Source organism: Actinomadura hibisca NBRC 15177 (assembly GCF_001552635.1).
GTDB lineage: Bacteria > Actinomycetota > Actinomycetes > Streptosporangiales > Streptosporangiaceae > Spirillospora > Spirillospora hibisca.
This window is the reverse complement of the sequence record NZ_BCRO01000036.1, coordinates 1-56,473: the sequence shown is the minus strand read 5'-3', so window position 1 is coordinate 56,473 and position 56,473 is coordinate 1. Positions and strand designations below refer to the sequence as shown.

The window sequence follows — 56,473 nt, the reverse complement described above, 5'->3', positions numbered from 1 at the left end:
CACCCGCGCGGGCGCGCTGCCGCTGGCGGTGCATCCCGTCATGACCTTCACCGGGCGGCCCGACGACGTGGACCGGCTGGACGGCATCTCCTTCGGCGTCACCGCGCCCGAGCCGCTGCGCCCGGTCGCCGAGGCGCTGGTCCTGGAGATGGGCGGCGAGCCGGTCTGGATCACCGAGGAGCGCCGCCCGCTGTATCACGCGGCGCTGGCCGGGGGCGCCAACCACCTGGTCACGCTGGTGGTGGAGTCGATGGACCTGCTGCGCGAGGCCGGGGCCGACGAGCCGGGCCGGATGCTGGGCCCGCTGCTGGGCGCGGCGCTGGACAACGCGCTGCGCCTCGGCATCGACGGCCTGACCGGGCCGGTCGCGCGCGGCGACGCGGGCACCGTCGCCGACCACGTCGGCGAGCTGGCCCGGCACTCCCCGGAGGGCCGCCGCGCCTACGTCGCGCTCGCCCGCCTCACCGCCGACCGCGCGCTGGGCGCGGGCCTGCTCAAGCCCGAGGACGCCGAGCGGCTCCTCGAAGTGCTGGCGGACTGACCGAGGAGGATGCATGACGCCCGTCATCGCCCAGACCCGCGAGGAGCTCGCGGCGGTCCGCGCCGGGGTCGGGGGGACCCTGGCGCTGGTGCCGACCATGGGGGCCCTGCACGAGGGGCACCGCTCGCTGATCCGCAAGGCGCGGCAGCTGGCCGACGCCGTCGCGGTGAGCGTCTTCGTCAATCCGCTCCAGTTCGGTGCGGGCGAGGACCTGGACCGCTACCCCCGCACCTTCGCCGCCGACATCGAGGCGTGCGCGGCCGAGGGCGTGGACGTGGTGTTCGCGCCGACCGTCGAGGTGATGTACCCCGACCGGCCGCAGGTCACGGTGCAGGCCGGGCCGATGGGGGAGCGGGTCGAGGGGCGGACGCGGCCTGGACACTTCGACGGAATGTTGACCGTCGTGCTGAAGTTGTTCCATCTGGTGAACCCCGATATCGCGGTCTTCGGAGAGAAGGACGCCCAGCAGCTGGCGATGATCCGCCGCATGGTCGCCGACCTGAACGTCCCGGTCGAGATCGTCGGCGGGCCCACCGTCCGCGAGCTGGACGGCCTGGCCCTGTCCAGCCGCAACCGCTACCTGTCCGGCGACGAGCGGCGCACCGCCGTGGCGCTGTCGCAGGCGTTGCAGGCGGGCGCGGACGCGGCCGCCGGCGGCCCGGCCGCGGTGGTCGGGGCGGCGCGCGCGGTCCTGGACAAGGCCGCCTCCGCCGAGCCGCCGCTCGCGCTGGACTACCTGGTCCTGGTGGACCCGGCGACCTTCACCGAGGTGGCGGCCGGGCACACCGGCCCGGCCGTGCTCGCCGTGGCGGGCCGGGTCGGGACCACCCATCTGATCGACAACCTCCCGGTGCAGTTCGGCTCGTAGCCGCCGGCACGAGACCCCCCTCAAGGAGAGCGCCCATGATGCGGACCATGTTCAAGAGCAAGATCCACCGCGCCACGGTCACCCAGGCCGACCTGCACTACGTGGGGTCGCTGACCATCGACCAGGACCTGCTGGAGGCCGCCGACCTGCTGCCGGGCGAGCAGGTGCACATCGTGGACATCGACAACGGCGCGCGGCTGGAGACCTACCTGATCGCCGGCGAGCGCGGCTCGGGCGTGATCGGCATCAACGGCGCGGCCGCCCGCTTGGTGGCCCCCGGCGACCTGGTCATCATCATCAGCTACGCCCAGCTCAGCGACGCCGAGGCGCGCGAGTTCGTGCCGACCGTGGTGCACGTGGACCGGGACAACAAGATCATCTCGCTGGGCACCGACCCGGCCGAGCCGGTGCCCGGCACCAAGGACGCGCGCGGCGACCTGGTGCACGGCTGACCTGCTCCTTCCTGCGGCCGTCCACCCCTCAGGGGTGGGCGGCCGTCGCTTGTGCGGGGACCCGTGTCGGGAGCATCCGGGGGTTAATGTCACAATGACGAGAACAACTCCTCCGGAGGAGGGCACATGGCCCCTCGACCCACCCCCCGGGCGCTCGCCGCCCCCGCGCCCGGCTGGACCGCCGACGCCGACGTGGTCGTGATCGGCTCCGGCATCGCGGGCCTGGTCGCCGCCCTGCGCTGCCGCGCCCACGGCCGCGTGCTGCTGGTCACCAAGGCGCTGCTGGACGCCGGGTCCACCCGCTGGGCGCAGGGCGGGATCGCCGCCGCGCTCGACGCCGACGACAGCCCCGCCGACCACCTCGCCGACACCCTGACGGCCGGGGTCGGGGTGTGCGACGAGGCCGCCGTCCGCGTGCTGGTCACCGAGGGCCCGGACGCGGTGCGGCGGCTGGTCGACCTCGGCGCGCGCTTCGACCTCGCCGCGTCGGGGGAGATCTCGCTGACCCGCGAGGGCGGCCACCACCGGCGGCGCATCGCGCACGCGGGCGGCGACGCCACCGGCGCGGAGATCAGCCGGGCGCTGCGGGCGGCGCTCAAGGAGACCGGGATCGAGGTCATCGAGCACGCCCTGGTGCTGGACCTGCTCAAAGACGGCGCGGGCCGCGCCGCCGGTGTCACGCTCCACGTGATGGGCGAGGGCCAGCCGGGCGGCGTCGGGGCCGTGCGCGCGCCCGCCGTCGTGCTGGCCACCGGCGGCCTCGGCCAGGTGTTCTCGGCCACCACCAACCCCGACGTCTCCACCGGCGACGGGGTGGCGCTGGCGCTGCGCGCCGGGGCCGAGGTGAGCGACCTGGAGTTCGTGCAGTTCCATCCGACCGTGTTGTGGCTGGGACCGGGCGCACGCGGGCGGCAGCCGCTGGTGTCGGAGGCCGTCCGGGGCGAGGGCGCGTACCTGGTGGACGGCTCCGGCGAGCGCTTCATGGTCGGCCGCCACGAGCTCGCCGAGCTGGCCCCGCGCGACATCGTCGCCAAGGGGATCATGAACCGGATGCGGGAGACCGGCGAGCCCTGCATGTACCTGGACGCCCGGCACTTCGGCGCGGACATGTGGGAACGGCGCTTCCCGACGATCCTGGCGGCCTGCCGCGACCACGGCATCGACCCGGTCACCGACCTGATCCCCGTCCTGCCCGCCGCCCACTACGCCAGCGGCGGCGTGCGGACCGACCTGGACGGCCGCACCTCGGTCCCCGGCCTGTACGCGTGCGGCGAGGTCGCCTGCACCGGCGTGCACGGCGCGAACCGGCTGGCGTCCAACTCGCTGCTGGAGGGCCTGGTGTTCGCCGAGCGGATCGCGGCGGCGATCGGCGCGGAACCCCTCCCGGAGATCCCGGAAGCCGACCTGGCCGCCGTCCCCGGGACGCTGCCGGACCCGGCCGCGCGCGGCGAGATCCAGCGGATCATGACGGCGTACACCGGCGTGTTGCGCGACGCCGACGGCCTGGCCACCGCCGAACGCGAGCTGGCGGCCCTGGGCGGCGACGCCGAGCCTGGCGTGGCGGCCTGGGAGACCGCCAACCTGCACCTGGTCGCCTCCGCGATCGTCGCGGCGGCGCGGCGGCGCACCGAGACCCGCGGCAGCCACTGGCGCGCCGACCACCCCGACCGCGACGACGCCGCCTGGCGCGGCCACCTGGTCACCCGCCTGGACGGCGGGGAGCTGACGACCCACTTCGAGGAGATGGCATGACACCCGAACTCCAGGACCGGCTGCGCGAGGCCGGGCTCGATCCACAGGCTGTGGAGAACGTCGTGCGGGTCGCGCTGGCCGAGGACGGCGACACCGACGTCACCAGCGAGCCCATCTTCGGCCCGGACGAGACCTCGCGCGGGGACTTCACGGCCCGCGAGGACGGCGTCATCGCGGGCGTCCCGGTCGCCGAGGTCGTCTTCGAGCTGCTGGGGATCGACTACGAGGCCGGGGTCGCCGACGGGGACCGGGTGCGCGCCGGCGACGTCCTGATCACCGTGACGGGCCCGACCCGCGCGGTGCTGCGCGCCGAGCGGATCGCCCTCAACCTGCTCACCCACCTGTCCGGCGTCGCGACCGCGACCCGCCGCTGGCAGGACGCGATGGCGGGCACCAAGGCGCGCGTGCGCGACAGCCGCAAGACCCTGCCGGGCCTGCGCGCCCTCCAGAAGTACGCGGTGCGCTGCGGCGGCGGCGTCAACCACCGGATGGGCCTGCACGACTCCGCGTTGATCAAGGACAACCACGTGGCGGCGGCCGGGTCGGTCACCAAGGCGTACCAGGCGATCCGGGCGGCCCACCCCGACCTGCACATCCAGGTCGAGTGCGACACGTTGCCGCAGGTGGAAGAGGCTCTGGCGGTCGGCGCGACCAGCATCCTGCTGGACAACATGGACGACGCCGACATGGCCGAGGCGGTGCGGCTCGCCGGGGACCGCGCCGAGCTGGAGGCCAGCGGCGGCCTGTCCTTGGACCGGGCCCGAGATGTCGCCGTGACCGGTGTGGACTACCTTGCAGTAGGTGCGCTGACCCACTCGGCGCGCGTGTTCGACATCGGCCTTGACTTCTCCTGACCAGCGGGGACCTGATGCTGCTCACCATCGACGTCGGTAACACCCACACCGTCCTCGGCCTGTTCGAGGGCGAGGAGGTCATCGAGCACTGGCGGATCAACACCGACCCCCGGCGCACCGCCGACGAGATCGCCGTGGTCCTCCAGGGCCTGGTCCAGCAGAGCCCGCTGCTGGCCGAGACCGACATCAGCGGCATCGCGCTGTGCTCGACCGTCCCGTCGGTCCTGCACGAGATGCGGGAGATGTGCCGGCGCTACTACGGCGACGTCCCCGCCGTGATCGTCGAGCCCGGCGTCAAGACCGGCGTCCCGGTCCGCATGGACAACCCCAAGGAGGTCGGCGCCGACCGCATCGTGAACGCGCTGGCCGCCGTGCACCTGCACGGCGGCCCGGCGATCGTGGTGGACTTCGGCACCGCCACCACCTTCGACGCCGTCTCGGCCAAGGGCGAGTACGTGGGCGGCGCGATCGCCCCCGGCATCGAGATCTCCATCGACGCGCTGTCGGTGCGCGGCGCCCAGCTCCACAAGATCGAGCTGGTCCGGCCGCGCAACGTGATCGCCAAGAACACCGTCGAGGCCCTCCAGTCCGGCATCATCTTCGGCTTCGCGGGCCAGGTGGACGGCATCGTGGAGCGCATGTCGGAGGAGCTGGCCACCGAGCCGGAGGAGGTCACGGTGATCGCCACCGGCGGCCTCGCCCCGCTGGTGCTGGAGGAGTCGCGCAGCATCGACGAGTTCGAGCCCTGGCTGACCCTGGTCGGCCTGCGCCTGATCTACCAGCGCAACACCTGACGCGCCCGGCCCCGCTCTCGGCGACTCGTTCCCCGGGCACCGGAGCGGGTCGATAGCCTTAGCGGGTGAGTGACGAGACCTACGACGACCTCCCGGAGCAGATGCGTGTGCGCCGGGAGAAGCTCGACCGCCTCCGCGAGAGCGGCATCGACCCGTACCCGGTGACCTTCCCGCGCACCGCGACCATCGCCGAGGTCCGGGAGAAACACCCGGACCTGGAGCCGGGCACCGAGACGGGCGAGAAGGTCGGCGTCACCGGGCGCGTCATGCTCATCCGCAACACCGGCAAGCTGTGCTTCGCCACCATCCGCGACGGCTCCGGCGACATCCAGGTCATGCTGTCGCTCGCCAACGTCGGCCAGGAGCAGTTGGACGCCTGGAAGCGCGACGTGGACCTCGGCGACCACATCGGCGTCGAGGGCGAGGTGATCACCTCCCGGCGCGGCGAGCTGTCGATCATGGCCGACCGGTACGCGATCACCGCCAAGTGCCTGCGGCCGCTGCCCGACAAGCACGCCGGGCTCACCGACCCCGAGGCGCGGGTCCGCCAGCGCTACGTGGACCTCATCGTCAACGACGAGGCGCGCAAGATGGCGCACGTCCGCAGCGCGACCGTGCGCGCGGTGCGCGACTTCTGGCACGAGGAGGGCTATCTCGAAGTCGAGACGCCCATGCTCCAGCCGATCCACGGCGGGGCGGCGGCGCGGCCGTTCCAGACGCACATCAACGCCTACGACATGGACCTGTACCTGCGGATCGCGATCGAGCTGTACCTCAAGCGGCTCGTCGTCGGCGGCATCGAGAAGGTCTTCGAGATCAACCGGAACTTCCGGAACGAGGGCGCGGACTCCACGCACAACCCGGAGTTCACGATGCTGGAGGCGTACGGCACCTACCTCGACTACAACGACATGGCCGACCTCACCCAGCGCATGTACCAGAAGGCCGTGCAGGCGGCGCTGGGCACCAGCGTGGTGGTGCACGGCGACCGGGAGGTCGACCTCGGGCTCGCGCGGTGGCCGCGCATCACGCTGTACGGGTCGGTGTCGGAGAAGCTGGGCGAGGAGATCACCCCGCACACCCCGATCGAGGCCGTGCGCAAGCTCGCCGACGCGCGCGACGTCCACTGGGACCCCAAGTGGGGGCAGGGCAAGCTCGTCCAGGAGATCTTCGAGGAGCTGATCGAGCACACGCTGGTCCAGCCGACGTTCGTCATGGACTACCCGCTGGAGACCTCCCCGCTGACCCGCCAGCACCGCGACGAGCCGCTGCTGACCGAGAAGTGGGACCTGATCGGCTTCGGCACCGAGCTGGGCACCGCCTACTCGGAGCTGGTCGACCCGATCGAGCAGCGCCGCCGCCTCACCGAGCAGTCGCTGCTGGCGGCCGGGGGCGATCCCGAGGCGATGCAGCTGGACGAGGACTTCCTGCGGGCGCTGGAGTACGCGATGCCGCCGACCGGCGGCATGGGCGCGGGCATCGACCGGATGATCATGGCCTTCACCGGCAAGGGCATCCGGGAGACGATCCTGTTCCCGCTCGTCAAGCCGGAGTAGGCACGGCGCGGGCGGCCTCCCGGGACCGGGGGCCGCCCGCGGGCACGCTCGGACGCGGTTCGGACACGTACAGACGCCTCCGGGCACGCTCAGGCGCGCCCCAGATACGCACAGGCGCCTTCGGGTGCGCTCAGGCACACACAGGTGTCTCTGGAATTCTCAGACGCGTCTCAGGCGCGCTCAGGCGTTTCCGGGGCGTGGCCGGGCGCGCCCCGGAACCGTCCGACGCCGCTCGGGCGCGTTCAGGCCGACTCGCGGATCACCAGTTCCGGGGCCAGGATGATCTGGCGGTGCTCGTGCCGCGCCCCCTCGGCCGTCTCGGCGAGCGCCAGCTCGGCCGCCTCCATGCCCAGCTCGCGGCGCGGTTGCCGGATCGTCGTGAGCGGCACCGCGGCGCCGGCGGCCAGCTCGATGTCGTCGTAACCGATCACCGCGATGTCCTCGGGCACCCGCACGCCCAGCCGGATCAGCTCGTTGACCAGCCCGACGGCCAGCAGGTCGTTGGCGCAGAACACACCCGTCGGCACCGGCGACAGCGCCAGCACCCGGTGCGCGGCCGCCCGCCCCTCGCCGACCGTCAGCGCCTCCTGCGTCAGCGTGACCAGCTCGCCGCCGCCCGCCTTGGCCAGGGTGCGGGCCGCGCCGTCGCGGCGCTCCAGGCACGGCTGCGGCTCGGGCCGCCCGGTCACGAACACCATGTCGTCGCGGCCCAGCTCCAGCAGGTGCGCGGCCGCGATGTCACCGCCGACCATGTGGTCGACCTGGGCGGAGCAGACCTGGTCGCCCGCCCGGTCCAGCAGCACCACCGACATGCCCGCCGCGCGCAGCCGCGCGATGCCGTCGGCCTTCAGGCAGACCGGGATCACCACCACGCCCGTGGCGCGCTGGTCCTCCAGCAGCTCCAGCAGCCGGCGCTCCTTGTCGGGCGAGTGGTCGGTGGTGAGCCAGAACGCCTCGTAGCCCGCGGCGTTCAGCGTCAGCTCCGCGCCGCGCGCCACATCGGTGGCGTAGGGGTTGGCGAGGTCCTCCACGATGACGCCGAACGCGCGGGCGCGCGGTGACCGGCGCCCCTCGGACGCCTCGGGCTCGTCGGGGCCGTCGGGGCCCGTGCGGAGCCGTCGCGCGGACTCGTTGCGCACGAATCCGAGCTCGTCGATCGCCGCGCGCACGCGGTCTCGGGTCGCTTCGGCCACGAGGTCTGGCCGGTTTAGGACATTCGAAACGGTCCCAACTGAGACTCCGGCACGCTTCGCGACCTCGCGAATACTGCTCTGTGGCAAGGCACTCCTCGTCGGCCCCGGATCTGTTTTCGCAGGTTGTCGAGTTCCCCGTGGCAGGCCCCCGCGCACATGGTCACGGAAAGTGGTCATAGGAGCACGGATAGCACTCAATCGACGCTTGACGGGCCGGATCCGGCCGCCTAGCGTTCCGAGCCGAAGCGTAGCTTGAAACGATTCACGATCTTCGTTCACGGCCGGGTCGGCGGAGCCCGGCGGTGTTGCGGCGAGACCGAGGCGAAGGGACGGGCAGGGATGGCTGGAGATCTCGATCCGGACCGCGTTCGGTGGGCCAACGTCTGAATCGTCACCCGGAGTTCCCCTACGGCGCCCCGCAATCGACCCATCGGCCACCTCCGGCCAAGCACGTGAGACGGCAAAGGAACCAGATGATCTAAGTCCGGAAGGCTCCGGACCCGGCAACCCAACGCGCGACACAGAACACAGGCGACGACGACGCTCACCCGTGGACGCTCACCCGTACCTGTGCAGCGGACGGCTGCATCCCCGCGGTCATCACCACGGACGAGGGAGGACGGAGTGGAACAGGCCACACTCGTACGGCGTGGCACCGAGGACCCGCGGCTGAGCGAGGAGGAGATCCGGCTGCTCGCCCAGATCGCCAGCGGTGTCACCGCAGATGTGGCGGCACGCAAGCTCGAGCTGAGCGCGAGGACCCTGCGGCGACGGCTGCGGACGATCTGCGACCGGCTGGAGGTCAACACCCCTATCGAGGCCGTGGTGTGGGCGGCCCGAAGGCAGCTCATCTGACCGGTCCGACCGACGAACTCCGTCCGACCCCGCAGCGGCGGCGCCGCACCCCCGGCAGGTAGGTCCCTGCAGTAGGCGCCGCCGCGGACGCAGTTCACCGGCACCGGCCAGACCCCGCGCGCTCCCGGCCCCGACCGGATCCCGCGCGCCACCGGCTCCGGCCGGACCCCGCGCGTCCGCTGCCGGACCCCGCGCGCCACCGGCCCGGCCGCCGCCTGGCCCGTCGCGGTCAGGCGACCCGGACCGCGCCGGCGAACGGGCGGCCGCCGATCGGCGCGATCTTGACGACGTCCCCGGTCTGCGGGGCGTGCAACATCTTCCCGTCGCCCACGTACATGCCCACGTGGTGCAGGTCGGAGTAGAAGAACACCAGGTCGCCCGGCTGCATCTGGTCGCGGGAGACGTGGGTGCCGGCGTTCCACTGGCTGCCGGTGTAGTGCGGCAGGCTCACCCCGACCTTGCCGTAGGCCCACATGATCAGCCCGGAGCAGTCGAAGGTGGTGGGCCCGGCGGCGCCCCACACGTACGGGCGGCCGATCTGCGTCATCGCCAGGCGCAGCGCCTGCGCGGCCTTGCCGCTGCCGACCACCGGCAGCTTGGCCAGCTGCGTCGGGTCCTTCTTCACCAGCTTGCCGCGCACCTGCTCGTAGGTCTTGGTGACCTTCTCGCGCTGCGACTCCAGCTGGCCCCGCAACGTCTTGACCTGCTTGGCGCGCTCCTCGGCGGCGCGGCGGGCGCGCTGGGCGGCCTGCATCGTCTGCATCAGCCCGGCGACCTTGGTGCCGTCGCGCTGGGCGAAGTAGGTGAGGGTCGCCGACTGGTCGAGCACCGCCTGCGGGTCCTGGGCGGCGACGAAGGACAGGGTGGGGTCGGTGCCGCCCTGCATGTAGCTGGTGGCGGCCAGGTTGCCGATCTTGTCGCGCAGCCCCTCCAGCGACTTCTCCTGGCGCTCGGCGTTCTCGGTGGCGACCGTGGCGGCCCGCTGCGACTGCTGGAGCTTCACCTTGAGCCCGTTGTACTGCTCGGTGAGCTGTTCGAGCTGGTCGGCGAGCTTGTGCGCCTGGGAGTTGAGCTCTTTGGTGTCGTCGGGGTCGGCGTGCGCGGGCGCGGCGGAGAGGGTCGGGACGGTCACGGTGACGGCGGCGAGGACGCCGGCGGCCACGACCGAACGGAAGGCCGGGCGGAAGGCCGGGCGCGGGGCCGGACGCGGAACGGCGCGGGCGGCCGGACGGTCGGCGGGGCGGCGGGTCCCGGCACGCGGGAAGGCGGAACGGCGGCCTCGGTCGCCCGGGACGGGCGGCGACCCGGCCGGGGTGCGCGGCGGCAAGGCTGCAGGGCGCGATGGCTCCACGGTTTCTCCCCTCCTGATCCGCCTACCGGGTTAGCTGACGGGTTCGGGCCGGAGCAGCCCGTCCACGCGCGCACGCGGTCGGCGTGCGGTGGTGGATTGACCCCGATCGGCGGCCGGTTCTACGGGCGGGTCCCGTGGCGGCGTCGAAGGTGGGTCCCCGGTTCGCGGACCGCCGGCTGCGGCCCGTGATTCGGCGGTGCGGGCCGCCGACTGGTGCGGGCGGCCGATGTCAGCGCAGGACACTAACGGAGTCGGCAGGGGATGCCAACAAGAACAGGCGAAATCGCAGGTGACACGCGATGTCGCGTGGGGCTCGCCGGGCGGTCCGGACGGCCGCCGCGCCTCCGGCCGTCCTCTTCGCCGGGCGCGCCCGGCGAAGAGGCGGATCGCGGGCCGTCCCCGCTCGATCACCTGTTGTCGCGCTACCAAGGGTAAGGGCGCGCCGACCCTTGGTAAAGAGCCGGTCTTCGATAATGTCGCCTGATTGTGGAAGTCGTGATCAGGCGTGCCCGCACCGCCGACGTGCCGGAGATCAGGGAACTGGTCGAGCTCTACGGCGGAACGGGCCGGCGCCTGCTGCAGAAGACCACCGTGACGCTCTACGAGGACGTCCAGGAGTTCTGGGTCGCCGCGGATCTGCAGAGCGGCGGGACCGTCGTCGGCTGCGGCGCGCTGCACGTGATGTGGGAGGACCTGGCCGAGGTCCGCTCGGTCGCGGTCGCGCCGGGGCTGAACGGCCGGGGCATCGGGCACCGCATCGTGACGCGGCTGCTGGAGCAGGCGCGGGATCTGGGCGTGCGGCGGGTGTTCTGTCTTACCTTCGAGGTGGAGTTCTTCGCACGGCACGGTTTTCGGACAATCTTGGGAACCCCCGTATCGCCCGAGGTGTACGAGGAACTCCTGCGTTCCTACGACGAAGGCGTGGCCGAGTTCCTGGACCTCGACCGGGTCAAGCCGAATACGTTGGGGAACACCCGCATGTTGCTTCGCCTGGAGGACTGACCGATGAGCGAATCCCCCCACCGGGGCGGGCAGTACCCGCCGCCGGGCGGCCCGTCCTACGGCCCGCCGCCCTCCTATCAGGGGTCCCAGTGGCAGAGCGGGCAACAGCCGCAGCCGCGGCACACCGCCGAGGCCTCCTACGGCGCCTATGACGAGTACGGCGGTTACGGCCGGCAGGGCGGTTACGAGGGCGGTTACGAGGGCGGCGGGTACCAGGGCGACGCCGCCGACCTGCCACTCGCGCCGATCGGCCGCCGCGCCGTCGCGCGGATCGCCGACAACGCGCTGGTCGCGGTGTTCGGGTTCGCGCTGGTCGTGCCGGTCACCGTGGGCGTGTTCGGGCTGGAGACCTCCGGGAGCAAGACCTCCACCGAGGGCGCGATCTGGAACTGGCCGATCATCTTCACGCTGTTCGCGGTGCTGGCGGTCATCCCGTTCGTCTACGAGGCCGTGCAGCTGTCGTTGTGGGGCCGCACGCTCGGCAAGCGGATCACGCACCTGGGCGTCGTCCAGCGCGACCCGGCGGGCGCGCCGATCACCACCGCGCAGGCGGCCATGCGGGCGGGCGTCACCCACCTCGGCTACCAGATCGGGGTGTTCTTCTTCCTGGTGCTGGCGGTGAAGGTCTGGGAGTACGCGGCCTACGGGATGTTGCTGGCCTGGATCGGCGGGTTGATGGCCTACCTGTGGGCGATCTGGGACCAGCCGCTGCGCCAGTCGCTGCACGACCGCCTGTCGGGGACGGTCGTCATCGACGAGCGCGTCGAGGACGGCGACCACGACGGTCACGGGCACGACGGTCACGGGCACGGCGGCTACGGACACTAGGACGCGCGGTGGACATGGGTGGGGCGGCCTACGCGGCCCCCGGCGCGGTGGAGCAGGTCCTGGCCGAGCCGGGGCAGCGGCTGGTCGCCCGGATCGTGGACACGCTCGTGGTGGGCCTCCCCGTGGTCATGGCGCTGCGCGCGGCGGTGCCCGACGCCACGGTCGAGGCCGCCCTCGCCCCGCCCCTCGTGGCGGCGGCCCTGCTGCTGTACGAGACCGTCCAGCTGGCGCTGTGGGGCCGGACCCTCGGCAAGCGCTTCGCGGGCATCGAGGTCGTCCGGGCGGCTCCCCGGAAAGGCCCAGCGGGCCCTGGGGAGCCTGAGGGCCCGCCGACGCCCGATCCCGCGCGGCGACCGGGCTTCGTGCGCTCCCTGGCCCGTACGGCGGTCTACACGCTGCCGATCGCGGTCCGCCCGGTGCCCGTGGTGAGTTTGGTGGCCGCCGTTTTCTGGGTGGTGAACGCCGGCGCGATCCTCGAAGGGCTGCGCGCCAAGGGCGAACCGGCCCGGGGACGGCGCCAGGCCGTCCATGACCGCCTGGCCGACACTCTTGTGATCAAACGCCCGGCGGGCTGATCCGGCCGTCCCACGGGCGCAATGAGCGCCGGGCGGGATCGGCGTCCCACAAAGGGAACCCGAGAAGGCGGGCCGTGTAAGCGGCCGGTTATCTGCTTCCGCTAAGCGGGCCGCCTATGCGGCCCTGCTCGGCTATGCGTTCGGTAAGCGTTGTGCGGGGCGGTCCGGCGGCCCCGGCGATCGTGCGTGATTATGCGGTGGCTTCGGCGGCGGAAAACGGGTGCGGCCCCCGAACGGCCGCCTTGGGCGTTTAGACGGGCGGCGCCGGTCGTGTGCGCGGGAGCCGTCCTCCGGGTTCTTGGAGATCGGTCCGCCGAGGGACGCGGGGGTTCACGCCGTTGCGAACGTTGTGACATTGCGGACTTATCTCCGGTAAAACCAGGGCCGTCCCGCTTCGCCCGTGACTGGGACGCGGCCCTGTTTTCCGTCCCGCGCCCGCCGCCGCGTCAACTGATTTCGGCGGGGGCGGTCGCGCGGTTATCTGTTCACATCGTCCGGCCGCGGCGGCGGGCGGCGGCTGGCTCCGCCCCTCGGGGAGCATTCCGGTAGCGGTGCGGTTAGTGCCGTTACGTCAGGGTTAATCGATGGGGCCGGGGAGGGTGTTGTCCCCTCGTTAAGTCCCGTCCGGGCCCATTTCGCGGACCAGCGTCCCGGCCGGGGGAAAGCCCGTGACCCGGCGAAACGGGGCCAATGCATGATCGAAGAGCCTGGTCGCGGCGGGGTGCCGTGATCCCGGTCACCCCGAAATCGGACCCGCCATCGCCGGACAATTCATACCGCTCGTGCCGCGCCGCGGGGCCCGCCGGGCTCCGTCCGATGGATTCGCAGAGCATGATTACGATGAGTTACCGCAGGGGAAGAGAAGTTCATCGCGAGCGTTGAATTGTCAGCGCAGCAGATCGCGGTATATCTTTGCCAACCGAATGCAGTTTGCTCCAGCGAAAGGTCTGTCCCCATGGCACAGAAGGTTCAGGTGCTTCTCGTCGACGACCTCGACGGTGGCGAGGCGGACGAGACCGTAGCGTTCTCGATCGACGGCGCCTCCTACGAGATCGATCTCAGTGGCGTCAACGCAAAGAAGCTGCGGGATTCTCTGCAGCCGTTCGTGGAGAAGTCGCGTAAGGCGGGCACCGCCCGGCGCCGCCGTGCGCGCACCGGTTCCAACCGCGAGCGCAGCGCCGAGATCCGCGCCTGGGCCAAGGCCCGCGGCATCAAGGTCAATGAGCGCGGCCGTATCCCGCAGAATGTGATCGAGCAGTACGAGGCGGCCAACTGACGCGCGCGTCCGCCGGCGGCCCGTCTCCCGTGTGGGGCGGGCCGTTCGCTTGTGGCGTAGCGATTGGTGGGTTGGCGCCGCCGGGGCGAGGTAGACAGGTCCCATTCGGCGGCCGCGCCCCATCGTTTCCGCGTCACCTGCGAAAAGCCCCGTTCGCTTGCGGCGTAGCGGGAACATGACGCACCGATGCGGTAGTTGGATGAGACTGAACAGCGCTTAGCTGGGGAACGTCTTCTGGTGGGAGTGCACCGGGTGGCCTCCTCGGGGCAGGCGGCTAGTTTGATGGGTGCCAGCACCTGCGGATGGACAGGTCCGGACGTTCCGGGCCCTGCCCAACCGCTCTGTGAGGAGCGACGAGATGTTCGAAAGGTTCACCGACCGCGCGCGGCGGGTTGTCGTTCTGGCTCAGGAAGAGGCCAGGATGCTCAACCACAACTACATCGGCACCGAGCACATCCTCCTGGGTCTGATCCACGAGGGTGAGGGTGTCGCTGCCAAGGCATTGGAGAGCCTGGGGATCAGCCTTGAGGCGGTGCGGCAGCAGGTCGAGGAGATCATCGGCCAGGGCCAGCAGGCGCCGTCGGGGCACATCCCGTTCACTCCCCGGGCCAAGAAGGTGCTGGAGCTGTCGCTGCGGGAGGCCCTGCAGCTCGGCCACAACTACATCGGCACCGAGCACATCCTGCTGGGATTGATCCGCGAGGGCGAGGGCGTCGCCGCCCAGGTCCTGGTGAAGCTGGGCGCCGACCTGAACCGGGTCCGCCAGCAGGTGATCCAGTTGCTGCACGGCTACCAGGGCAAGGAGCCGGCCGCCTCCGGCGGTCCCTCGGAGGCCACGCCCTCCACCTCCCTGGTGCTGGACCAGTTCGGCCGCAACCTCACCCAGGCCGCCCGCGAGGGCAAGCTCGACCCGGTCATCGGCCGGGACAAGGAGATCGAGCGGGTCATGCAGGTGTTGTCCCGCCGCACCAAGAACAACCCGGTGCTGATCGGCGAGCCCGGCGTCGGCAAGACCGCCGTCGTCGAGGGCCTGGCCCAGAAGATCGTCAAGGGCGAGGTGCCCGAGACCCTGAAGGACAAGCAGCTCTACACCCTCGACCTCGGCGCGCTGGTCGCCGGCTCCCGCTACCGCGGTGACTTCGAGGAGCGGCTGAAGAAGGTCCTGAAGGAGATCCGCACCCGCGGCGACATCATCCTGTTCATCGACGAGCTGCACACCCTGGTCGGGGCGGGCGCCGCCGAGGGCGCGATCGACGCCGCCAGCATCCTCAAGCCGATGCTGGCCCGCGGCGAGCTGCAGACCATCGGCGCGACCACCCTCGACGAGTACCGCAAGTACCTGGAGAAGGACGCCGCGCTGGAGCGCCGCTTCCAGCCCATCCAGGTCGCCGAGCCGTCGTTGTCGCACACCATCGAGATCCTCAAGGGCCTGCGCGACCGGTACGAGGCGCACCACCGCGTGTCGATCACCGACGGCGCGCTGGTGGCCGCCGCGCAGCTCGCCGACCGCTACATCAGCGACCGCTTCCTGCCCGACAAGGCGATCGACCTCATCGACGAGGCCGGGTCGCGGATGCGCATCCGCCGGATGACCGCGCCGCCGGACCTGCGCGAGTACGACGAGAAGATCGCCGACGTGCGGCGCGAGAAGGAGTCCGCGATCGACGCGCAGGACTTCGAGAAGGCCGCCGCGCTGCGCGACTCCGAGAAGCAGCTCCTCACCGCCAAGGCGCAGCGGGAGAAGGAGTGGAAGGCCGGCGACATGGACGTCGTCGCGGAGGTCACCGAGGAGCTCATCGCCGAGGTCCTGGCCACCGCCACCGGCATTCCGGTCTTCAAGCTGACCGAGGAGGAGCAGACCCGGCTGCTGCGCATGGAGGACGAGCTGCACAAGCGCGTCATCGGCCAGGAGGACGCCATCCGGGCGCTGTCCCAGTCGATCCGGCGCACGCGTGCGGGCCTGAAGGACCCCAAGCGCCCCGGCGGCTCGTTCATCTTCGCGGGCCCGTCCGGCGTCGGTAAGACCGAGCTGTCCAAGACGCTGGCCGAGTTCCTGTTCGGCGACGAGGACGCGCTGATCCAGCTCGACATGTCCGAGTTCATGGAGAAGCACACCGTCTCGCGGCTGTTCGGCTCCCCGCCCGGCTACGTCGGGTACGAGGAGGGCGGCCAGCTCACCGAGAAGGTGCGCCGCAAGCCGTTCTCGGTCGTGCTGTTCGACGAGATCGAGAAGGCCCACCCCGACATCTTCAACTCGCTGCTGCAGATCCTGGAGGACGGTCGCCTGACCGACGCCCAGGGCCGGGTCGTGGACTTCAAGAACACCGTCATCATCATGACCACCAACCTCGGCACCCGGGACATCTCCAAGGGCCAGTCGATGGGCTTCGCCCGGCAGAACGACGAGCAGGGCTCCTACGACCGGATGAAGGCCAAGGTCGGCGAGGAGCTCAAGCAGCACTTCCGCCCCGAGTTCCTGAACCGCGTCGACGACACCGTCGTGTTCCACCAGCTCACCCCCAAGGAGATCATCCAGATCGTGGATCTGATGATCGCCAAGGTGGACGAGCGGCTGAAGGACCGCGACATGGGCCTGGAGCTCAAGCAGGAGGCCAAGGACCTGCTGGCCGAGCGCGGCTACGACCCGGTGCTGGGCGCCCGCCCGCTGCGCCGCACGATCCAGCGGGAGATCGAGGACAACCTGTCCGAGAAGATCCTGTACAACGACCTCAAGGCGGGTCAGATCGTGATCGTCGGCGTCGAGGGCTCCGGCGAGACGGCCAAGTTCACCTTCAAGGGTGTGCCGAAGCCGTCCACCGTCCCCGACAGCCCGCCGCCGATCGAGGGCGCGGTCAACTTCAACAAGGACTGACCCGTGGCGCCCGCCATGGCGGGCGAGGGTCGGAACGACGAGGACTGACCGCCGCCGCCCACGGCACTGCGAAGGCCCGCACCGGATCTCCGGTGCGGGCCTTCCGCGTTTTCCGGGCCGATGGCCGGAAACGGGCGATCGGCCCCCATGGATGATCAGCGCGTGTAGCGTGCGGTGCCATGGTGGCCTGGCGTGCGGTGAGTGTCGGAGCGGTCGCGGCGTCCGCGGTGGCGGCGGCGGTGGTGCTGCCGGTGGAGGGCGGGCCGTCCCGCCCGCAGGCGCAGGCGGTCGCCGCGGCGACCGCGCGGCCGCTGGCGGGCAAGGTCATCGTCATCGACCCCGGGCACAACGGCCGCAACTACAAGCACCCGAAGGTCATCAACCGGAAGGTGCCCGCCGGGCCGTTCAAGAAGGCGTGCGACACCACCGGGACCGCCACCGACTCCGGGTACGCCGAGCACGCCTACACCTTCGACGTGGCGACCCGGATGGCCCGCCTGCTGCGCGCCCAGGGCGCGACCGTGCACCTGACCAGGCCGAACGACACCGGCGTCGGGCCGTGCGTGAACCAGCGCGCCGCCCTCGCCAACAAGGTGCGCGCCCACGCGGCGATCTCCATCCACGCCGACGGCGCGCCCGGCAAGCGGCGCGGGTTCCACGTGATCCTGCCGGGCTACGTGAAGGGCTACACGGGGCCGATCGTCACGCCGTCCAAGTGGCTCGGCTACGACATCCGCTACGCCTTCCGGAAGGGCACCGGGCAGCCGTACGCGAACTACATCGGCCGTGACGGTCTGGACGTGCGCACCGACCTCGGCGGGCTGAACATGTCGAAGGTCCCGAAGGTGTTCATCGAGTGCGGCAACATGCGCAATGCCACCGACGCCGCGAGAATGCGCAGCGCCGCATGGCGGCAGCGCGCGGCCGTCTCGCTGGCGACCGGTATGGCGCATTACCTCAAACGCTGACAAATGTGACGGGCGCGGGCCCGTTTCCGGCGGCTGAGCGATTTTGTCGGACCCGGCCCGTAGCCTTTCGAACATGCGATCGAATCTGCTGGGCTCGGCTGCGGATTTCCGGCGAAACGGGCGGCCGTCGCGCCGTCCCGTCGACGCCCACCTCGCCCAACTGTTCCTGCGCGACCTGCGGGCGAGCGCGCCCCCGCAACTGCCGATCTTCCGCTCCCGCCTCCAGGGCGAGCTGCTCGCCCGCCTGCTGCTCGGTCCCGAGCGCGAGCACACCATGCTGGACCTCGCCGTCATGCTCCGCTCCGACCTCGGCTCGGTCGTCGGCGAGGTCGAGCGCCTCGCCCGCGCCGGGCTGCTGACCCTGCGCCGCACCGCCGCGGGCCGCCTGGCCGCCCGCGACACCGCCAGCCCGCTGCACGAGCCGCTCGCCCGCCTGGTGATGCTGACGTTCGGCCCGGCGGCCGTGGCCGCCGAGGAGTTCGGCGCGCTGCCGGGCGTCCGGCAGGTGCACCTGTTCGGGGCTTGGGCCGAGCGCTACGAGGGCACGCCCGGTGATCCGCCCGGCGACGTCGAACTGCTGGTGATCGGGACGGTGGCTCCGGAGGAGGCGTTCGACGCGGCGCAGGAGACGGCCGCGCGGCTGGGGCTGCCGGTGCACCCGGTGGTGCGGTCCCAGGCCGAGCTGGACGCCGACGCCGACCCGTTCCTGCGGGAGATCCGCACCGGCCCCCTGGTCGCCGTGCTGCCGGGGTGACCGTGCGAACGCCTTCAGCGGGCCGCCTGCGCGCCGGAAGCCGCCCGCGCGCTCTAGTGGAGCCAGGCGTCGATCTCGGCGTGCAGGCGGTCCTTGAGGGGCTCGGGGGCGAACGAGGCCGTCACGCCGTTGCGGGCCAGCTCGGCGAGGACGGCGTCGTCGTAGCCGAAGGCGTCGCGGACCAGCGCGTACTCCCCAGCCAGCGGCACCCCGGTCATGGCGGGGATGTCGGTGCTGACGGTGACCAGCAGGCCCGCGTCGCGCAGCCGGGGCAGGGGGTGCCCGGCCAGCGAGGGCGCGAAGCCGAGCATGACGTTGGACGAGGGGCACACTTCCAGCGGCACGCCCCGCTCCCGCACCTCGGCGACCAGGTCCGGGTCGTCCAGCACCCGGATGCCGTGCCCGAGGCGCTCGGTGCGGCCGTCGCCGAGGGCCTGGCGGATGCTGGCGGGCCCCTCGGCCTCCCCGGCGTGGTGCACCACGTGCAGGCCCGCCTCCCGGGCGGCGGCGAAGACCTCGGTGAACGGGTCGCCCGGGTACGCCTCGTCCCCGGCCAGGCCGACCGCGACCACCTCGTCGTGGCGGCGGGCCAGGTCGAGGGTGCTCCAGGCGCGCTCGACGGAGCGGCGGCGCGAGTGGTCGAGGATCAGGCGGCACTCCACGCCGAAGTCGGCGCGGCCCGCGCGCAGCCCGTCCAGGACGGCCGCCAGGGGCATGTCGAGGTCGCCGAGGCGCTCGCCGTGGGCGGCGGCGGTGAAGGACACCTCCGCGTAGCGGGTGCCCTGCGCGGCCTCGTCGGCGCAGAACTCGTAGGCCACGCGGCGGAAGTCGTCGGGGGTGCGCAGGCAGTCGCGCACCAGGTTGTTCTGCTCGAAGAACGCGGCGAAGCCGCCGAGCGGGCCGTCGGGCTCAGGCACCACGACGCCGTTGGCCGCCCCGATTTCCTGCAACGTGGCCCACCGCACGGCGCTCTCCAGGTGGACGTGCAGATGGGCCTTGGGCAAAGCAGTCAGATCGCGCACCGGCACACCGTAGGGCGTACCGCTGCGATCTTGCCACGCATTAAACGGGCCGGCCGCCGGGGCGCGTGCCGCTACCGGGCGTCGCGCCCGCCGAACGCCGCTATCTGCTCGTACAACGACGCGTCCTCGGGGGCGGGCACCTCGGGGCCGATGTGCTCGCCGGTCGTCTCGTCGGCGCGGTGCTCGGGGGTGAGGTTCTCGCGGCCCCACGCCAGGGCGTAGCGGCCGAGCTCGGGGTCGAGGTCGGTGGGCTGGCCGGTGGCCTTGGCGATGTCCCAGGCGTGCAGCACCAGCTCGGTGACCTGGCGGCCGAACGTCCAGGCCGCCGGGACCTCGCCGGACGCCAGCCGGACCGTGCCGTCGAACGCGCCCGGCCGCTGCCAGGACTTCAGCAGCGACTCGGCGGCGTCGATGTAGGCGTCGATCCAGTCTTCGCCGTCCGGGCCGGTGCTCGGCGGGTGCCGCTCCTCGCCGCCGCCGGTGACGGCGGCGAACCGCGCCACCTCGTCGACGACGTGGCCGACCAGCGTCCGCACGTCCCACGACAGGCACGGCGTGGGCTCGCCGGCCTGCTCGCGGCGCACCCGCGCGATGACCGCGCCGGTCTGGTCGAGCGCTCGGGTCAGCAGGGCGATGGGGTCGTCGGACGGGGACATGGGCCGCTCCCTAGTCGTGTGGCTCGTCCGTACCGACCAGGGGTTCCGGCCGAACTCATCGCCCGGACGGAAAAATCATGGAAGCGGCTCGGCCCGCACGTCGCCGACGGTCAAGGACGCGCGGGAATCGGCCTGGCACCGCCATGGATATGGAATACCAACGCGTTCTCGGCTCCAAGACCTACGACATTCCCGGCGACCAAATGATCGTGAAGAAAACCGGTGACAACGGCGTTCCGGCCGGTGGGTCTTCCCCTGCGGATACGTCGTCAGCGAGGGCTGGACCGGCGAGGAACCCCCGGTGGGAGGGGGTTCCTGACGGAACGGAGCGCCGGGGGCGCGTTGTCAGGAAAGTGACAACGCGTCCTTGGCGCGGCGTGTGCGCACTGAGTGTCGCTCCACGCCTTGAGTACCTACCTTCTAATACCGGAGCCCTTGTCGGCGTCTGGACGGAGGCGGTTGCGATGTCCGTGACATATGAGAATCCGGCGGGAGGGACCGCGCCGAGCGGGCTGAGCGACCAGCCCTGGCGCGAGGTCCCGGCCGCCGAAGCGGAGTGGATGCGGCCGCAGCTGCCCGCCGTCCAGCGGGCCATGGTCGAGGGCGTGCTGTTCCACGTCCCCGAGTACTCCCGCCCCGGCGACCCCATGTACCTGCGGGTCGTGGAGGCGGCCGTGGGGTACGCGATGGAGCACTTCGTGCGGATGATCGGCGACCCGGACACCTCGTGGAAGGAGATCCACCAGGTCTACTTCGACGTCGGCTACGGCGAGGCCGTCGAGGGCCGCAGCCTGGAGCACCTCCAGAACGCGATGCGCATCGGCTCCCGGATCGCCTGGCGGCACCTGTCGGTCGAGGCCGACCGGCTCGGCCGCCCGCGCTCGCTGGTCTCGCTGCTGGCCGAGGCGAACTTCGCCTACCTGGACGAGCTGTCGTCGGCCGCCGCGCACGGCTACTCCCGGGCGCGGGAGAAGGCGGCCGGGGAGCGCGAGCAGCGGCGCGGCCGCCTGCTGAGCCTGCTGCTGTCGGAGCCGCCCGCGCCCGCCGAGGTGATCGCCGAGCAGGCCGCGCTGGCGGGCTGGTCGTTGCCCCGGCGGCTGGCGGTGATCGTGCTGCAACCGCGCCCCGGCAACGGCGGCGAGGGCCCGGCGGGCCTGCCCCCGGACCTGCTGACGGGACTGAGCCACGGCCGTCCCTGCCTGGTCGTCCCCGACCCTGACGGGCCGGGGCAGGCCGACCGCCTGGCCGGCACCCTCGCGGGCTGGACCGGCGCGGTGGGTCCCTCGGTCCCCCCGGGCCAGGCGGGCACGTCGCTGCAATGGGCGCGCCGGGCCCTGGACCTGATCGTCAACGGGGTCGTGACGACCTCCGGCGGCCGTGGCGGAGGCCATCTGATCCGCGCGGAGCAACACCTGCCGAGCCTGCTGCTGCAAGAGGGCGGCGCACTGCTGGAGAGCATCGCAGCCCGCCGCCTGTCCCCCCTGACGCGGACACGCTCGAAGCACGGCTACCGCTTGGCGGTGACGCTGCTGGAGTGCCTGAAGAACGGCTTCAACGCGACGGGCGCGGCAACGGCCCTGTGCGTGCACCCCCAGACGGTGCGCTACCGCCTGGGCCAACTCCACGAGATCTTCGACTTCGACATAGAAGACCCGGAAATCCGCCTGGAGCTGATGCTGCTCCTGCACGTATGGATCCAAAGAGCCCCCGACCGCCCGACCTGACCTCGCTGGTTTCGGTCAGGTGGGGAGGGCGTAGCGGCCGTCGTCCAGGGGGTCTACCAGGCCGTCGGCTATCAGGCCGTCCAGGGCGCGTTCGCGTTGGGGCGCGTCCGACCACACGATGTCTAGGGCCGGTTTCTCCACCGGGCCCTCGGTGTTGCGCAGGACGGCCAGGAGGCGGCCTCGGCACTGGCGGTCCGTGCCGGTGTAGGTCTGGCCCTTGCGCGGTGGGCCGTCGTAGGGCGGGCGGCCTGCCAGTTGCCATTCGCATTTGTCGAGGACCGGGCAGTCCACGCAGCGTGGGGAGCGGGCTGTGCAGACCAGTGCGCCCAGCTCCATCACCGCTACCGACCAGCGCGCTGCGGTGGGCGGGTCCGAGGGGAGCAGGAACTCGGCTGTTGTGGTTTCTGCTCGGGTCTGGGTTTTGGGCGGGTACTCCACGCCGTTGATCAGGCGGGCCAGGACGCGGCGGACGTTCGTGTCCAGCACTGCGTGACGTTGCTGGTAGGCGAAGCTCGCGACGGCTGCTGCCGTGTAGGCGCCGATGCCCGGCAGGTCCAGCAGGGCCGCGTGGTCGTCGGGGACCTTGCCGTTGTGCCGTTCCACGATCGCCTGGGCGGCGGCGTGCAGGCGTAGGGCGCGGCGAGGGTAGCCCAGGCGGCCCCACGCGCGCACGGCCTCCCCGGACGGTTCGGCGGCCAGGGCGGCGGGGGTCGGCCAGCGGGCCATCCAGACGTCCCAGATCGGCAGGACGCGGACGACAGGGGTCTGCTGGAGCATGATCTCGCTGACGAGCACGCCCCACGGCGTCGCGTCGGGCGCGCGCCAGGGCAGGTCGCGGGCGTGCCGGTCGTACCAGGCGAGGATCGGCCCGGTGATCGAGGCGGGGGTGTGCCGCGGGGGAGCGGCCGGGGTGCTGGTCTTCATGACGACTGGCCATTGTGGCACGGCGGGTCGCCATGGCCGCCGCGGTCGGCGATTGCATACTGAACGTATGGCAGCGGACACCGAAAGTGACCACGACGGCCTGGGGTTCGACCAGTACTGGCGGCGGCGGGCCGTGGCGCTGGGCGGGCTGCTCGGCGTGGTCGGCCTGATGGCCTGGGCGTGCACCGCCGGTGGCGGGGACGACAAGCAGCCGGTGCGGAACGCGTCCGCCGTCGGGACGGCCGGCTCGTCGGCCGCGGCGGCGCTTCCCACGGCGATGCCGACGGTGACGGTCACCGCGCAGGTCACCGCCACGCCCGCGCCGGTCAAGAAGGACGGCGACGCCTGCGAGAGCCGGGACGTGGTGGTCAACGCCGCGATCACCCGCGACGTCTACGCCAAGGGCGAGAGCCCGCAGATGCAGATCACCGTCGTCAACACCGGAACCCGGGCCTGCACGCTGGACGTGGGCGCCAACGCCCTGGACGTGCGGATCACCTCGGGCAGCGACCGGGTGTGGTCGTCGGCGCGGTGCGCGCGGGGCAACGGCGCGTCGATCCAGATGTTGCGGCGCGGCATCCCCTACGTCGGCACCGTCACCTGGGACCGGCTGCGCAGCGGTGAGAACTGCCGCGGCGAGCGCGAGAAGGCGCGGCCGGGCACCTACGTGGCGACCGTGAAGTCCGCCAAGTTCAAGGTCAAGAAGCAGGTCTTCGCGCTGCGCTGACCCCGCTACACGTAGCGCTCCAGGATGGACGACTCGGCCAGCCGGGACAGGCCCTCGCGCACGCTGCGGGCCCGCGACTCGCCCACGCCGCCGACCGCCTGGAGGTCGTCGATGCTGGCGGCCAGCAACTTCTGCAGCCCGCCGAAGTGCTCGACCAGCCGCTCCACCACCAGGCTGGGCAGGCGCGGCACCTTCGCCAGCAGCCGGTAGCCCTTGGGGCTGACCGGCAGGTCGAGGGCGTCGGGGCCGGCGAAGCCCATCACCTCGGCGACCGTGGACAGGTCGAGCAGCTCGTTGGCCGACAGCACGTCCAGCGCCGCCAGCACGTTCTCCACGACGCCGGTGCGCGGGTCGGCCGACGGGTAGTCGCGCACGATCAGCTCGCGGTCGACGTCGACGCCCGACACCAGCTCGTCGAGCTGGAGCGACAGCAGGCGGCCGTCGGTGCCGAGCTCGACGACGTAGCCCTCGATCTCGTCGGCGATGCGGCGCACCATCTCCAGGCGCTGCACCACCGCCGCCACGTCGCGGACGGTGACCAGGTCCTCGATCTCCAGGGCCGACAGGGTGCCCGAGACCTCGTCCAGCCGCAGCTTGTAGCGTTCGAGGGTCGCCAGGGCCTGGTTGGCCTTGGACAGGATGGCCGCCGAGTCCTCCAGGACGTAGCGGATGCCGTCCAGGTAGAGGGCGATGATGTGCATCGACTGGCTCACCGAGATCACCGGGTGCGGCGTCTGGCGGGCCACGCGCTCGGCCGTGCGGTGCCGGGTGCCGGACTCCTCGGTGGGGATGGTGGAGTCGGGCACCAGGTGCACGGCGGCGCGCACGATGCGGTTGTGGGTGCTGTCGAGGACGATCGCGCCGTCCATCTTCGCCAGCTCGCGCAGCCGCGTCGCCGAGAACTCGACGTCGAGCTCGAAGCCGCCCGAGCACAGTTCCTCGACGAGCCCGTCGTAGCCGAGCACGATCAGCGCGCCGGTGTGGCCCCGCAGGATGCGCTCCAGACCGTCGCGGATCTGGGTGCCCGGTGCCACCGCGGCGAGCGTGGCCCGGCGTCGTTCGTCATGACCCTTGTCGTGTGTTGGCACCTGGCCCCCGGAGGTCGCTGGACGGCGTCAGTTTACCGACGCGCCCCGCCGATGGGTTCCTCCCCTGGTCGCAAGCGTGACGCCGGTGGCGTAATACTCTGGCGGGACCGCCGTCACGGCGCGGTGAAGGCCACCTGGAGCGCTTGGGTGAGACTGTCCACCTCCATCACTTTCATGCCTTCGTAGCTCATGAGCTGCGGATCGGCGCGTTTGAGCGGCGAGCCGCTGCCCAGCTCCAGCGAGCCGCGCGGCACCACCGCGTACTTGAAGCCGAGCCGGGTGGCCTCGGCCAGCCGCCGCTGCACGCCCGGCACGACCCGCACCTCCCCGGCCAGCCCGACCTCGCCGACCGCGATCAGGCTGTTGGACAACGACTGCTCGACGGTGGACCCGGCCACCGCCAGCGCGAGCGCGAGGTCCACCGAGGTCTCGGCGAGCCGCACGCCGCCGACGGTGGACACGTACACGTCCTGCTCGTGCATGGAGATCTTGCAGCGCTGCGCCAGGACCGCCAGCACCATCGCGAAGCGCGAGGTCTCCAGGCCCGAGGAGGCGCGGCGCGGCGAGGGCAGGTGCGACTTGGCGACCAGCGCCTGCACCTCGGCCACCAGCGGCCGCCGCCCCTCCAGCGTCACGGTCACGCAGGTGCCGGGGACCGGCTCGTCGCGGCGGGTCAAAAACAGGCCGCTGGGGTCGGACACCCCGACGATGCCGACCTCCGACAGGTCGAAGCAGCCCAGCTCGTCGGTGGGGCCGTAACGGTTCTTCACCGCGCGGATCATGCGCAGCCGGCTGTGCCGGTCGCCCTCGAAGTACAGGACGACGTCCACCAGGTGCTCCAGCAGGCGCGGCCCGGCGATCGCGCCCTCCTTGGTGACGTGGCCGACCAGCACCACGGTGATGCCGCGCTCCTTGGCGACGCGGATCAGGTTGGCGGCGACCTCGCGGATCTGGGTGACGCCGCCGGGCGCGCCGTCCACCTCGGAGGTGCCGATGGTCTGGATGGAGTCGACCACCATCAGCCGGGGCTCCACGGCGTCCACGTGCCCGAGCACCGCCGACAGCTCGGTCTCGGCGGCCAGGTACAGGTCGTCGGTGATCGCGCCGATGCGGTCGGCGCGCAGCCGCACCTGCTCGGCCGACTCCTCGCCGGTGACGTACAACACCGGCCGCCGCACGCCGGGCTCGTCGTCGGCGGGCCGGGAGGCCAGGGCCGCGACCTCCAGCAGCAGCGTGGACTTGCCGATGCCGGGCTCGCCGGCCAGCAGCAGCACCGCGCCGGGCACGTAGCCGCCGCCGAGCACGCGGTCCAGCTCGTCCAGGCCGGTGGGACGGCTCCGCGCCGACCGCACGTCCACCTTGCCGATCGGCCGCGCCGGGGCCGACACCGGCCCGGCCGACACGACGCGGGCGGGGGTGGCGCTGGTGCCGTCGATGATGGTGCCCCAGGTCTGGCACTCGCCGCAGCGGCCCACCCACTTGGAGGTCTGCCAGCCGCACTCCGAGCAGCGGTACGCGGCCTTCGCCGTCTTCGCCTTCGCCATGGCCCGAAGGGTAGAGGGCCCGTCGGACACTTCGCGCCCGACGGGCCGCCGCCCGGCCCGGGTCGGCCCTGCCGCGTCAGCCCTGTTCGAGGGACTTGCGGGCGCGCTCGACGAGGTCGCCGAGGTGGTCGGACACCACGCCGGGACGCTCCAGCATCGCCATGTGCCCGGCCACCGGGACGACCTCCAGGCGCCCCGACGGCACGCAGTCGGCGATCTTCAGGCTGTGCTCGACCGGGGTGAGCCTGTCGTTCTCGGCGCCGATCACCAGCGTGTCGGCCCCGGCCAGCGCGCCGCAGTCGCTGATCACGTCATGGGTGATCATGGAATGGAAGAAGTCGATCAGCGCCTCCATCCGCGTCTCGGCCATCATCTGCTCGGCGAAGGCGACCGCCGCCGGGCTCGCGTCCGGGCCGAACGCGATCAGGTCCTCCACCAGCATCGAGCCGGTGCGGCCCAGATGACGCACCTTCTCGATCACCGCCGAGCCCGCGCCGACCGCGCGCAACGAGCGCGGCAGCACCCGCTGGGTGATCCGCGCGACCGCCGCCGGCAGGCCCAGGGTGACCTCGCCGAGCGCGCCCGAGGAGGTGCACAGCAGGCCCACCGCGATCACCTTGCGGCCGATCAGGTCGGCGTACTCGTCGGCGAACCGCATGATCGTCATGCCGCCCATGGAGTGCCCGACCAGCACCACCGGGGTGTCCTCGGGGACGGTGGCGTCGATGACGGCCTTCAGGTCGTGCGCCAGGCGCGGCAGGCCGTAGTCGTCGCGCGCGCCGCCGTCGGAGCGGCCGTGCCCGCGCTGGTCCCAGAACACCAGGCGGCCGAGGCCGCGCAGGGCCTTGCGCTGGAAGTGCCAGGAGTCCTGGGTGAGGGTCCAGCCGTGCGAGAACACCACGGCGATGTCGGTGCGGTCCTCGCCGTCGATCTCGGCGTACAGGCGGGTGCCGTCGTCGGCGCGGACGGCCACCGGGCGGCCGCGCAGCGCGCCGAACGGCTCGCCCGCGTACGGGTCGGGGCGCAGGTGCAGCCTGCGGAGCGCGCGGCGCTGCGCGAGCAGCCCGGCTCCGGCGGCACCGGCGCCGAGCGCGGTGGCGGCAAGGATGTTGCGGCTGGTCTTGACGGCACGGCCCATGGTCCGACCTCCCCAATCGTGGCGGGATGCGCTGTGGATCGGACAATTGTTGTATATCCGGTCCAGTAGCGGCCACCCCGGGAAAGGGGATGTGACCGACTAGTCAGTAATGCCGCCACCAGAGGTTGACCGCGTAGTCCACCTCCAGGCCCGCGTGCTCGCCCAGGAACCGCGCCGCCAGTTCCTCGGGGAACTCGATGCGCAACACCGCCGCCAGGTCCTCCCGGCTCCGGAACGCCCACTTGATCATCAGCGGCTCGCGCTGGAAGCCGCGCCGCGTCCAGAACCGCTCCACCGCGGCCGGGTCGTAGGAGGGCAGCCCCTGCCGGAACCAGCCGCCGAACGTCGAGCGCGTCGCGTCGTTGTCGATGACGAACGCCGCGCCGCCACGCCGTATCACCCGGTCCAGTTCCGCCAGGCCCGGTTCGCAGCCCGGCCCGAAGAAGTAGGCCCACCGCACGTGCACGACGTCCACCGAACTGTCCGGAAGCGGCAGCGCCTGCGCGGCTCCTACACGCACCGTCACATTTGCCAGGTCGTGCACCCGACGCCGTGCCGCTGCCGCCAGACCCGCGTGCGGCTCCACGCCGACCACGCGCGCGGCCTCGCGCGCGAACATCGGCAGGTGGAAACCGGTGCCGCAGCCCAGGTCGAGCACCGTCGCGCCGGACCACGGCCGTAGCCTCCGCATCGCCGACTCCAGCGCGCCGTCGGGGTCGACGGCACGGTTCTCGATCTCGTAGACCTGCGGGGAGTTCCAGATGTTGGGGCTCGGCACGGCCCCCGGAGCGATCTCGGCCACGGGGACAGAGCGTAGCCAGCGCGCGTTCCCGGGGCGTGTCAAGAAATGAGGATCACCCGATGGCGGTGGTCTCTTCACCGCCCCGGGCGCATAGGCTTTTGCCGAACACAGCCGAGCGACCATCTGGCAGGGAGCCTTGACCCCGCAGCACAACGGCGCCGTTCCACCCGCGATCCGCGTCCCCGACGCGCCCATCACGCTGTCCACCGCGTCGGTCTACCCGGAGAAGGTGCCCAGCGCGTTCGAGATCGCCGCGCTGCTCGGCTACGACGGCGTCGAGGTCATGGTCTCGACCGACGCCTCCTCCCAGGACCTGAACGTCCTGCGCCGCCTGTCGGACTACCACCAGATGCCGATCAGGTCGATCCACGCGCCCTGCCTGCTGCTCACCCAGCGGGTGTGGGGGCGCGACCCGTGGGGCAAGCTCGTGCGCTCCAAGGAGGTCGCCGAGGAGCTGGGGGCCGAGGTCGTCGTCGTGCACCCGCCGTTCCGGTGGCAGCGCGAGTACGCGCGCGAGTTCGTCGAGGGCCTGTCCCGCATGCAGGACGAGACCGACGTGCGGTTCTGCGTGGAGAACATGTTCCCCCTCAAGGCGCGCGGCGCGGAGGCGGGCATGTACCTGCCCGACTGGAACCCCGTCGACCAGGACTTCCCCTTCGTGACGCTGGACCTGTCGCACACGGCGGTCTCGGGCTCGGACGCGCTGGAGATGGCCGGGCAGCTCGGCGACCGGCTGCGGCACATCCACCTGGCCGACGGCCTCGGCGTCACCAACAAGGACGAGCACCTGGTGCCGGGGCGCGGCAACCAGCCGTGCGGCCCGATGCTGGAGAGCCTGGCCGAGAGCGCGTTCAAGGGTCACATCGTCCTGGAGGTCAACACGCGCCGGGCCGACACCCGCGAGGAGCGGGTGGAGGACCTGGCCGAGGCGCTGGCCTTCGCGCGCCTGCACCTGGCGGCGGCCGACCGGACGTGGGAGGTCAGCTCCACCGGCGAGATCTCCCAGCGCGGCGCCCGATGACCGAGACGCCGGGGCCCGACACCGCCGAGGAGCAGCGCACCGGCGGTGTACGGCAGGACGGCGGGCGGCGGGACGGCGACGGGCGGCCGGACGCTGGCGCGCCCGCGGGGGAGAAGCCGCCGCCCGGCCGCGGCACGCTCGACATCGGCTCCAAGGGTGGCTTCGGAGGCGAGCCGAAGCGGCGGCGCGGCCGTCCGCCCGGTAGGCGGCCCGGCCAGTCCGAGACGCGCGAGGCGATCCTGGCGGCCGCCCGCGAGCTGTTCGCCGAGAAGGGCTACGACGGGGCGTCGATGCGCGCCATCGCGCGTGAGGCCGGGGTGGACGCCGCCCTGGTGCACCACTTCTTCGGCAACAAGGAAGGCGTGTTCATCGCGGCCATGCGCTTCCCGGTGGACCCGGGCGAGCTGCTGCCGCGCATCATGTCCGCTCCCCGGGACCAGCTCGGCGAGACGATGGCGCGGGTCTTCCTGTCGGTCTGGGACGACCCCGAGAGCCGCGCGCCGATCCTGGCGATGTTGCGGTCGGCGATGACCAACGAGAAGGCCGCGGCGATGATGCGCCAGTTCGTGTCGGCGGCGCTGTTCGCGCGCGCCGCCGAACTGCACGACATCCCGCTGGTCCGGGTGAACGCCGCCGTGGGGCAGATGCTCGGCGTGGCGATCCTGCGCTACGTGCTCCGGGTCGAGCCGATCGCCTCGGCCTCGCCGGACGAGCTGGTCGGGCTGCTGGCCCCGGCCCTCCAGCACTACCTGGCCTGACCTCCTTTTCGGCCAGGTCAAAAGCCCTTTAGGTGCTTCGACGCCCCTTGACGTCCTCGCACGCCCGACTTAAATTCATCACATGATGAATAAGAGCCCGGCCGTGAGCGTCCACGGGCTGCGCGTGGTGCGCGGCGGCCGCGAGGTGTTGCACGACCTCTCCTTCGACGTGCCGCGCGGCTCGGTGGTCGGGCTGCTGGGGCCCAGCGGCTGCGGCAAGACCACGCTGCTGCGCGCCCTGGTCGGCGTGCAGATCGTCGCCGGCGGCACGGTGATCGTGCTGGGCGAGCCCGCCGGCTCGCCCGCGCTGCGCCGCCGCGTCGGCTACGCCACCCAGAAGCCCGCCGTGTACGCCGACCTGAGCGTCCGCGAAAACCTGCGCTACTTCGCCGCCGTCCTGCGCGCGCCCCGCTCCGACGCCGACCGCGTCACCGACGAGGTGGGCCTGGGCGACGCCCGCGACCAGCTCGCCTCCACCCTGTCCGGCGGCCAGCTCAGCCGCGCCAACCTCGCCGTCGCGCTGCTCGGCGCGCCCGAGCTGCTGGTGCTGGACGAGCCGACGGTGGGCCTGGACCCGGTGCTGCGGCGGGAGCTCTGGGACCTGTTCCACGACCTGGCCGGGCGCGGCACCACCCTGGTCGTCTCCAGCCACGTGATGGACGAGGCGGGCCGCACCGACCGGCTGCTGCTGATGCGCGAGGGCACGATCCTCGCCGACGGCGGCCCCGCGGCGCTGCGCGAGCGCACCGGCGCCCCCGACCTGGAGGCCGCCTTCCTGCGCCTGATCGAGCAGGCCGCCGGGAGCCCCGCATGAACCCCGCGATCACCCTGGCGACCACGCGCCGCATCCTGTCCCAGCTCCGGCACGACCACCGCACCCTGGGCATGCTGGTCGGCGTCCCGAGCCTGCTGATGATCCTGCTGCGCTACGTGTTCGACCGCCCGGAGCGCTTCGACGCGCTCGGGCCCCTGCTGCTGGGGCTGTTCCCGTTCGTGGTGATGTTCGTGGTGGCGAGCGTCGGCACGCTGCGCGAGCGCACCGGCGGCACGCTGGAACGCCTGATGACCATGCCCGCCGGGCGGCTCGACCTGCTGCTCGGCTACGCGCTGGCGTTCGGCCTGGTGGCCCTGGTCCAGGTGGGCGTGGTGCTGGCGATCTCGCTGACGTGGCTGGGCCTGGACCTGGCGGGGTCGGTGGCCTCCCTGGTGCTGGTGGCGGTGCTGGACGCGCTGCTGGGGATGGCGCTGGGCCTGTTCGCGAGCGCGTTCGCCCGCACGGAGTTCCAGGCGGTGCAGTTCATGCCCGCCTTCGTGCTGCCGCAGGTGCTGCTGTGCGGCCTGATCATGCCCCGCGACCAGATGGCGTCCTGGCTGGAGGCGGTCTCCACCGTGTTGCCGCTGACCTACGCGGTGGAGGCGATGCAGGAGGTGGCCCGCCGCCCACAGGTGACGGGCACCCTGGTGACCGACATGGCGATCATCGCGGGCTGCACCCTGCTGGCCCTGCTACTGGGCGCCGCGACCCTGCGCCGCCGCACCCCCTGACCGCTGACCTGGGTAAACGGGGGACAGTGACCCGAGAAGAGGGATGACGGCGACCTGGAAAGAGGGGGAGGGCGGCCTGAGGGGAGGGGGGACGGCGACCTGCGGTTTTGTGGTGGCTTGTGGACGGTGGGTGGTGATGGCGAAAGGGCCCATCTGGGCGTGTTTGTGCTGGTAATCTCCCTCGCCATGACCCCGCAGGAGCCTCAGCAGCCGCAGCGCGCCGCCGCTGTGGACCTTTTCGAGTCCGACGCGCCGTCGGACGGGGCGGGCGGGGGCGCGCACGCCAAGCCGCGCCGCAAGCGGCGCTGGCCCCGCGTCCTGATCGCCATCGGGGTCTTCGTGGTGCTGGTGACGGGCGGGCTGGTCGCGCTGGCCTGGGAGCGCGAGTCGTCGCTCAACGGCAACATCAAGCGGCAGACCGGCGTCATGCCCAAGGGCCAGCGGCCCGCCGCCGGGGCCGAGGGCACCGAGAACTGGCTGCTGGTCGGCTCCGACACCCGCGCCGAGGTCGGCACGACCGGGGCCGACGGCGCCGACCTGTGGAAGCCGGGCCAGCAGCGCTCGGACACGATCATGCTGCTGCACCTGCCCACCGAGCGGGACAAGGCCTACATCATGTCCTTCCCCCGCGACTCGTGGGTGGAGGTGCCCGGCTACGGCAACCAGAAGATCAACGCTGCGTTCTCCTACGGCGGCCCGCAGCTGCTGATCTCGACGGTGGAGAACCTGACCGGCATCCGCGTGGACCACTTCGGGGCCATCGACTTCGCCGGGTTCAAGAACATGACCGACGCGCTGGGCGGCGTCGAGGTGAACATCAAGCAGAGCGTCTACGACCCGGCCCGCAAGAAGCACTGGCAGGCGGGGCCGCAGACGCTCAACGGCGAGGACGCGCTGCTGTTCGTCCGCCAGCGCTACAACCTGCCCAACGGCGACTTCGACCGGATCAAGCGGCAGCAGGCGTTCCTGGGCGCGCTGGCCAAGAAGGCCGCCGACGGCGGCACGGTCACCAACCCGTTCAAGCTCAACCGCTTCCTGACCGCGCTGACCAAGTCGATCAGCGTGGACGACGGCGTGACCGGCGGCAAGCTGCGCTCGCTGGCGCTCAGCATGCGCAACGTGCGGGCCGGCGACGTGCGGTTCCTGACCGTCCCCCACAAGGGCAGCGCGCAGCGCGGCAAGCAGAGCGTGGTCGTGCTGGACCGCGCCAAGTCCAAGGGGCTGTTCGAGGCGATCCGCACCGCCGAGATCGCCGACTACATCAAGCAGCACGGCGGGGCCAGCGGTATCGGCCAGGTGTCCTGACCCCCGTCCGGAGGCGGATTCGACCAGGCGGGCACCGTCCGGGAGAACGAAGGCGAAGGAGCTGGAGCGGAGGCATCAGGTGGACGTTGACCGATGGCGGCCCTCGGCGGGTTTCTTCCGGCGTGTCAACCAGGTCGTGCGGCCCCTCCTGGAATCCCCGCTGCACCCGTTGCTCAGTCACTGGCTCATGCTGGTCTCCTACACCGGGGCCAGGACGGGGCGCGAGTACGTCTTCCCGGTCGGCTTCCAGTTCTGGGAACCGCGTGAGGTGTGGGCCTTCGGAGCCCGGACGGGGTGGATGAGCGGCCTGCGCGACGGGCGCCCGGTGACGCTCGTCATCCGGGGACGCCGGTTCGAGGCCACCCCCGTGATCGTGGAGGAGCGCGGGGAGGTGGCCGACCTCCTCCAGGAACTGGTGCGGCGCAAGGGGCCCCGGGCGGTCAAGGACCCGTTCCTCGGCCTGCCGCCGGACCGCGAACCCACCCGCGCGGAGGCCCTGGCCGCGGCGGGCCGGGCCCGCATCGCCCGCCTGTCCGTCTGAGCCCCCGTCCATATGGCTCCCATCCGTATGCCCCCGTCCGTATGACCTTCCGGGTTGCGCCTCCGTGCGGCCCCTCCGAGTTGCGCCTCCGTGTGGGCTCTCCGTGTGGGGCCCTATGTCGGGGCGGGGCGGCGGGGGTGATCTTCGTGGGGAAGGCGGGCATAACCTGGAGCAGGCGGGCCAGAGCCGTCCCGCCGGATAGGGGAGGGGCACGTGCTTCGTCAGGGGCTGCTGGTCGCGTCGCGCAGCGGCGGCGTCCGCAAGATCGTTGAGACCGCGCCGGTGACCCGCCAGGTGGTGCGCCGCTTCATCGCCGGGGAGACCACCGACGACGCGCTGCGCGTCACCGGCGACCTCGCGGGCGAGGGCCTGCTGGTCACCCTGGACGTGCTGGGCGAGGACGTCCTCGACCGGGCGCAGGCCGAGCAGACCGTCAAGCACTACGCCGACCTGCTGGGCCGCCTCGCCGACCTGGGGCTGGGAACCCGCGCCGAGGTCTCGCTGAAGCTGACGGCGGTGGGCCAGGCCCTGGACGAGGACGTCGCCCTGGAGAACGCCCGCCGCGTCTGCACCGCCGCCCGCTCGGCCGGGACCACCGTCACCCTCGACATGGAGGACCACAGCACCGTCGACTCGACCCTGCGCATCCTGCACGAGCTGCGCGGCGACTTCCCCGACACCGGCGCGGTCATCCAGTCCTACCTGCGCCGCGCCGAGGAGTACTGCGCCGAGCTGGCTTTCGAGGGCTCCCGGGTCCGCCTGTGCAAGGGCGCCTACGCCGCCCCGGAGTCGGTGGCCTTCGACGACAAGGCCGACATCGACCGCTCCTACGTGCGGTGCATGAAGGTCCTGATGGCCGGCAAGGGCTACCCGATGCTGGCCACCCACGACCCGCGCCTGGTCGACATCGCCGGGGCGCTGGCCGTCCTCAACGAGCGCGAGCCCGACACCTTCGAGTACCAGATGCTCTACGGCATCCGCCCGCAGGAGCAGCGCCGCCTGGCCGAGCAGGGCGCGCAGGTGCGGGTCTACGTCGCCTACGGCGAGCAGTGGTACGGCTATTTCATGCGCCGCCTGGCCGAGCGCCCCGCCAACCTCGGCTTCTTCGTGCGCTCGACGGTCTCCAAGGGTTAAGCGGTCGCCGCAGGTCCCGCGCGCGGGCGGCACTAGGGTTGGGGGCGTTCGTCCCCTGGCTTGAGGTGTGCAAATGATCGCGATTCTGGGTGCCGGCAAGATGGGCGAGGCGCTGCTGTCGGGCGTGCTGCGGGCCGGCCGCCGCCCGTCGGAGCTGATGGTCACCGCCCGCCGCGAGGAGCGCGGCCTGCTGCTGCGCGAGCGCTACGGCGTCGAGGTCGCGGGCAACGCCGAGGCGGCCGCGACGGCGGGCACGCTGATCCTGGCGGTCAAGCCGCAGGACATGGGGGCGCTGCTGGCCGAGATCGGCCCGCTGGTCCCCGCCGGGACGCTGGTCGTCTCCATGGCCGCCGGCATCACCAGCGCGTTCATCGAGGAGCGCCTGCCGGACGGTGTCGCGGTGGTGCGGGTCATGTCCAACACGCCGGTCCTGGTGGACGAGGCCATGAGCGTGATCTCCGCCGGGTCGCACGCCGGGGAGGAGCACCTGAAGCTGGCCGAGGAGCTGCTCAGCCCGGTCGGCAAGGTGCTGCGCATCCCCGAGTCGCTCCAGGACGGCGCCACCGCGCTGTCGGGCAGCGGCCCGGCCTACTTCTACTACCTGGTCGAGGCCATGGTGGACGCCGGGATCCTGCTGGGCATGCCGCGCGCGGCGGCGCTGGAGATGGTCGTGCAGTCGGCGGTCGGCGCGGCCGTGATGTTGCGCGACTCCGGCGAGCACCCGGTCATGTTGCGCGAGGCGGTGACCTCGCCGGGCGGCACGACGATCGCCGCGATCCGCGAGCTGGAGAAGCACGGCGTGCGGGCGGCGGTCCTGGAGGCCATCGAGGCGGCCCGCAACCGGGGACGGGAACTGGCGGGCGGTTGAGCCGGAAGCGGTTCCCGTACGTGCAACAGGTATGGGAATCCTGCTTCGTGTGCTCGTGGCCGCAGGGCTGGTCGTGGACGCCGTCGTGCACTGGCGGTTCGCGCCGGAGATGAAGTTCGTCGAAGGCGGATCGATCGGCGGCGACCAGCTCTTCTATGTTCAGGCGGCGCTGGCGGCCGGTGTCGCGGTGCTGGTGCTGGGGATGCCGCGCCGCTGGACCTACGCGCTGGCGTTCCTGACGGCGGCGAGCGCGCTGGGCGCGGTGCTGCTCTACTACTACGTCGATGTCGGCGTGCTCGGGCCGCTGCCGAACATGCACGAGCCCGTCTGGTACGCCGAGAAGACCATCAGTGCTGTAGGAGAGGGCGTCGCCGCAGTGGCCGCGCTGGTCGGCCTGCTCGTGACGCGCGCGCCCGCGCGTGCGATGGAGGAGGCGCGGGTGTGACGGCGCTGGCCTGATGAGGCCGTGCCCTGCCGGATGCGGTAAGGGCGCTCTTACGATGCCCTCGTGGCTTCCGGGCGTTTGGTCCCTCTGGCCGTGGTGGCCGCGCTGGCCGCCGGGGTGGTCAGCGCGTGCAGCGGCGGCGAGCCCGAGCGTTTCCAGATCGGGCGGGTCGCGCGCGGCGACGTCACCGAGGTCGTGGAGGCCCCCGCGACCGTGACGGCGCGGGCCACCGCGACGTTGCGCTCCCCGGCCGAGGGCACGGTCGGGCGCCTGTACGTGGGCGACGGCGACCGGGTGCGCGAGGGCCAGCTCCTCGCCAAGATCGACTCTCCGGCGGCGCGGGAGCAGCTCGCCCAAGCCGAGGAAGCTGACCGGGGCGTCGGCGGCGGGACGGCCGTCCCCGCCGGGTTCGACCTGACCGCGTTCCAGCGCAAGAACGACCGATCGGCCGACCAGGGCTTCCAGGCGGCCCGCAAGGTCGCCATGAAGATCCCCGACCTCAAGCAGCGCGCCCACGTGCTGACCGGGATCACCCAGGCCGAAGGCCAGTACCGGGCCGCCGCCGACGCCGCCCGCGCGGCCGTGGCCAGGCTGAACGCCGGGCTCGGCAGCGTCGGCTCGGCGATGGCGTCGCTCACCGCCGCGCAGCGGGTGCAGACGCGGGCGGCCGTCCGCGCCGCCGACCGCACCGTCCGCGCGCTGACGATCAAGGCGCCGTTCGACGGCGTCGTCAGCCTCGGCGGCCCCGCCGGCGGCACCCCCGACCTGAGCGGACTCCTGAACCGGCTGCCCCAGCAGGCGGGCGGGCAACTCCCGGCGAACCTCGGCGGCGGCGCGGCCAAGGACGCCGCCTCGGTCGCCCCCGGCGCGCCCGTCGCGTCCGGCGACGCCGTTGTGACGGTCACCGACGTGTCCAAGCTCGCGCTGTCGGCGGACGTGGACGAGACCGACGTGCTCCGCGTCGGCGACGACGCGGCGGCCGACGTGGAGTTCGACGCCGTGCCGGGCGGCTCCTACACCGCCCGCGTCACCGGCACCGGCGCGACCCCGCAGCAGTCCAGCGGCGGCGGCGTCACCTACAAGGTCACCCTCGCGCTGGAGCGCGGCACCCTGTCCGGCGGCGGCCGCGCGCCGTGGCCCAAGCCCGGCATGAGCGCGGTCGTGGATCTGCGGGTGCGCGAGGAGCGCGGCGTGCTGACGGTCCCGTCGGCCGCGATCGTCAGCAGCGGCCGCGAGTCGATCGTGTGGGTGGTCGCGTTCGGGAAGGCGCAGCGCCGGGCGGTGCGGCTGGGCGCGCAGGGCGACGCGGTCGTGCAGGTCACCGGCGGTCTGGCCGAGGGGGAGCGGATCGTGGTACGCGGCGCCGACGGCGTCCGGCAGGGCCAGGAACTATGACGGCGCTGGAGGCCGTGGACGTCACCCGCACCTACACGATGGGCGGCGTCGAGGTCACCGCGCTGCGCGGGGTGTCGCTGGCGATCGAGGAGGGCGAGTACGCGGCGATCCTTGGCCCGTCGGGGTCGGGCAAGTCCACGCTGATGCACCTGCTGGGCTGCCTCGACCGGCCGACCACCGGCGTGTTGCGCATCGGCGGGCGCGACGTGGCGGGCCTGTCGGACACCGAACTGGCCGAGCTGCGCAACCGGCGGGTGGGCTTCGTGTTCCAGTCGTTCCACCTGCTGGCCCGCACCAGCACCCGCGACAACGTGGCGCTGCCGCTGGTCTACCGGGGCGTCCCGCGCGCCGAACGCCGCCGGCGCGCGGCCGAAGCGCTCGCGACCGTCGGCCTGGAACACCGCCTGGAGCACCGCCCCGGCCAGCTCTCCGGCGGCGAGCAGCAGCGCGTCGCGATCGCCCGCGCGCTGGTCGGCGACCCCGGCGTGGTGCTGGCCGACGAGCCGACCGGCAACCTCGACACCCGCACCGGCGACGGCGTGATGGACCTGCTGGAACGCCTCAACCGGGAGCGCGGCGTGGCGGTCGTGCTGGTCACCCACGAGGCCGACGTCGCCGCGCGCGCCCGCCGCCGCGTCCACGTCCGCGACGGCCTGGTCGAGCGCGACGAGTCCCCGTGAGGCACCCGTGAGGTACGGGGAGTCGTTCCGCGTGGCGCTGGACGCGCTGCGCGTCAACCGGCTGCGCAGCGCCCTGACGATGTTCGGCGTGGTGGTCGGCGTGGCGGCCGTGGTGGTGCTGGTGGCGATCGGGACCGGCGCCCGCGACCTGGTGGAACGGGAGATCGAGGGGCTGGGCTCCAACATCATCTTCGTGGCGCCGGGGGAGTTGTCGCTGGGCTCGGCGCCGTCGATCAGCCGGATGCAGCTGGAGGACGTGGCCTACCTCGGGCGCGTCACCGGCGACGAGAGCGCGATCGCGGTGGCGCTGAACTCGGGCGAGACGGTGCGGGCGGGCCGGACGCAGACGTTCGCCGGGATCGTCGGCGCGAACGAGAACCTGCGCAACGTCTTCGACCGGCCGCTGCGCCGTGGCCGCTACCTGAGCCGCACCGACGTCGAGACGCGGCGGCGGGTGGTGGTCCTGGGCTCGGACGTGGCGCGCCGCCTGTTCGGCGACGTCGATCCGGTCGGCCGCCAGATCGCCGTGGCGGGCGGCACACGCTTCCGCGTCGTCGGGGTCTTCGCCGAGGTGGGGCAGACGTTCGGCCAGACGCGCGACGGCGAGGTCCACGTCCCGGTGACGACGGCGCAGCGCATGTTCGGCGTGACGCGCGTGGACTTCCTGGCCGTGCGCGCCCCGAACAGCGAGGCCATCCCGCGCCTCCAGAAGCAGGTCGTGGACGCGTTGCAGCGCAAGTACCGGGGCGAGCGCTTCTCGGCGATCACCCAGACCCAGCTGCTGGGCACGATCGGGACGGTGCTGGGCGCGCTGACCGGCGTGCTGGCGGCGATCGCGGCGATCTCGCTGCTGGTGGGCGGCGTCGGCGTCTCCAACATCATGCTGGTGAGCGTGCGCGAGCGGACCCGGGAGATCGGCCTGCGCAAGGCGCTGGGCGCGCGACAGCGGGACATCCTCGCCCAGTTCCTGGTGGAGGCGGTGCTGCTGACGTCGCTGGGCGGCGTGGCGGGCATCGTGCTGGGCGCGGGCTCGGCGCTGGCGATCTCGGCGGCGTCGCCGGTGCCCGCCGTGATCACGTGGTGGTCGCCCGCGCTGGCGTTCGGCGTCTCGGTGGCGGTGGGCGTCTTCTTCGGCGTGGTGCCCGCGCGCCGCGCGGGCCGCCTGGACCCGGTCACGGCGCTGCGGGCGGAGTGACGCGCCCAAAGGCGCGTCAGGCGACGGCCCCCTCGCCCTCCACGACGGACGCGGCCGCCGCCGTCCCGGTCACCGTCCTGATGAAGCGCGCCGTCTCGCGCATCGCCGCGCTCGCCTCCGGCAGCACCCGGTTCAGGATCTGGAAGACGTGCATCTGGCCCTTCCAGACCTGGAGCTCGCACTCGTTGCCCGCCGCGACCAGGGCCTCGGCCAGCGCCTCGGCCTCCGGGCGCAGCACCTCCGCGCCGCCGACCTGGATGAAGATCGGCGGGGCGTCGGTCCACGGGCGGGTGAGTAGGGCCAGCCGCGGGTCGTCGAATCCGGCCGGCCCTACCACGAGACGGGCGACCCTGCGGGCCGCGTGCGCGCTGATGTACGGGTCGCGGGCGGCGCGCTGCGCCCGCGTGGAGAGTTCGCACGTCAGGTCCACCCAGGGCGAGAACAGCACCGTCCCGGCGGGGCTCGGCAGGCCCGTGCGGCAGATCTCGCCGGTCAGGGACGCGGCCAGGTGGCCGCCCGCCGAGTCGCCCGCGATCACGATGCCGGACGCGGGCACGCCCCGGTCCAGCAACCACCGGTAGGCCGCCACCGCGTCCTCCAGCGGCGCCGGGAACGGGTGCTCGGGCGCCAGCCGGTAGCGCGGCACCAGCACCGGCAGGCCCGTGTCGACCGCCAGCCGCGAGGTGATCGGGCGGTGGGTCCGCGGCGAGCACACCACGTACGCGCCGCCGTGCAGGTACAGGATCGCGCCGCCGGTGGGGGTGCGCTCGATCTCGCGCGTCACCACCCACTCGCCGGTGACGGCGGGCTCGTCGCGGCGCGTCTCGACGCGCGGGTCGTGCAGCGGCCGGATGTGCACGCGCTGCGAGGGGCGCATCAGCAAGGAGGCGGCGTCCACGGTCGAGCGCGCCGTGCGGATGCCGCGCGTCGGCACGTGGTGGATGAACGGGCGGAGCCCCATGCGGAGCGCGCCGGAGATGGCGCGGCTGCGGGCGCTGGGGCGGCGGTCGTAGGGGAGGCGGCGCGCGGCGGGGGTGGTCGCGGTGCCGGGGGTGGGGCTCGCGGTCGGCAGCGGGGTGACCTCTGCCGGGAGCGGGCCGGGCGGGCGCGTGTCCATCTACCTACACCCCATTTGTCGTATTTCAGGTGTGTTACTTAGATGCCCGCCGTTCAGGGATTGTTCACGTCACAACTTTGTAGCACCGAAGCAGGGTTGAGGACCGGACCGAAACCCGGGGCGTCCGGTCCGTCGCCCTCTGTGGTGATCCATGTCACTTGGACGTGTCCACCATCGGGGGCGATACCGTGAGGTCATGAGCAGCAGGGATTCCGGCGGCGCCGCGTCGCCGCCGTCGCGCGGGCACTGCGGCCTCCGGGTGCTCTGGGACGAGCGGCTCGCCGGCTACGACTTCGGTCCCGGCCATCCCATGAACCCGGTGCGCGTCGAGCTGACGATCGCGCTCGCCCGCGAGTTCGGCCTGCTGGACCGCGCCAACGTCACCGTCGCCGGCTTCGACGCCGCCGACGACGCGCTGCTCGGCCTCGTGCACGAGGAGCCCTACATCGCCGCCGTCAAGCACGCGGGCGCCACCGGCCTCCCCGAACTGCGCCTCGGCCTCGGCAGCGCCGACAACCCCGTCTTCCTCGGCATGCACGACGCGTCCGCGCTGATCGCGGGCGCGTCCGTCGCGGGCGCGCGGGCCGTGTGGACCGGCGAGGCCGAGCACGCCGCCAACGTCTCCGGCGGCCTGCACCACGCCCTCGCCGGGGCCGCCAGCGGCTTCTGCATCTACAACGACCCCGCCATCGCGATCGCCTGGCTGCTGGAGAACGGCGCCGAGCGCGTCGCCTACGTCGACATCGACGTGCACCACGGCGACGGCGTGCAGGCCGCCTTCTACGACGACCCCCGCGTCATGACGATCAGCCTCCACGAGACGCCGCGCACGCTGTTCCCCGGCACCGGCTTCCCCAACGAGACCGGCGGCCCGAACGCCCCGGGCAGCGCCGTCAACGTCGCGCTCCCGCCCGGCACCGGCGACGCCGCCTGGCTGCGCGCCTTCGAGGCCGTCGTTCCCCCGCTGCTGCGTGCGTTCGCGCCCCAGGTCCTGGTCACCCAGCACGGCGCCGACGCGCACGCGCTCGACCCCCTGGCGCACCTGATCCTCAGCGTGGACGGCCAGCGCACCGCCTACGCCCGGCTGCACGAGCTGGCGCACGAGGTCTCCGGCGGCCGCTGGCTGGCCACCGGGGGCGGCGGCTACGAGCTGGTGCAGGTGGTGCCGCGCGCCTGGACGCACCTGCTGGCCGAGGCCGCGGGCCGCCCCATCGACCCGCTGGCCGCCACCCCCGACGGCTGGCGCGGCCTGGTCCGGCTGCGCACCGAGGAGATCGCGCCGCGCCGGATGACCGACGGAACGAGCGAGGTGCACGTGCAGACCTGGGAGAGCGGCTACGACCCGGCCAATCCGGTGGACCAGGCGGTCCTCGCCACCCGCCGCGCGGTGTTCCCCGAACACGGCCTGGACCCCATGACCGACATCTGATGGGGATCATCAGCCGCGCCGACCTGCGCGCCCACCTGGTCCGGACGATGATCTCCGGGGACGTCGCCACGCCCCGGCAGAACAACCTGCTGCACTTCCGCCGGATGGCCGTCGGCAACCCGTACTACCAGTTCGGCCTGGAGTTCAAGCGCTCCTACACCGAGCGCGACGTGCTGGAGATCATGGTCGAGCGCTGCGGCGTCGACCCGAACCCCCTGCACCTGTACGGCGACGACACCATCGATCCCGAGCTGACCATCGACGCCCTGGAGGCGATGGGCGACCGCATCGGCCTCGCCGCGCGCCGCGCCGAGAACGTCGTGCTCGCCACCGGCCACCCCGCCACGCTGACGCCCCTCTACCAGGCGGTCGCGCGCGCCCTGGCCGCACGCGGCTGCCGCGTGCTGACCCCGGCGGCGGGCTGGGAGTACGAGGTCGACCACCACGGCACCGCCGAGAAGCGCCGCATCGTCTACGCCGAGGGCGGCGTGGCGATGCTGGAGGGCGACGGCCGCACCCACCACACCCACGACCCGCACCCGATGCGGGCCATGCTCGCCGAGCTGTCCGCTACTCCTGCCGAGGGCTCGGTGACCGAAGATTCCGGCTATTGGCCGGATCTGGCCATCGCCGACCACGGCTGGTGCGGCGCGGCCGGCCAGGCGGGCATCGACGCCGTCGGTTTCGCGGACTGTAACGACCCCGCGCTGTTCGTGGGCGCCGCCGAAGGCAAGATCGCCGTGACGGTGCCGCTGGACGACGGCGTATCGCCGCACCATTACGCGCCTTTGACGGCCTACCTGCTCGACCGCGCCGGCCTCGGCTGAACTCCGGGCCGCCCGGAAACCCCGCCGCGGCGGGCCCGCGAACGTCACAGGGTGTGACGCGACGGCCGTCCCGGGGCTGCTGGGTCGGCGTCCGCCCGCCGGTGACCCCTGAGTCGCAGGTCATCGCGTGGTCTGGCCGCACGATCCGTCGTCGCGCGACGCTCGGTGCCGTCATCTCCACGCTGCGTACGGAAGGTCAGTGTGGCCGCGGGGACAGGGCAGGGTACGGAAATGAGTGGAACTCCCCTCTTGCGACTGTCGATACACGATTTACGCTGGGGGAAGTACACGTGCGTGATCAAAGTCACCCAAAGGGCCGGTGCGCGGCACGTGTGGAAGAGGGCGTCCGATGAGCTCAGGCGAGCGACCTCTGAGCGAGGTCAGGTTCCTGACCGTGGCCGAAGTGGCGGCGGTGATGCGGGTGTCCAAGATGACCGTCTACCGCCTCGTCCACTCCGGCGAGCTGCCCGCGATCCGCGTGGGACGCTCGTTCCGGGTACCCGAGCAGGCCGTACACGACTATCTGCGCGACGCGTTCATCGAAGCCGGATAGCGGAGGCGGTGGCGGGCCCCGCCCGCCGCCCGCTCCCGCCCCGGCCGTGCAGGGGGCGTTGACCCGGGCCGCGAGGCCCGGGGCGGCAACCGGGGAACAAGGGCGAGGACCGGCCGGCGGCCGAGGGCCGCCGGTGCCGGTGTCCGGGGATCGGAGGCATCGCCGATGCCGCCGGTGTCCCGGACGCCGGGAACGGTCCCGTGCCCGTGTCCCGACGCGCCGGAGCGCGCCCGCGCGCCCGCGCGTCCGAAGGAGCGCGAGACCGTTTTCGGCCGCTCCCGGCCGCGCCGGAACGCCCGCGACACCTGTTTCGGGTGGTGCGCCAGGGGTAGTCCAGGCGTGTCCAGGTGACCGGCGGCCTGACCGCCACCGGCACAGCGGTACCCTTGGGCATCGGACCGTGTACGTCACCCGAGTCTTGCTCGGCGGCGAACTGTCCTTCTCCTGTAAGACACCCGATATGCCGTAGCGAGGTCTCGTGGGCTCTGTCATCAAGAAGCGCCGCAAGCGGATGGCCAAGAAGAAGCACCGCAAGCTGCTGAAGAAGACGCGCATCCAGCGCCGCAACAAGAAGTAGACACGCAGGCCACCGAGCCGTAAGGGGTGGGGCGCACAGTGTCCTCCATGCCCTCCGCCGCGGCCCGTGTCGTCCTCGTCACGGGCGTCTCCCGTTTCCTGGGGGCGCGGGTCGCCAGCACGCTGCAAGCCGACCCGGGCATCGAACGGGTCATCGGCGTGGACACGGTCCCACCCACGACGCCGCTCGGGCGCACCGAGTTCGTGCGGGTCGACATCCGCACGCCGAGCATCGCGAAGATCATCTCTTCGGCCGAGGTCGACACGGTCGTCCACCTGAACCTGGTGACGAACGCGTCGGGCCCGCGGTCGAAGGTGAAGGAATTCAACGTCATCGGCACCATGCAGCTGCTGGCCGCGTGCCAGCGGTCGCCGGACATGCGCAAGCTCGTGGTGCGCTCGTCGGCGGCGGTCTACGGCTCCTCGCCGATGGACCCGGCGGTGTTCACCGAGCGGGACGAGCCCGTCGAGGCGCCCACCTCCGGGTACGCCAAGGACGCGGTCGAGGTGGAGGGCTACGTGCGCGGGCTGCGGCGCCGGCGCTCCGACCTCACGGTCTCGGTGCTGCGCTTCGCCAACTTCCTCGGCCCGGGAGTGGACTCCCCGCTCACCCGGTACCTGCGCATGCCCGTCGTCCCGACGGTGCTGGGGTTCGACCCCCGGCTCCAGTTCGTGCACGAGGACGACGGCGTCGAGGTGCTGCGCCGGATGACGGTGGAGGACCACCCGGGCTGCTTCAACGTGGCCGGCGACGGCGTGCTGCTGCTGTCGCAGGCGCTGCGCCGGGCCGGGCGGCCCTACGTGCCGGTCCCGGCGCCGTCGATCTCGACGCTGGGCGACCTCGGCCGCCGCTTCGCGGGCCTGTCGGGGTTCTCGCCCGAGCTGCAACGCTGGCTGACCTACGGCCGCGTCATCGACACCACCGCGCTGGTCGGCGAGCTGGCCTGGCGGCCGAAATACGGCTCGGAGGCGGCCTTCGCCGACTTCGTGTCCGCGCAGGGACTGGGGCGCAGCGCCCCGCTGGAGCTGATCGACCGGCTGGGCGCGGCGCTGGGCCGCGGCTGACGGCCGGTTTCGGGAGGTCACGACGGTGAACGCGCACCACCACGACGACCGGCGGCCCGCCGGCGAGCAGGGCGCCCAGGTCATCCCGCTCAACACCGCCCGGCCCGAGCCGCGGATCGACGAGCCCGGACCGCCGCCGTCCGAACGCCATCCCCTGGAACGCAGGGCCGCCGCCGGGCTGGCGTTCCTGCGCCGCCGCCTGGCGGGCGAGTACGAGGTCGACGAGTTCGGCTTCGACCCCGAGCTGAACCGCACCGTCCTGCTCCCGCTGGCCCGCGCCCTGTACGAGCGCTGGTTCCGCGTGGAGCTGTCCGGCCAGGAGAACGTGCCCGCCGACGGCGGCGCGCTGATCGTGGCCAACCACTCCGGCACCGTGCCGATCGACGGGATCATGTTGTCGGTCGGCGTGCACGACCACCTCCACCGCGACCTGCGGCTGCTCGGCGCCGACCTGATCTACCAGGTGCCGATGCTGGGCCACCTGTCGCGCAAGGCCGGGCACACCCTGGCCTCGCCCGCCGACGCCACGCGCCTGCTGGGCAAGGGCGAGCTGGTCGGGGTGTTCCCCGAGGGCTTCAAGGGCGTCGGCAAGCCGTTCGCCGAGCGGTACCGGCTCCAGCGCTTCGGCCGGGGCGGGTTCGTGGAGACGGCGCTGCGCGCGAACGTGCCGATCATCCCGTGCGCGATCGTCGGCGCCGAGGAGATCTATCCCAAGCTCGCCGAGCTGAAGCCGCTGGCCCGGCTGCTCGGCCTGCCCTACTTCCCGGTGACGCCGACCTTTCCGTGGCTCGGCCCGGCGGGCCTGGTGCCGCTGCCGTCCAAGTGGATGATCCAGTTCGGCGAGCCGATGCCGCTGGGCGACTACGGGCCCGACGCCGCCGACGACCCCATGACGGTCTTCAACCTGACCGACCACGTGCGCGAGAACGTCCAGCAGATGCTCTACGACACCCTGCTGCGGCGCGGACCCGCCTTCTTCTGATCCCTCGCCCGGCCCGGCCGGGCCGTATGCCCCGGACCGCTCAGGACCGGTAGTGCCGCCGCAGCGCCACGCCCGCCGCCACGCCCCCGGCCAGCGCGCCCGCCCCGGCCGCGGCCGGCAGCGCGATCATCGTCACCTTGCGGCCGGTGCGGAAGTCGTGGATCGGCCAGCCGTTCTGCCGGGCGTGCTCGCGCAGCGCCGCGTCCGGGTTGACCACGTGCGGGTGGCCGACGGCGGTCAGCATCGGCAGGTCGTTCACCGAGTCGCTGTAGGCCGAGCAGCGCGCCAGGTCCAGCCCCTCGCGCTGCGCCAGCGCCCGGATCGCCTCCACCTTCGCCGAGCCGTGCAGCAGGTTGCCGACCAGGCGGCCGGTGTAGACGCCCGCGCTGGTCTCGGCGACGGTGCCGAGCGCGCCGGTCAGGCCCAGGCGGTGCGCGATGGTGCGGGCCACCTCCACCGGCGTGGCGGTGACCAGCCACACCTGCTGCCCGGCGTCCAGGTGCTGGAGCGCCAGCCGCCGGGTGCCGTGCCAGATGCGGTCGGCCATGACCTCGTCGTAGATCTCCTCGCTGAGCCGCACCAGGTCCGAGACGTTCTGCCCGGCCACGAAGGCGAGGGCGGCCTCCTTGGCGCTGCCGATGTGCTCGGCGTTCTCGGTGCCGCGCAGCCGGAAGGCCGCCTGGCCCCAGGCGAACATGGCGAGGTCGCGCATGGTGAACAGCTTGCGTGAGGCCAAACCGCGCGCGAAGTAGTAGATGGACGCGCCGCGCATCATCGTGTTGTCCACGTCGAAGAACGCGGCGGCGGTCGGATCGGGCTCGGGCAGCGGTTCGGGCTCCGCCGCCGCGGCGGCGGCCGCCTTGCCCGCGCTCACCGGATCTTCCTCTTTGCCGCGCTGCCAGAAAAGCCGCATGAGCCGAGCTTAGTCAGGGCGCCGGTCGGGGCCGACGCGCCGCCTGCGGTTGCGGCGGCCCTCGCGGCGGGCCGGGACCCGTTCGGCGGCCGGAGCCCGTTCGGCGGCCGGGGCCGTCCGGGACTCGGCCGTCGCCGGCCCCGCCTCCGCCGCCTCCAGCAGCCGCTCGCGCAGCACGGCCCGGAAGCGGGGATCGGGATCGGCGGTGTCCATCCGCAGGCCGGCCAGCGGCCCGCGGACACCGGTGGCCTTGCTCCGCCGCGTTCTCATGGCGTCCCCCTGGAGTGCGGTCGTGTTCACGAGAACGAGCGCGCGGGCCGGAAGGTGACGGCCCGGCGCCCGGAACCGTTCGTCAGTGGACCCGGAGGTCGTCGGGCAACATCCGCGCCAGCGCCCGCACCGCGCGGTACTGGAGCGCCTTGATCGCGCCGGTCTTCTTCTCCATGATCAGCGCGGTCTCGGCCACCGACAGCCCGTGCAGGAAGCGCAGCACCACGCACTCCTGCTGCTCCGACCCCAGCCGCCGGACCGCCGCGAGCAGCGTCCGGTTGGTCAGGTCGTCCAGCACCGCCCGCTCGGGCCCCTCCTGCGGGCGGTCGGGCTCCAGCAGCTCGGCGGTGCACACCTCCAGCCGGTACCGGCCGGACTTGAAGTGGTCGGCGACCAGGTTGCGCGCGATCGTGACCAGCCAGGCCCCGAAGTCCTTGCCCTGCCAGTGGAAGTCGCCGATGCGGCGCAGCGCCCGCAGGAACGTCTCGCTGGTCAGGTCCTCGGCCAGCGGGTGCGCGCCGACGCGGTAGTAGACGTAGCGGTAGACCAGCTCGACGTAGTCGTCGTAGAGGGCGCCGAACGCCTCGGCGTCGCCGTCGCGGGCCCGCAGCACCAGGTCGCGCATGGCGTCCGACGGGCGGGCCGCGGCGCTGCCGGGGCGCCGGGCGGGACGGGGCAGGGGAACCGGTGTCACTCGGACATCGAGGGTCAAGCTGCTCATGCAGTTCTCCTCGGGGCATACGCGACCTCCGACGTGATGAGCCACTCTAGATACCGACGGGTTCGGCAGGCAATGGCGAGCCCGCACGGACCTGCGGGACGGCGGTGCGCGCCGGGACGCGGGACGGGCCCCGGGGCGGCCCCGCACGGGTCTCCGCACGGGCCTCCGTACGGCACGTTCGGGTCACTTCGCCGGGAGCGGTTACCCTTCACCGCTTCGCATCGGGCACCATGGGGCGCGATGCTCGAAGCTCTCATCGCGCTGCTGGCGACCCTGGGCGCCCTGGTGCCCACCGGGTTGCTGATCATGCGCGCCTACAAAGACCGGCTGCTCTACCTGATCGCCTGGTCGGTGACCCTGGTCGGGATCACGCTGTCGCTGCTGACGATGGCGCTGGGATTCCTGCTGGGCTTCAACGACCTGCTGTTCAAGGTGGCCGAGACCGGTGCCGCGCTGATCGCGCCGCTGTGGCTGGCCCTCGGCATGGTCGAACTGATCGCCCGCTACGTGCAGGTCCGGTTCGCCGCCTGGCTGTTCACGCTGTCCTACACCGTGGTCGCCATCGTCATCCTGCTGGCCGACCCGCTGACCAAGACGCTCGACAAGAGCCTGCCCAAGCCGGGCGAGGCCTACGACGCGCTGCCGCTGCTGCTGATCGACGGCGGCCACGTCGTCGCGGTGATCTCGCTGGTGGCGTGCGCGGTGGTGACCGCGCTGCTGGCGAGCAAGCAGGACCGCGAGGCCGCCGAGCTGCTGATCCCGATCGCGCTGGTGGCGCTCGCCGGGGTGCTGGTGGTGGCCGGGACGCGCGGGCTGCTGCCGTCGTTCCTGGCCGTGCTCATGCTCGCGGGCGCGGCCGGGCTGGTCTGGTACGGCGCGATGCGCACCATCCCGGTGTACGAGGACGACGAGGAGTACGACGACCAGCCCGCGCCCGGCCCCGCGACCGGCCCCGCGACCGGTTACGACGAGCAGCCCGCCCGCTTCCCCCAGCAGGCGGCGGCCCCGGTCGCGCCGCCGGAGCCCGCCCCGCGCGAGGACCTGCGCTTCCCCGAGCCCGCGCCCGCTCCGGCCGACGACCTGCGCTTCCCCGAGCCCGCCTTCGAGCCGGTCCCCGCGTCGCCGCCGACCAGCCTGGACGGCCTGCGCGGCCCGTCCGGCGAGGCCGCGGGACTGCCCGGTCTGGCCGGAATGCCGGGCCTGCCCGGACTGCCCGGCCCGCCGGACCTGTCGGCCGCCTGCGGCCAGATCACGGTCTACACGCTGCTGGACGGCCGCGAGGACGCCTTCGACCGGCTGGCCGCCGACCTGGTCGCCGCCACCAAGGCCGCCGAGCCCGACACGATGATCCTCGCCTGCCACCAGGTGGAGAACGCGCCCACCCAGCGGATCTTCTACTGGCTGTTCCGCGACGAGGCCGCGTTCGCCGCGCAGCGCCAGCAGCCGCACTGGCAGCGCTTCAAGGGCGAGGCGCGCTCGCACGTGCTGACCACCAACGTCATCGAGTTGAGGCTGGGCGCGGCCAAGCTCGCCCCGCTGTCGGCGCCCGCCGCGCCCGGCGGCCGCCCCGTCCTGTGAGCGCACCGTGAGCGACCTGCCGAATGACCCGCCGAATGACCCGCCGAACGACCCGCCGAACGACCTGCCGTCCGACGTCACCGTCACCCTGCTGGGCAAGCCCGGCTGCCACCTGTGCGACGACGCCCGGGTGATCATCCAGCGGGTCGCCGCCGACCTGGGCGCGCGGGTGGAGGAGCGGGACATCACGCGGTCGGAGGCCGACACCCGCGAGTACTGGGAGCAGATCCCCGTCACGCTGGTCAACGGCGTGCAGCACGACTTCTGGCGGGTGGACGAGGCCCGGCTGCGCGCCGCGATCGAGAAGGCCCGCCGCACGGCCTGACGCCGCCGCGACCACCCGTAAGCACACTCTGGTGTGAGCGGAGTGACACACCGGAAAAAGACGGTGTCTCGTCAGTCACACCCGGCGGGGCCCGCCCGCCCCGCCCAGCTGGCGCCATCCCACCCTTGAACCCCTCTTGACCTGCGGTTTTGCCCGTTTCCAAGATGATCTGTCCGGCGGCCCGCCCGGGGGGCGACTTTGTGCGCGTATTCACAAAGGCTTAATCTGGTGGACAGCCCTGGTGCGGCCGGGCCGCGGCTACTCCGACCCGGTCGCGCTCCGACCGGGGTCAGACTCAGCGTCGAGCCCCCGAAGAGCAGGCCGTGACACCTCGCCAGAACCGCACTCGCGACCGCGCCGAGCGCGGCATCCCCGAAGCCACCGTGGCGCGCCTGCCGGTCTACCTGCGGGCCCTGCACACCCTCCAGGAGCGCGGTGTGGCCACCGTCTCCTCCGAGGAGCTGGCCGCCGCCGCGGGCGTCAACTCCGCCAAGCTCCGCAAGGACCTGTCGCACCTCGGCTCCTACGGGACCCGGGGCGTGGGGTACGAGGTGGAGTACCTCGTCTACCAGATCTCTCGTGAACTGGGCCTGACCCAGGATTGGGTCGTGGCAATCATCGGGGTCGGTAACCTGGGCCGGGCGCTGGCCGGCTACGGCGGTTTCGCCTCCCGCGGGTTCCGCGTGGCGGGCCTGCTGGACGCCGACGAGGCGCTGGTCGGGCAGGAGATCTCCGGCATGGCGGTCGAGCACATCGACCGGCTGGAGGAGATCATCAGCGGCCGGCGGGTGTCGATCGCGGTGATCGCCACCCCGGCGGGCGCCGCCCAGAAGGTGTGCGACCGGGTGGTGGCGGCGGGCGTGACCAGCGTGCTGAACTTCGCGCCGGTGGTGCTGTCGGTGCCGGACGGGGTCGATGTGCGTAAGGTCGATCTGTCCATCGAACTGCAGATCCTGGCGTTCCACGAGCAGCGGAAGGCCGGAGGGCCCGACGGGTACGCCCCGCCGGCCTCCGGCGAGGACCCTCCCGGTGCCGCGCAGTACGTCGAGGCGGTAGAGGCATGAGCGGATCGGGAGTGACCGCATGAGCGGGCGGCGGGAGAGGCGAGCGGGGGGCCGGCCATGAGCGTCCTGGTGGTGGGGCTCAGTCACCGCAGCGCCCCGGTGGCGCTGCTGGAGCGCGCCGCCGTGTCCGGCGACGACCTGGCCAAGCTGCTGCACGGGGTGCACGACTCGCCGTACGTGGCCGAGGCCGCGATCGTGGCGACCTGCAACCGCGTCGAGGTGTACGCGGTGGTCGACAGGTTCCACGGCGGCGTCACCACGATCACCGAGCTGCTGGCGCTGCACACCGGCGTGCCGCTGGACGACCTGTCGCCGCACCTGTACGTGCACTACGAGGAGCGGGCGATCCAGCATGCGTTCGCGGTGGCGTGCGGGCTGGAGTCGATGGTGGTCGGCGAGGGACAGATCCTCGGCCAGATCCGCGCGGCGTTCAAGCTCGGCCAGGACGAGGGCACCCTCGGCCGCGAGCTGCACGACGTCCTCCAGCGGGCGCTGCGCGTCGGCAAGCGCGCCCACCACGAGACCGGCATCGACAAGGCCGGGGCGTCGCTGGTCAGCGTGGGCCTGGAGGTGGCCGTCGCGCACCTGGGCCCGCTGGACGGGCTGCGCGCCCTGGTGGTGGGCGCGGGCTCGATGAGCAGCCTGGCCGCCGCGACGCTGAGCCGTTCGGGCGCGGGCGAGATCGTCATCGCCAACCGCACCTTCGACCGGGCCGAGCGCCTGGCCGACTCGCTGGAGACCCCGGCCCGCGCGATCGAGCTGTCCGCCCTGGACGCCGCGCTCGCCGAGGCCGACCTGGTCGTGTCGTGCACCGGCGCGACCGGCCTGGTGCTGACCGCCGAGCAGCTCGCCGCGGCGGGCGTCGGCGAGGCGGGGCCCGGCGGCGAACCGCGCCGCCGGTTCCTGCTCGACCTCGCGCTGCCGCACGACATCGACCCGGGCGTGCGCGCGCTGCCCGGCGTCGCGCTGGCCGGGCTGGACGACCTGCGCACCGCGCAGGAGGCCGCCCGCGCGATCGGCCCCGAGGCCGTCGCCGCCGTGCAGGAGATCGTCGCCGCCGAGGTGACCGCCTTCCTCGGCGCGGCCCGCGCCGCCGCCGTCGCGCCGACGGTGGTCGCGCTGCGGAGCATGGCCGCCGAGGTGGTGGACATCGAGCTGGCCCGCCTGTCGGGACGGCTGCCCGAGCTGGACGAGCGCGCCCGCAAGGAGGTCGGCCAGACGGTGCGGCGCGTGGTCGACAAGCTGCTGCACGCCCCGACCGTCCGCGTCAAGGAGCTGGCCGCCGCGCCGGGCGGTGACGCCTACGCCGACGCGCTGCGCGAGCTGTTCGACCTCGACCCCACCGCGCCGGTGGCGGTGGCCCGCGCCGACCTGCGCGACGGCGAGCCGCCCGCCACCACGCCCACCGTCCGCCCCTGGGCCAGCGCGACGTCCGGCGCGCCCGGCGGCGACACCGCTGACAGTGAAGGAACACGATCGTGACCGCTAGCAAGGGGCCCCTGCGGCTCGGCACCCGCAAGAGCCTCATGGCCACGACCCAGTCGCAGCTGGTCGCCGACGAGTTGTCGCAGCGTACGGGGTATGCGGTGGAGCTGGTCGGGGTAACCACCGAAGGTGATGTTTCCAAGGCACTGCTCGCGCAGATCGGGGGCACCGGCGTCTTCGTCAACGCGCTCCGGGACAGGCTGCTGGCCGGTGAGGTGGACTTCGCCGTGCACTCGCTGAAGGACCTGCCCACCGGTCCCGCCGACGGGCTGACGCTGGCCGCCACGCCGCGCCGCGACGACCCGTGGGACGCGCTCTGCGGCCACGCCAAGCTGGACGACCTGCCGCGCGGTGCGCGCGTCGGCACCGGATCGCCCCGCCGGGTCGCGCAGCTGCGGAGGCTACGCCCCGACCTCGACGTGGTGCCGATCCGCGGCAACGCCGACACCCGGCTGGGCAAGGTCACCAGCGGCGAGCTGGACGCCGTCGTGCTCGCGCACGCGGGCCTGCGGCGCATCGGCCGCCTGGACGACGTCGCCGAGGTGTTCGGCCCCGAGCGCATGTTGCCCGCGCCCGGCCAGGGCTCGCTGGCGCTGGAGTGCCGCGCCGACCGCGCCGACCTCATCGAGCTGCTGGGCACGGTCGACGACCGCGCCACCCGCGCCGCGGTGCTCGCCGAGCGCACGGTGCTGGCGGTGCTGGAGGCGGGATGCTCGGCGCCCGTGGGAACATACGCTGCCGAAGTAGAACAAGAGCTGCACCTCACGGCCACCGTCGTCGCCGCCGACGGCCGCCGCGAGATCCGGCTGTCCGCAAGCGGCCACCCTGACCGGGCCGAGGAGATCGGGCGCGACCTCGCGCACCGGATGCTCGCCGAGGGGGCCGACCAGTTGATGGGGGAACGCGACATTGAGCCCCGCTAGCCAGCGCCCGGCCACCGCCCCGGCCGCCGACAAGCCCACCGCCGAGACGACCGGACCGGGCCTGGTCGCCCTGGTCGGCACCGGTCCCGGAGACCCCGGACTGCTCACCCTGCGCGCCGCGACCGAGCTCGGCCGGGCCGACGTGATCGTGGTGGACCGCGCGCTGTGCCACGCCGAGATCCTGTCGCACGCCCGCCCCGACGCCGAGATCGTCGACGCCGCCGAGGGCGACCCGGCCAAGCTGGCCGCCCGCGCCGCCAAGGCGGGCCGCCGCGTGGTGCGGCTGCTGCCGGGCGACCCCGGCACGGCCGGCGCCCTGGCCGCCGAGGGCGGCGCGCTGGCCAAGGCCGGCGTCCCGTTCGAGGTGGTGCCGGGGGTGTCGGCGGTGACCGGCGTGCCCGGATACGCCGGCATCCCGCTGACCGACGGCAAGCGCCGCGAGGTCCGCGTCATCGACGCCGCCGAGGGCGGCGTCGACTGGGAGAAGTTCTCCGCGCCCGACGCCACGCTGGTGATCCTGGGCGCCGAGGGCACGGTCTCGGAGGTCGCCAAGGGGCTGATCGCGGTCGGCCGCGCCGACAGCACCCCGGCCGCCATGACCAGCCTCGGCACCACCACCGAGCAGGAGACGGTGGTCTCCACCCTGGCCCGGCTCGCCGCCGACACCAAGGGCATGGAGGCCCCCGCGATGATCATCGTGGGGGACGTGGTGAGCTGGCGCGACCGGTTGTCGTGGTTCGAGACCAAGCCGCTGTTCGGCTGGCGGGTGCTGGTGCCGCGCACCAAGGAGCAGGCCGCCGACCTGTCGGAGCAGCTGCGCGCCTACGGCGCGGTGCCCGACGAGGTGCCGACCATCTCGGTGGAGCCGCCGCGCACCCCGCAGCAGATGGACCGCGCCGTCAAGGGCCTGGTCACCGGCCGCTACGAGTGGGTGGTGTTCACGTCCACCAACGCCGTCCGGGCGGTGCGCGAGAAGTTCGTCGACTACGGCCTGGACGCCCGCGCGTTCGCCGGGCTCAAGGTCGCCGCGGTCGGCGAGCAGACCGCCCGCGCGCTGGTGGAGTTCGGCGTGCAGCCCGACCTGATGCCGTCGGGCCAGCAGTCCAGCGAGGGCCTGGCCGAGGTGTGGCCGCCCTTCGACGAGGACCTCGACCCGATCAACCGGGTGCTGCTGCCGCGCGCCGACATCGCCACCGACACCCTGATCGCCCGGCTGACCGCGCTCGGCTGGGAGTGCGAGGACGTCACCGCCTACCGCACCGTGCGCGCCGCGCCGCCGCCCGCCCCGATCCGCGAGGCGATCAAGGGCGGCGGGTTCGACGCGGTGTTGTTCACCTCCTCCTCGACGGTGAAGAACCTCATCGGCATCGCGGGCAAGCCGCACAACGTGACGGTCATCGCGGTCATCGGCCCGCAGACCGCCAAGACGGCCGAGGAGTACGGGCTGCGCGTGGACGTCATGGCGGACAAACCGTCGGTGTCGGCCCTCGCCGAGGCGCTCGCCGAGTACGGTGCGAAGAGGCGGGCGGCCCAGGTCGAGGCCGGGGACCCGCTGCGCAAGCCGAGCCAGATGCGCCGGGGCGCACGCCGCCGCAAGTAGCCGTCCTCCCAGCAAGCCCGCAGGAAGAAGGGGTCATGTCCGCTCAGTTCCCCGTCGCGCGGCCGCGGCGGCTGCGCCGCACGCCCGCGCTGCGCCGCCTGGTCGCCGAGACCCGGCTCAGCCCGGCCGACCTCGTGCTGCCGATGTTCGTGAAGGAAGGGCTGACCGAGCCCGCGCCGATCGCGTCGATGCCGGGCGTCCACCAGCACACCCGCGACAGCCTGCGCAAGGCCGCGCACGAGGCCGTCGAGGCGGGCGTGGGCGGGATCATCCTGTTCGGCGTGCCCGCGGTCAAGGACGAGCGGGGCTCGGCGGGCGACGACCCCGACGGCGTGGTGCAGGTCGCGCTGCGCGACCTGGCCGCCGACCTCGGCGACGCGACCGTGCTGATGACCGACCTGTGCCTGGACGAGTTCACCGACCACGGCCACTGCGGCATCGTCACCGCCGACGGTGAGATCGACAACGACGCGACGCTGGAGCGGTACGCCTCGATCGCGGTCGCCCAGGCCGAGGCCGGATCCCGCGTCGTCGCGCCCAGCGGCATGATGGACGGCCAGGTCGCCGCGATCCGCGAGGCCCTGGACGGCGCGGGCCACGAGGAACTGCCGATCCTCGCCTACTCGGCCAAGTACGCCTCGGCGTACTACGGCCCGTTCCGCGACGCCGCCGAGTGCGCGCCGCAGTTCGGCGACCGCTCCACCCACCAGCAGGACCCGGCCAACGCGGACGAGTCGCTGCGCGAGGTGTTCCTCGACCTGGACGAGGGCGCCGACATGGTGATGGTGAAGCCCGCCGGGGCCTACCTGGACGTGGTGCGCCGCGTCCGCGACGCGGTGGACGTGCCGGTGGCCGCCTACCAGGTCAGCGGCGAGTACGCGATGATCGAGGCGGCGGCGGAGAAGGGCTGGATCGACCGCGAGCGCACCATCGACGAGTCACTGATCTCGATCCGCCGCGCGGGCGCCGACATCGTCCTCACCTACTGGGCCACCGAAGCCGCCCACCGCTGTGTTTCTTGAAGCCAAAGCCCAGGGGGCTCGCCTGGCGGCTCGCCCCCTGACCGTGCCTTTGCGAGTGCCACATCGCTTCGCGATCTGCCCTGGCGGAGTTCGCCTCCGGCTTCGCTCCGCCAGGGCAGTTAGGCACTCGCGCGACAGTTGAGGTCGCGGGCGGGATCCTCTGTAGCAACCCCGTCACTTCGGGTGACGTGGTCCATCGCCGGGGGGCATGGCCGGGTAGTCACTTAGGACCGTTCGTGGGGGGTTGGCGTGTTCCCGGGGCCGGGGCACCGGCATCATCGGCTATCAAGGATGCACTTTCGACCTTGACGTGCGAGGGGGCGGGGATGCTGGCGGTATCGGGCAGCCGACGACGACAGGTGCGCGACCGGCGGGACCGGCGCGACCGCCTCGACCGGACGGCCGCCGCCGCCCGCGAGTACGCCGCGATGGGCTGGCCCTGCGTCCCCGGCGCGGGCGCGGGCGCCGACCGCGCCTGCTCCTGCGACCGGGTGGGCTGTCCCGACCCGGGCGCCCATCCCGTCTCGGGCGCCTGGGCCCTCCAGGCCAGCGTGGACGTCGAGGTCGTCGGCCGGATGTGGGCCGAACGCCCCGGCGCCAACATCGTCCTGCCGACCGGCCGCGTCTTCGACGTCTTCGACGTGCCCGCCGCGGCCGGGGCCGACGCGCTGGCCCGCATCGACGCCGGGGGCCTGCCGGTCGGCCCGGTCGCCGCGATCGGCGACGAGCGTTACCTGTTCTTCGTCGCCACGCGCGGCGTCCCCATGGACGAGGACGAGTGGTGGTCCTGCCACCTGGACTGCTCGCCCGCGACCGTCACCGAGACCCCCGGGATGCGCTGGCACTGCCGCGACAGCTACGTGCTCGCGCCGCCCTCGGTGCTCCCGTACGGCCGTGAGACGGTCTGGGTGCGCCCCCCGGACGGCGGCGCCCTCCCTGATCCACTGCGGCTCCTGGCAGTCCTCTCCGACAGCTGTGAAGCGCTCTAGACAAAGTCCCGGCCCAGAGGGCTCGCCTGGC

At 72.7% G+C, this 56,473-nt stretch carries 56 protein-coding genes and 1 riboswitch (1 of these 57 cut by a window edge); of the genes, 43 read left to right on the top strand and 13 right to left on the bottom strand.

All coding sequences use genetic code 11. From position 1 onward, the window contains the following. The 7 genes from AH6_RS17675 to lysX all read left to right on the top strand — a co-directional run. Positions 1-541: the 3' portion of a Rossmann-like and DUF2520 domain-containing protein gene (locus tag AH6_RS17675; RefSeq protein WP_083983038.1), read on the top strand. It extends 422 nt beyond the left edge of the window; 541 of the gene's 963 nt are visible here — the last part of the coding sequence; its start codon lies beyond the left edge, outside the window; its stop codon occupies positions 539-541. 13 nt (positions 542-554) lie between these two features. Further along, positions 555-1,409: a pantoate--beta-alanine ligase gene (gene panC / locus AH6_RS17670; RefSeq protein ID WP_067481104.1), complete on the top strand. Its 855-nt coding sequence runs from the start codon at positions 555-557 to the stop codon at positions 1,407-1,409. 35 nt (positions 1,410-1,444) lie between these two features. Further along, the gene (gene panD, locus AH6_RS17665; RefSeq protein WP_067481100.1) at positions 1,445-1,861 is read left to right on the top strand and encodes an aspartate 1-decarboxylase; all 417 of its coding nucleotides are present in this window, start codon (positions 1,445-1,447) and stop codon (positions 1,859-1,861) included. Between the two features lie 126 nt (positions 1,862-1,987). Continuing rightward, entirely contained in the window at positions 1,988-3,613 is a 1,626-nt protein-coding gene (locus tag AH6_RS17660) for an L-aspartate oxidase (protein WP_067481098.1), read from the top strand. Next, positions 3,610-4,467 carry a carboxylating nicotinate-nucleotide diphosphorylase gene (nadC, locus tag AH6_RS47105; RefSeq protein ID WP_067481095.1) on the top strand — a complete coding sequence of 286 codons (858 nt, stop codon included), beginning with the start codon at positions 3,610-3,612 and terminating at the stop codon, positions 4,465-4,467. Before AH6_RS17660 ends, nadC begins: the two co-directional genes overlap by 4 nt. A gap of 14 nt (positions 4,468-4,481) precedes the next feature. Next, on the top strand, positions 4,482-5,261 hold the full coding sequence (locus tag AH6_RS17650) for a type III pantothenate kinase (protein WP_067481092.1): 780 nt from the start codon (positions 4,482-4,484) through the stop codon (positions 5,259-5,261). 65 nt (positions 5,262-5,326) lie between these two features. Further along, positions 5,327-6,817 carry a bifunctional lysylphosphatidylglycerol synthetase/lysine--tRNA ligase LysX gene (gene lysX / locus AH6_RS17645; protein WP_083983036.1) on the top strand — a complete coding sequence of 497 codons (1,491 nt, stop codon included), beginning with the start codon at positions 5,327-5,329 and terminating at the stop codon, positions 6,815-6,817. Between the two features lie 242 nt (positions 6,818-7,059). Here lysX and AH6_RS17640 read toward each other — a convergent pair whose 3' ends face one another. Further along, positions 7,060-8,187 carry a LacI family DNA-binding transcriptional regulator gene (locus AH6_RS17640; RefSeq protein ID WP_083983034.1) on the bottom strand — a complete coding sequence of 376 codons (1,128 nt, stop codon included), beginning with the start codon at positions 8,185-8,187 and terminating at the stop codon, positions 7,060-7,062. Positions 8,188-8,634: 447 nt separating this feature from the next. Here AH6_RS17640 and AH6_RS17635 point away from each other — a divergent pair, with 447 nt between their 5' ends. Further along, positions 8,635-8,865: a LuxR C-terminal-related transcriptional regulator gene (locus AH6_RS17635; RefSeq protein ID WP_067481086.1), complete on the top strand. Its 231-nt coding sequence runs from the start codon at positions 8,635-8,637 to the stop codon at positions 8,863-8,865. 229 nt (positions 8,866-9,094) lie between these two features. Here the strand turns inward: AH6_RS17635 and AH6_RS46640 are convergent, their stop codons facing one another. Next, positions 9,095-10,027 (bottom strand): C40 family peptidase, encoded by a 933-nt coding sequence (locus AH6_RS46640; RefSeq protein ID WP_067481130.1) that lies wholly within the window; start codon positions 10,025-10,027, stop codon positions 9,095-9,097. A gap of 192 nt (positions 10,028-10,219) precedes the next feature. After that, positions 10,220-10,369, bottom strand: a riboswitch (cyclic di-AMP (ydaO/yuaA leader). A 333-nt stretch (positions 10,370-10,702) separates the two neighbouring features. On the opposite strand from AH6_RS46640, the gene AH6_RS17625 reads away from it, so the two are divergent. The 7 genes from AH6_RS17625 (at position 10,703) to AH6_RS46635 (ending at position 18,491) form a co-directional block, all read left to right on the top strand. Continuing rightward, a complete protein-coding gene (locus tag AH6_RS17625; protein WP_373861779.1) occupies positions 10,703-11,218 on the top strand; it encodes an amino-acid N-acetyltransferase in 516 nt (171 codons plus the stop codon). 3 nt (positions 11,219-11,221) lie between these two features. Next, positions 11,222-12,046 (top strand): RDD family protein, encoded by an 825-nt coding sequence (locus AH6_RS17620; RefSeq protein ID WP_067481080.1) that lies wholly within the window; start codon positions 11,222-11,224, stop codon positions 12,044-12,046. 14 nt (positions 12,047-12,060) lie between these two features. Next, positions 12,061-12,621, top strand: coding sequence for an RDD family protein (locus AH6_RS17615; RefSeq protein ID WP_067481127.1), 561 nt, complete (start codon positions 12,061-12,063; stop codon positions 12,619-12,621). A gap of 955 nt (positions 12,622-13,576) precedes the next feature. Then, positions 13,577-13,897: a histone-like nucleoid-structuring protein Lsr2 gene (locus tag AH6_RS17610; RefSeq protein ID WP_067481077.1), complete on the top strand. Its 321-nt coding sequence runs from the start codon at positions 13,577-13,579 to the stop codon at positions 13,895-13,897. Positions 13,898-14,255: 358 nt separating this feature from the next. After that, positions 14,256-16,769 carry an ATP-dependent Clp protease ATP-binding subunit gene (locus AH6_RS17605; protein WP_067481074.1) on the top strand — a complete coding sequence of 838 codons (2,514 nt, stop codon included), beginning with the start codon at positions 14,256-14,258 and terminating at the stop codon, positions 16,767-16,769. Positions 16,770-16,948: 179 nt separating this feature from the next. Beyond that, on the top strand, positions 16,949-17,737 hold the full coding sequence (locus tag AH6_RS17600; protein WP_067481071.1) for an N-acetylmuramoyl-L-alanine amidase: 789 nt from the start codon (positions 16,949-16,951) through the stop codon (positions 17,735-17,737). Positions 17,738-17,810: 73 nt separating this feature from the next. Continuing rightward, the gene (locus AH6_RS46635) at positions 17,811-18,491 is read left to right on the top strand and encodes a hypothetical protein (RefSeq protein ID WP_083983033.1); all 681 of its coding nucleotides are present in this window, start codon (positions 17,811-17,813) and stop codon (positions 18,489-18,491) included. Positions 18,492-18,544: 53 nt separating this feature from the next. Here the strand turns inward: AH6_RS46635 and add are convergent, their stop codons facing one another. Together add and AH6_RS17585 are read right to left on the bottom strand one after the other, a co-directional pair. Continuing rightward, positions 18,545-19,513 carry an adenosine deaminase gene (add, locus tag AH6_RS17590; protein ID WP_067481068.1) on the bottom strand — a complete coding sequence of 323 codons (969 nt, stop codon included), beginning with the start codon at positions 19,511-19,513 and terminating at the stop codon, positions 18,545-18,547. Positions 19,514-19,584: 71 nt separating this feature from the next. Then, positions 19,585-20,169, bottom strand: a complete 585-nt coding sequence (locus AH6_RS17585) for a TIGR03086 family metal-binding protein (protein WP_067481065.1) — start codon at positions 20,167-20,169, stop codon at positions 19,585-19,587. 464 nt (positions 20,170-20,633) lie between these two features. On the opposite strand from AH6_RS17585, the gene AH6_RS17580 reads away from it, so the two are divergent. Next, positions 20,634-21,893, top strand: coding sequence for a PucR family transcriptional regulator (locus AH6_RS17580; protein WP_067481062.1), 1,260 nt, complete (start codon positions 20,634-20,636; stop codon positions 21,891-21,893). A 15-nt stretch (positions 21,894-21,908) separates the two neighbouring features. Here the strand turns inward: AH6_RS17580 and AH6_RS17575 are convergent, their stop codons facing one another. After that, complete coding sequence (locus AH6_RS17575) at positions 21,909-22,817, bottom strand: HhH-GPD family protein (RefSeq protein ID WP_067481059.1); 909 nt, start codon at positions 22,815-22,817, stop codon at positions 21,909-21,911. 67 nt (positions 22,818-22,884) lie between these two features. Between AH6_RS17575 and AH6_RS17570 the strand changes: the two genes are divergently transcribed. Continuing rightward, positions 22,885-23,544 carry a hypothetical protein gene (locus AH6_RS17570; protein ID WP_067481056.1) on the top strand — a complete coding sequence of 220 codons (660 nt, stop codon included), beginning with the start codon at positions 22,885-22,887 and terminating at the stop codon, positions 23,542-23,544. A gap of 5 nt (positions 23,545-23,549) precedes the next feature. Here the strand turns inward: AH6_RS17570 and disA are convergent, their stop codons facing one another. The 4 genes from disA to AH6_RS17550 form a co-directional block, all read right to left on the bottom strand. After that, positions 23,550-24,632 carry a DNA integrity scanning diadenylate cyclase DisA gene (gene disA / locus AH6_RS17565; protein ID WP_067481053.1) on the bottom strand — a complete coding sequence of 361 codons (1,083 nt, stop codon included), beginning with the start codon at positions 24,630-24,632 and terminating at the stop codon, positions 23,550-23,552. 113 nt (positions 24,633-24,745) lie between these two features. Beyond that, positions 24,746-26,176: a DNA repair protein RadA gene (gene radA / locus AH6_RS17560; RefSeq protein WP_067481050.1), complete on the bottom strand. Its 1,431-nt coding sequence runs from the start codon at positions 26,174-26,176 to the stop codon at positions 24,746-24,748. 76 nt (positions 26,177-26,252) lie between these two features. Then, positions 26,253-27,314 (bottom strand): alpha/beta fold hydrolase, encoded by a 1,062-nt coding sequence (locus tag AH6_RS17555; RefSeq protein WP_067481047.1) that lies wholly within the window; start codon positions 27,312-27,314, stop codon positions 26,253-26,255. Between the two features lie 103 nt (positions 27,315-27,417). Further along, a complete protein-coding gene (locus AH6_RS17550; protein WP_067481044.1) occupies positions 27,418-28,116 on the bottom strand; it encodes a class I SAM-dependent methyltransferase in 699 nt (232 codons plus the stop codon). 136 nt (positions 28,117-28,252) lie between these two features. Here AH6_RS17550 and AH6_RS17545 point away from each other — a divergent pair, with 136 nt between their 5' ends. The 12 genes from AH6_RS17545 (at position 28,253) to AH6_RS17490 (ending at position 39,003) form a co-directional block, all read left to right on the top strand. After that, positions 28,253-29,137, top strand: coding sequence for a sugar phosphate isomerase/epimerase family protein (locus AH6_RS17545; RefSeq protein ID WP_067481042.1), 885 nt, complete (start codon positions 28,253-28,255; stop codon positions 29,135-29,137). Further along, positions 29,134-29,895, top strand: a complete 762-nt coding sequence (locus AH6_RS17540) for a TetR/AcrR family transcriptional regulator (RefSeq protein ID WP_083983031.1) — start codon at positions 29,134-29,136, stop codon at positions 29,893-29,895. The genes AH6_RS17545 and AH6_RS17540 overlap by 4 nt, the downstream gene beginning before the upstream one ends. 82 nt (positions 29,896-29,977) lie before the next feature. After that, complete coding sequence (locus AH6_RS17535; protein WP_067481039.1) at positions 29,978-30,709, top strand: ABC transporter ATP-binding protein; 732 nt, start codon at positions 29,978-29,980, stop codon at positions 30,707-30,709. Continuing rightward, entirely contained in the window at positions 30,706-31,440 is a 735-nt protein-coding gene (locus AH6_RS17530; RefSeq protein WP_067481036.1) for an ABC transporter permease, read from the top strand. The genes AH6_RS17535 and AH6_RS17530 overlap by 4 nt, the downstream gene beginning before the upstream one ends. Before the next feature lie 186 nt (positions 31,441-31,626). Then, complete coding sequence (locus AH6_RS17525) at positions 31,627-32,745, top strand: LCP family protein (RefSeq protein WP_083983029.1); 1,119 nt, start codon at positions 31,627-31,629, stop codon at positions 32,743-32,745. A gap of 79 nt (positions 32,746-32,824) precedes the next feature. After that, entirely contained in the window at positions 32,825-33,286 is a 462-nt protein-coding gene (locus AH6_RS17520; RefSeq protein WP_067481029.1) for a hypothetical protein, read from the top strand. Positions 33,287-33,499: 213 nt separating this feature from the next. Continuing rightward, a complete protein-coding gene (locus tag AH6_RS17515) occupies positions 33,500-34,420 on the top strand; it encodes a proline dehydrogenase family protein (protein WP_067481027.1) in 921 nt (306 codons plus the stop codon). Positions 34,421-34,493: 73 nt separating this feature from the next. After that, entirely contained in the window at positions 34,494-35,288 is a 795-nt protein-coding gene (gene proC, locus AH6_RS17510) for a pyrroline-5-carboxylate reductase (protein ID WP_067481024.1), read from the top strand. 49 nt (positions 35,289-35,337) lie between these two features. Then, positions 35,338-35,733 (top strand): hypothetical protein, encoded by a 396-nt coding sequence (locus tag AH6_RS17505; protein WP_083983027.1) that lies wholly within the window; start codon positions 35,338-35,340, stop codon positions 35,731-35,733. A 63-nt stretch (positions 35,734-35,796) separates the two neighbouring features. Then, positions 35,797-37,128 carry an efflux RND transporter periplasmic adaptor subunit gene (locus AH6_RS17500; protein WP_083983025.1) on the top strand — a complete coding sequence of 444 codons (1,332 nt, stop codon included), beginning with the start codon at positions 35,797-35,799 and terminating at the stop codon, positions 37,126-37,128. Next, positions 37,125-37,808 carry an ABC transporter ATP-binding protein gene (locus AH6_RS17495; protein WP_067481014.1) on the top strand — a complete coding sequence of 228 codons (684 nt, stop codon included), beginning with the start codon at positions 37,125-37,127 and terminating at the stop codon, positions 37,806-37,808. The genes AH6_RS17500 and AH6_RS17495 overlap by 4 nt, the downstream gene beginning before the upstream one ends. Before the next feature lie 7 nt (positions 37,809-37,815). After that, positions 37,816-39,003, top strand: a complete 1,188-nt coding sequence (locus AH6_RS17490; protein ID WP_067481011.1) for an ABC transporter permease — start codon at positions 37,816-37,818, stop codon at positions 39,001-39,003. Between the two features lie 16 nt (positions 39,004-39,019). Here the strand turns inward: AH6_RS17490 and AH6_RS17485 are convergent, their stop codons facing one another. Further along, entirely contained in the window at positions 39,020-40,120 is a 1,101-nt protein-coding gene (locus AH6_RS17485) for an alpha/beta hydrolase (protein WP_067481007.1), read from the bottom strand. 196 nt (positions 40,121-40,316) lie between these two features. On the opposite strand from AH6_RS17485, the gene AH6_RS17480 reads away from it, so the two are divergent. From AH6_RS17480 to AH6_RS17460, 6 genes are all read left to right on the top strand, one after another. Continuing rightward, positions 40,317-41,549, top strand: coding sequence for an acetoin utilization protein AcuC (locus tag AH6_RS17480; protein WP_067481004.1), 1,233 nt, complete (start codon positions 40,317-40,319; stop codon positions 41,547-41,549). Then, on the top strand, positions 41,549-42,376 hold the full coding sequence (locus tag AH6_RS17475; protein WP_067481001.1) for a phosphatase: 828 nt from the start codon (positions 41,549-41,551) through the stop codon (positions 42,374-42,376). The genes AH6_RS17480 and AH6_RS17475 overlap by 1 nt, the downstream gene beginning before the upstream one ends. 349 nt (positions 42,377-42,725) lie before the next feature. Next, positions 42,726-42,929: a helix-turn-helix domain-containing protein gene (locus AH6_RS17470; protein ID WP_026414196.1), complete on the top strand. Its 204-nt coding sequence runs from the start codon at positions 42,726-42,728 to the stop codon at positions 42,927-42,929. 478 nt (positions 42,930-43,407) lie between these two features. After that, positions 43,408-43,506, top strand: a complete 99-nt coding sequence (locus AH6_RS42535; protein ID WP_018654693.1) for a 30S ribosomal protein bS22 — start codon at positions 43,408-43,410, stop codon at positions 43,504-43,506. 47 nt (positions 43,507-43,553) lie between these two features. Then, positions 43,554-44,570: an NAD-dependent epimerase/dehydratase family protein gene (locus AH6_RS17465; protein ID WP_067480998.1), complete on the top strand. Its 1,017-nt coding sequence runs from the start codon at positions 43,554-43,556 to the stop codon at positions 44,568-44,570. Positions 44,571-44,595: 25 nt separating this feature from the next. After that, positions 44,596-45,552 (top strand): lysophospholipid acyltransferase family protein, encoded by a 957-nt coding sequence (locus tag AH6_RS17460; RefSeq protein ID WP_067480995.1) that lies wholly within the window; start codon positions 44,596-44,598, stop codon positions 45,550-45,552. A gap of 40 nt (positions 45,553-45,592) precedes the next feature. Here AH6_RS17460 and AH6_RS17455 read toward each other — a convergent pair whose 3' ends face one another. The 3 genes from AH6_RS17455 to AH6_RS17445 form a co-directional block, all read right to left on the bottom strand. Further along, positions 45,593-46,465: an HAD family hydrolase gene (locus AH6_RS17455; RefSeq protein ID WP_157431539.1), complete on the bottom strand. Its 873-nt coding sequence runs from the start codon at positions 46,463-46,465 to the stop codon at positions 45,593-45,595. 9 nt (positions 46,466-46,474) lie between these two features. Beyond that, on the bottom strand, positions 46,475-46,735 hold the full coding sequence (locus tag AH6_RS17450; RefSeq protein WP_067480988.1) for a hypothetical protein: 261 nt from the start codon (positions 46,733-46,735) through the stop codon (positions 46,475-46,477). Positions 46,736-46,817: 82 nt separating this feature from the next. Continuing rightward, positions 46,818-47,456, bottom strand: coding sequence for a sigma-70 family RNA polymerase sigma factor (locus AH6_RS17445; protein WP_067480985.1), 639 nt, complete (start codon positions 47,454-47,456; stop codon positions 46,818-46,820). Positions 47,457-47,696: 240 nt separating this feature from the next. Here AH6_RS17445 and AH6_RS17440 point away from each other — a divergent pair, with 240 nt between their 5' ends. The 8 genes from AH6_RS17440 (at position 47,697) to AH6_RS17405 (ending at position 56,442) form a co-directional block, all read left to right on the top strand. After that, positions 47,697-49,034: a putative quinol monooxygenase gene (locus AH6_RS17440; protein ID WP_067480982.1), complete on the top strand. Its 1,338-nt coding sequence runs from the start codon at positions 47,697-47,699 to the stop codon at positions 49,032-49,034. 16 nt (positions 49,035-49,050) lie between these two features. Further along, entirely contained in the window at positions 49,051-49,359 is a 309-nt protein-coding gene (locus AH6_RS17435; protein ID WP_373861780.1) for a glutaredoxin family protein, read from the top strand. Between the two features lie 323 nt (positions 49,360-49,682). Continuing rightward, complete coding sequence (locus AH6_RS17430; protein ID WP_067480979.1) at positions 49,683-50,423, top strand: redox-sensing transcriptional repressor Rex; 741 nt, start codon at positions 49,683-49,685, stop codon at positions 50,421-50,423. Positions 50,424-50,480: 57 nt separating this feature from the next. After that, positions 50,481-51,905: a glutamyl-tRNA reductase gene (locus tag AH6_RS17425; RefSeq protein WP_067480976.1), complete on the top strand. Its 1,425-nt coding sequence runs from the start codon at positions 50,481-50,483 to the stop codon at positions 51,903-51,905. Next, on the top strand, positions 51,902-52,831 hold the full coding sequence (gene hemC, locus AH6_RS17420) for a hydroxymethylbilane synthase (protein WP_067480973.1): 930 nt from the start codon (positions 51,902-51,904) through the stop codon (positions 52,829-52,831). Before AH6_RS17425 ends, hemC begins: the two co-directional genes overlap by 4 nt. Further along, positions 52,818-54,431 (top strand): bifunctional uroporphyrinogen-III C-methyltransferase/uroporphyrinogen-III synthase, encoded by a 1,614-nt coding sequence (locus tag AH6_RS17415; RefSeq protein WP_067480970.1) that lies wholly within the window; start codon positions 52,818-52,820, stop codon positions 54,429-54,431. Before hemC ends, AH6_RS17415 begins: the two co-directional genes overlap by 14 nt. Before the next feature lie 35 nt (positions 54,432-54,466). After that, the gene (gene hemB, locus AH6_RS17410) at positions 54,467-55,453 is read left to right on the top strand and encodes a porphobilinogen synthase (protein ID WP_067480967.1); all 987 of its coding nucleotides are present in this window, start codon (positions 54,467-54,469) and stop codon (positions 55,451-55,453) included. A 326-nt stretch (positions 55,454-55,779) separates the two neighbouring features. Next, positions 55,780-56,442 carry a bifunctional DNA primase/polymerase gene (locus AH6_RS17405; RefSeq protein ID WP_067480964.1) on the top strand — a complete coding sequence of 221 codons (663 nt, stop codon included), beginning with the start codon at positions 55,780-55,782 and terminating at the stop codon, positions 56,440-56,442. The last annotated feature ends 31 nt before the right edge of the window (positions 56,443-56,473 follow it).

Coding starts and splice junctions, on each gene's coding strand:
- AH6_RS17535 (WP_067481039.1), top strand. CDS start 29,978: ATGATGAATAAGAGCCCGGCCGTGAGCGTCCACGGGCTGCGCGTGGTG.
- AH6_RS17530 (WP_067481036.1), top strand. CDS start 30,706: ATGAACCCCGCGATCACCCTGGCGACCACGCGCCGCATCCTGTCCCAG.
- AH6_RS17585 (WP_067481065.1), bottom strand. CDS start 20,169: ATGTCCCCGTCCGACGACCCCATCGCCCTGCTGACCCGAGCGCTCGAC.
- AH6_RS17495 (WP_067481014.1), top strand. CDS start 37,125: ATGACGGCGCTGGAGGCCGTGGACGTCACCCGCACCTACACGATGGGC.
- AH6_RS17610 (WP_067481077.1), top strand. CDS start 13,577: ATGGCACAGAAGGTTCAGGTGCTTCTCGTCGACGACCTCGACGGTGGC.
- proC (WP_067481024.1), top strand. CDS start 34,494: ATGATCGCGATTCTGGGTGCCGGCAAGATGGGCGAGGCGCTGCTGTCG.
- AH6_RS17575 (WP_067481059.1), bottom strand. CDS start 22,817: ATGAAGACCAGCACCCCGGCCGCTCCCCCGCGGCACACCCCCGCCTCG.
- panC (WP_067481104.1), top strand. CDS start 555: ATGACGCCCGTCATCGCCCAGACCCGCGAGGAGCTCGCGGCGGTCCGC.
- AH6_RS46635 (WP_083983033.1), top strand. CDS start 17,811: ATGCGATCGAATCTGCTGGGCTCGGCTGCGGATTTCCGGCGAAACGGG.
- AH6_RS17570 (WP_067481056.1), top strand. CDS start 22,885: ATGGCAGCGGACACCGAAAGTGACCACGACGGCCTGGGGTTCGACCAG.
- AH6_RS17555 (WP_067481047.1), bottom strand. CDS start 27,314: ATGGGCCGTGCCGTCAAGACCAGCCGCAACATCCTTGCCGCCACCGCG.
- AH6_RS17470 (WP_026414196.1), top strand. CDS start 42,726: ATGAGCTCAGGCGAGCGACCTCTGAGCGAGGTCAGGTTCCTGACCGTG.
- AH6_RS17455 (WP_157431539.1), bottom strand. CDS start 46,465: ATGCGGCTTTTCTGGCAGCGCGGCAAAGAGGAAGATCCGGTGAGCGCG.
- AH6_RS17640 (WP_083983034.1), bottom strand. CDS start 8,187: ATGACCACTTTCCGTGACCATGTGCGCGGGGGCCTGCCACGGGGAACT.
- hemB (WP_067480967.1), top strand. CDS start 54,467: ATGTCCGCTCAGTTCCCCGTCGCGCGGCCGCGGCGGCTGCGCCGCACG.
- AH6_RS17540 (WP_083983031.1), top strand. CDS start 29,134: ATGACCGAGACGCCGGGGCCCGACACCGCCGAGGAGCAGCGCACCGGC.
- AH6_RS17615 (WP_067481127.1), top strand. CDS start 12,061: ATGGGTGGGGCGGCCTACGCGGCCCCCGGCGCGGTGGAGCAGGTCCTG.
- AH6_RS17475 (WP_067481001.1), top strand. CDS start 41,549: ATGGGGATCATCAGCCGCGCCGACCTGCGCGCCCACCTGGTCCGGACG.
- AH6_RS17650 (WP_067481092.1), top strand. CDS start 4,482: ATGCTGCTCACCATCGACGTCGGTAACACCCACACCGTCCTCGGCCTG.
- AH6_RS17485 (WP_067481007.1), bottom strand. CDS start 40,120: ATGGACACGCGCCCGCCCGGCCCGCTCCCGGCAGAGGTCACCCCGCTG.
- AH6_RS17580 (WP_067481062.1), top strand. CDS start 20,634: ATGTCCGTGACATATGAGAATCCGGCGGGAGGGACCGCGCCGAGCGGG.
- panD (WP_067481100.1), top strand. CDS start 1,445: ATGATGCGGACCATGTTCAAGAGCAAGATCCACCGCGCCACGGTCACC.
- AH6_RS17660 (WP_067481098.1), top strand. CDS start 1,988: ATGGCCCCTCGACCCACCCCCCGGGCGCTCGCCGCCCCCGCGCCCGGC.
- AH6_RS17525 (WP_083983029.1), top strand. CDS start 31,627: ATGACCCCGCAGGAGCCTCAGCAGCCGCAGCGCGCCGCCGCTGTGGAC.
- AH6_RS17620 (WP_067481080.1), top strand. CDS start 11,222: ATGAGCGAATCCCCCCACCGGGGCGGGCAGTACCCGCCGCCGGGCGGC.
- nadC (WP_067481095.1), top strand. CDS start 3,610: ATGACACCCGAACTCCAGGACCGGCTGCGCGAGGCCGGGCTCGATCCA.
- AH6_RS17465 (WP_067480998.1), top strand. CDS start 43,554: ATGCCCTCCGCCGCGGCCCGTGTCGTCCTCGTCACGGGCGTCTCCCGT.
- AH6_RS17440 (WP_067480982.1), top strand. CDS start 47,697: ATGCTCGAAGCTCTCATCGCGCTGCTGGCGACCCTGGGCGCCCTGGTG.
- AH6_RS17425 (WP_067480976.1), top strand. CDS start 50,481: ATGAGCGTCCTGGTGGTGGGGCTCAGTCACCGCAGCGCCCCGGTGGCG.
- AH6_RS17605 (WP_067481074.1), top strand. CDS start 14,256: ATGTTCGAAAGGTTCACCGACCGCGCGCGGCGGGTTGTCGTTCTGGCT.
- AH6_RS17450 (WP_067480988.1), bottom strand. CDS start 46,735: ATGAGAACGCGGCGGAGCAAGGCCACCGGTGTCCGCGGGCCGCTGGCC.
- AH6_RS17600 (WP_067481071.1), top strand. CDS start 16,949: ATGGTGGCCTGGCGTGCGGTGAGTGTCGGAGCGGTCGCGGCGTCCGCG.
- AH6_RS17445 (WP_067480985.1), bottom strand. CDS start 47,456: ATGAGCAGCTTGACCCTCGATGTCCGAGTGACACCGGTTCCCCTGCCC.
- radA (WP_067481050.1), bottom strand. CDS start 26,176: ATGGCGAAGGCGAAGACGGCGAAGGCCGCGTACCGCTGCTCGGAGTGC.
- AH6_RS17405 (WP_067480964.1), top strand. CDS start 55,780: ATGCTGGCGGTATCGGGCAGCCGACGACGACAGGTGCGCGACCGGCGG.
- AH6_RS17480 (WP_067481004.1), top strand. CDS start 40,317: ATGAGCAGCAGGGATTCCGGCGGCGCCGCGTCGCCGCCGTCGCGCGGG.